This window comes from Agarivorans sp. TSD2052, from assembly GCF_023238625.1.
GTDB lineage: Bacteria > Pseudomonadota > Gammaproteobacteria > Enterobacterales > Celerinatantimonadaceae > Agarivorans.
In genome coordinates this window covers 662843-720513 of sequence record NZ_CP096670.1, presented here as the reverse complement: position 1 = coordinate 720513, position 57671 = coordinate 662843, and the positions used below count along the sequence as shown (strand labels likewise).

Here is a 57671-nt window from a genome sequence, read left to right as displayed (position 1 = left end):
TGCTGGTGCCGTCTTGGTTGGTTATAATTACATCGCGGTTAGCATCAACAACAGCTTCAAACACGGTGTTAATTTCAATATTAATGGAACTAGAGTCGCCATCAAAATCGGTAACCGTTACCGCCCAATTTTCTTGCTGTCCCCAGCCATCGCCAGCAACATCCAGCTCGTAAGAATAGGCGCCTGTAACAAAATTAAGCAGCAGTAATCCACCTAAGGCGGTGGTGACTGTCAGCGTTTTTTGTTCTTCAGGAATAGCGTTAGGATCATAGGTGTAAGTTGTTCCTTCGATAGTAATCGCACTCACATAACCACCATCAGCGCCGACGATGAAGCCATCGGTTGAAGCGGTTTCTAAAAGGCCTAAAGATGCACTGACTTCTGCTTCCAAATAACTCTCAACAATAGTAGCTGAAAGGTCTGAGGGATCTTCTACAATAAAGGCAAACTCGTCACTGGCTGATTCCGAAGCAACATCTTTAAGTACCTCTAAATCGGCATTCCCAATACCAATGCCATAACTAGTATCGATATTATTTTCAACAAAAGAGTCCCAAGCTTCTAGGCCATTTAGCCCGTTGTATGCCACCGTATCATCGATACCAAAACCATAGTTGGGCTCTCCATCAGAGATAAAGTACAACAAAGTATTATCTGCTGGCGGCTGCACGTCAGTACCACTGCTAACAATCACTTCATTCAACGCAGCATCATAATGGGTTCCCCCACCAGAGCTTAGGTCTTGCAGGTAACTTAAAGCATCGGCAACGTTATCGCTAAGCCAACCGCTACTTACTACTGAGTCAGAAAAGCCGATTATTTGCACATTCACATTGCCGCTATCATCTGCTTGGTTTATCAGATTTGATAGTGCCTCAACCGCTATATTTAGGTAATTAAGACCATCACCATGTTCACCGTTCGTCATACTTGCCGAAGTATCGAGTACCAGCACTAAGTTGGTGGTAATCGCGAGCGGGCTAGATTCTAAGTTATGTGAAACATCACTACCAACCGGCGCATCATCGGTAATGTTGACGTCTAATGTACCTTGAGTAACAACACCCGCTGCGGGGTCACTGATGGCATAACCAAAGCTTTCACTGGCATTATCTCCCGCTGAGCTAGACAACTCGAGTTGATACTCATAGTCACCTTTAGCAAAGCCATTATACGCTTCGGTATAGACCGTTAGTTGACCCTGTTCGGTATCAATACTAATCACGCCATTGGCATCAGCAGTATATGGCGAGCCATCATAAGCAATGCTAGAAATGGCTAAACCATCGCTAATCGCTTGATCATTTTCGAGTAAATTTCCACTTGTAGTCGTTGCGGCAATACCTGCTTCGCTACCGGAAGCTAAACCAGCTTCAAATACTTGGGCAGTATCATCAACCGCCCTAGGTGCAGGGTCTACCGTTACCGTGACGGTCGCGGTTGAAGTACTGCCATCTTCATCGGTGATGATGTAGCTAAAGCTGTCTTCACCCTCAAAATCGGCATTGGGCGTATATACCACTTGGCCGTTAACGATCTCGGTGCTGCCGTTGGCGCCATTGGTGGCGCTGGTTAAAGTCGCCCCATCGGTCATCGCATCATTGTCGGTAACATCGATGGTGACGCTTTGTTCTTCTGTGGTGCTGGCGGTATCGGCGGCAGCCACAGGCACACCTTCATCATTCACCGTTACCGTCACGGTCGCGGTTGAAGTACTGCCATCTTCATCGGTGATGGTGTAGCTAAAGCTGTCTTCACCCTCAAAATCGGCGTTGGGCGTATACACCACTTGGCCGTTGACGATCTCGGTGCTGCCGTTGGCGCCATCGGTAGCGCTGGTTAAAGTCGCCCCATCGGTCATCGCATCATTGTCGGTAACATCGATGGTGACTGATTGTTCTTCTGTGGTTGTCGCCGTATCGGCGGCAGCCACAGGCACACCTTCATCATTAACCGTTACCGTGACGGTCGCGGTTGAGGTGCTGCCATCTTCATCGGTGATGATGTAGCTAAAGCTGTCTTCACCCTCAAAATCGGCATTGGGCGTATACACCACTTGGCCGTTGACGATCTCGGTGCTGCCGTTGGCGCCATTAGTAGCGCTGGTTAATGTGGCGCTATCTGTCATCGCATCGTTATCGGTAACATCGATGGTGACTGATTGTTCTTCTGTGGTTGTCGCCGTATCGGCGGCAGCCACAGGCACACCTTCATCATTAACCGTTACCGTGACGGTCGCGGTTGAGGTGCTGCCATCTTCATCGGTGATGATGTAGCTAAAGCTGTCTTCACCCTCAAAATCGGCATTGGGCGTATACACCACTTGGCCGTTAACGATCTCGGTGCTGCCGTTGGCGCCATTAGTAGCGCTGGTCAGTGTCGCACCATCGATCATCGCATCGTTGTCGGTAACATCGATGGTGACGCTTTGTTCTTCTGTGGTAGTTGCGGTATCCGCCACTGCGCTCGGCACACCTTCATCATTGACGGTCACTGTCACGGTCGCGGTTGAGGTGCTGCCATCTTCATCGGTGATGATGTAGCTAAAGCTGTCTTCACCCTCAAAATCGGCATTGGGCGTATACACCACTTGGCCGTTAACGATCTCGGTGCTGCCATTGGCGCCATCGGTAGCGCTGGTTAAAGTCGCGCCATCGGTCAAATCATCGTTGCTTAATACATCGATGGTGACGCTTTGTTCTTCTGTGGTGCTGGCGGTATCGGCGGCAGCCACGGGCACACCTTCATCATTGACCGTCACTGTCACGGTCGCGGTTGAGGTGCTGCCGTCTTCATCGGTGATGATGTAGCTAAAGCTGTCTTCACCCTCAAAATCGGCATTGGGCGTATACACCACTTGGCCGTTGACGATCTCGGTGCTGCCGTTGGCGCCATTGGTGGCGCTGGTTAAGGTGGCCCCATCGGTCATCGCATCGTTATCGGTGACATCGATGGTGACGCTTTGTTCTTCTGTGGTGCTGGCGGTATCGGCGGCAGCCACAGGCACACCTTCATCATTGACGGTCACCGTGACGGTCGCTGTTGAAGTGCTGCCATCTTCATCGGTGATGATGTAGCTAAAGCTGTCTTCACCCTCAAAATCGGCATTGGGCGTATACACCACTTGGCCGTTGACGATCTCGGTGCTGCCGTTGGCGCCATTGGTGGCGCTGGTTAAGGTGGCCCCATCGGTCATCGCATCGTTGTCGGTAACATCGATGGTGACGCTTTGTTCTTCTGTGGTTGTCGCCGTATCCGCGGCAGCCACGGGCACACCTTCATCATTGACGGTCACCGTCACGGTCGCGGTTGAAGTACTGCCATCTTCATCGGTGATGATGTAGCTAAAGCTGTCTTCACCCTCAAAATCGGCATTGGGCGTATACACCACTTGGCCGTTGACGATCTCGGTGCTGCCGTTGGCGCCATTGGTGGCGCTGGTTAAGGTCGCGCCATCGGTCAAATCATCGTTGCTTAATACATCGATGGTCACTGATTGTTCTTCAGTGGTTATCGCCGTATCGGCGGCAGCCACAGGCACACCTTCATCATTGACGGTCACTGTGACGGTCGCGGTTGAGGTACTGCCATCTTCATCGGTGATGATGTAGCTAAAGCTGTCTTCACCCTCAAAATCGGCATTGGGCGTATATACCACTTGGCCGTTAACGATCTCGGTGCTGCCATTGGCGCCATCGGTAGCGCTGGTTAAGGTCGCGCCATCGGTCATCGCATCGTTATCGGTAACATCGATGGTGACGCTTTGTTCTTCTGTGGTAGTGGCGGTATCGGCGGCAGCCACGGGCACACCTTCATCATTGACGGTCACCGTGACGGTCGCGGTTGAGGTGCTGCCATCTTCATCGGTGATGATGTAGCTAAAGCTGTCTTCACCCTCAAAATCGGCATTGGGCGTATATACCACTTGGCCGTTAACGATCTCGGTGCTGCCGTTGGCGCCATCGGTAGCGCTGGTTAAGGTGGCCCCATCGGTCATCGCATCGTTATCGGTAACATCGATGGTGACGCTTTGTTCTTCTGTGGTTGTCGCCGTATCCGCGGCAGCCACGGGCACACCTTCATCATTGACGGTCACCGTCACGGTCGCGGTTGAAGTACTGCCGTCTTCATCGGTGATGATGTAGCTAAAGCTGTCTTCACCCTCAAAATCGGCATTGGGCGTATATACCACTTGGCCGTTAACGATCTCGGTGCTGCCGTTGGCGCCATTGGTGGCGCTGGTTAAGGTGGCGCCATCGGTCAAATCATCGTTACTTAATACATCGATGGTCACTGATTGTTCTTCTGTGGTGCTGGCGGTATCCGCCACTGCGCTCGGCACACCTTCATCATTGACGGTCACCGTGACCGTCGCGGTTGAAGTACTGCCATCTTCATCGGTGATGATGTAGCTAAAGCTGTCTTCACCCTCAAAATCGGCATTGGGCGTATATACCACTTGGCCGTTAACGATCTCGGTGCTGCCGTTGGCGCCATTGGTGGCGCTGGTTAAGGTGGCCCCATCGGTCATCGCATCGTTGTCGGTAACATCGATGGTGACGCTTTGTTCTTCTGTGGTTGTCGCCGTATCCGCGGCAGCCACGGGCACACCTTCATCATTGACGGTCACCGTCACGGTCGCGGTTGAAGTACTGCCATCTTCATCGGTGATGATGTAGCTAAAGCTGTCTTCACCCTCAAAATCGGCATTGGGCGTATATACCACTTGGCCGTTAACGATCTCGGTGCTGCCATTGGCGCCATCGGTAGCGCTAGTTAAGGTCGCCCCATCGGTCATCGCATCATTATCGGTAACATCGATGGTCACTGATTGTTCTTCTGTGGTGCTGGCGGTATCGGCGGCAGCCACAGGCACACCTTCATCATTGACGGTCACCGTGACGGTCGCTGTTGAAGTGCTGCCATCTTCATCGGTGATGATGTAGCTAAAGCTGTCTTCACCCTCAAAATCGGCATTGGGCGTATACACCACTTGGCCGTTGACGATCTCGGTGCTGCCGTTGGCGCCATTGGTGGCGCTGGTTAAGGTGGCCCCATCGGTCATCGCATCGTTATCGGTAACATCGATGGTGACGCTTTGTTCTTCTGTGGTTGTGGCTGTATCGGCGGCAGCCACAGGCACACCTTCATCATTGACCGTTACCGTGACCGTCGCCGTTGAGGTGCTGCCGTCTTCATCGGTGATGATGTAGCTAAAGCTGTCTTCACCCTCAAAATCGGCATTGGGCGTATACACCACTTGGCCGTTGACGATCTCGGTGCTGCCGTTGGCGCCATTGGTGGCGCTGGTTAAGGTCGCGCCATCGGTCAAATCATCGTTACTTAATACATCGATGGTCACTGATTGTTCTTCTGTGGTGCTGGCGGTATCCGCCACTGCGCTCGGCACACCTTCATCATTGACGGTCACTGTCACGGTCGCGGTTGAGGTGCTGCCATCTTCATCGGTGATGGTGTAGCTAAAGCTGTCTTCACCCTCAAAATCGGCATTGGGCGTATATACCACTTGGCCGTTAACGATCTCGGTGCTGCCGTTGGCTCCATCGGTAGCGCTGGTTAAGGTGGCCCCATCGGTCATCGCATCGTTATCGGTAACATCGATGGTGACGCTTTGTTCTTCTGTGGTTGTGGCTGTATCGGCGGCAGCCACAGGCACACCTTCATCATTGACCGTTACCGTGACCGTCGCCGTTGAGGTGCTGCCGTCTTCATCGGTGATGATGTAGCTAAAGCTGTCTTCACCCTCAAAATCGGCATTGGGCGTATACACCACTTGGCCGTTGACGATCTCGGTGCTGCCGTTGGCGCCATTGGTGGCGCTGGTTAAGGTCGCGCCATCGGTCAAATCATCGTTGCTTAATACATCGATGGTCACTGATTGTTCTTCAGTGGTTATCGCCGTATCGGCGGCAGCCACAGGCACACCTTCATCATTCACCGTTACCGTCACCGTCGCGGTTGAAGTACTGCCATCTTCATCGGTGATGATGTAGCTAAAGCTGTCTTCACCCTCAAAATCGGCATTGGGCGTATACACCACTTGGCCGTTGACGATCTCGGTGCTGCCGTTGGCGCCATTGGTGGCGCTGGTTAATGTGGCGCCATCGGTCAAATCATCGTTGCTTAATACATCGATGGTCACTGATTGTTCTTCAGTGGTTATCGCCGTATCGGCGGCAGCCACAGGCACACCTTCATCATTCACCGTTACCGTCACCGTCGCGGTTGAAGTACTGCCATCTTCATCGGTGATGATGTAGCTAAAGCTGTCTTCACCCTCAAAATCGGCATTGGGCGTATATACCACTTGGCCGTTAACGATCTCGGTGCTGCCATTGGCGCCATCGGTAGCGCTAGTTAAGGTCGCCCCATCGGTCATCGCATCATTATCGGTAACATCGATGGTCACTGATTGTTCTTCTGTGGTGCTGGCGGTATCGGCGGCAGCCACAGGCACACCTTCATCATTGACGGTCACCGTGACGGTCGCTGTTGAAGTGCTGCCATCTTCATCGGTGATGATGTAGCTAAAGCTGTCTTCACCCTCAAAATCGGCATTGGGCGTATACACCACTTGGCCGTTGACGATCTCGGTGCTGCCGTTGGCGCCATTGGTGGCGCTGGTTAAGGTGGCCCCATCGGTCATCGCATCGTTATCGGTAACATCGATGGTGACGCTTTGTTCTTCTGTGGTTGTGGCTGTATCGGCGGCAGCCACAGGCACACCTTCATCATTGACCGTTACCGTGACCGTCGCCGTTGAGGTGCTGCCGTCTTCATCGGTGATGATGTAGCTAAAGCTGTCTTCACCCTCAAAATCGGCATTGGGCGTATACACCACTTGGCCGTTGACGATCTCGGTGCTGCCGTTGGCGCCATTGGTGGCGCTGGTTAAGGTCGCGCCATCGGTCAAATCATCGTTACTTAATACATCGATGGTCACTGATTGTTCTTCTGTGGTGCTGGCGGTATCCGCCACTGCGCTCGGCACACCTTCATCATTGACGGTCACCGTGACCGTCGCGGTTGAAGTACTGCCATCTTCATCGGTGATGATGTAGCTAAAGCTGTCTTCACCCTCAAAATCGGCATTGGGCGTATATACCACTTGGCCGTTAACGATCTCGGTGCTGCCGTTGGCGCCATTGGTGGCGCTGGTTAAGGTGGCCCCATCGGTCATCGCATCGTTGTCGGTAACATCGATGGTGACGCTTTGTTCTTCTGTGGTTGTCGCCGTATCCGCGGCAGCCACAGGCACACCTTCATCATTGACGGTCACCGTGACGGTCGCGGTTGAAGTACTGCCATCTTCATCGGTGATGGTGTAGCTAAAGCTGTCTTCACCCTCAAAATCGGCATTGGGCGTATATACCACTTGGCCGTTAACGATCTCGGTGCTGCCGTTGGCTCCATCGGTAGCGCTGGTTAAGGTCGCCCCATCGGTCATCGCATCATTATCGGTAACATCGATGGTCACTGATTGTTCTTCTGTGGTGCTGGCGGTATCGGCGGCAGCCACGGGCACACCTTCATCATTGACCGTCACTGTCACGGTCGCGGTTGAGGTGCTGCCGTCTTCATCGGTGATGATGTAGCTAAAGCTGTCTTCACCCTCAAAATCGGCATTGGGCGTATATACCACTTGGCCGTTAACGATCTCGATGCTGCCATTGGCGCCATCGGTAGCGCTGGTTAAAGTCGCGCCATCGGTCAAATCATCGTTGCTTAATACATCGATGGTGACGCTTTGTTCTTCTGTGGTAGTGGCGGTATCGGCGGCAGCCACAGGCACACCTTCATCATTGACGGTCACTGTCACGGTCGCGGTTGAGGTGCTGCCATCTTCATCGGTGATGGTGTAGCTAAAGCTGTCTTCACCCTCAAAATCGGCATTGGGCGTATATACCACTTGGCCGTTAACGATCTCGGTGCTGCCGTTGGCGCCATCGGTAGCGCTGGTTAATGTGGCGCCATCGGTCAAATCATCGTTGCTTAATACATCGATGGTGACGCTTTGTTCTTCATCGGTAGCGGCTGAATCAGCCACTGTATTGGAGGACTCTTCATCAATTCGTGCTATGCCAACAGTGGTAGAATCACTAACAGCAATTCCATTTGCTTCAACCTGCACTGTAATCGTCAGCTCAGTTAAATTTAATTCATCGTTATTGACAGCATCGATACCGGCGGCAGTCAATTTGACTTGATTCCCATCGATAACAAAGAAGCCTTGAGTATCGTTGAGTAAACTGTGGGTGAGCGTATCACCATCGGGATCATTTGAGATGAAATTGGCTATAACGGTGTTTGCATCTACCGAGCCTTCAGTAATGCTTTGAGCTGTTACCTCAATGGTAGGTGCTTGATCAGGGCTTGGCTGAGAAACACTAGCTACAGCGGTGGGCTCTACTGCATTAGTGTCTTCTTCTACTTGCTCTACTGGACTTAGTGGGCTCTGAGTATCAAAGCCAGCTTGCGCAATAGTTTCACTGCCAATACGATCAATACTGACAAACCCGCCATTACCTGCTTCCGCACCGCCATCAGCAGGTGCGGCACCACCAGCAGCAGTCGCTTCAAATAGCTCTGTGGGATCAACGCCCTCTAGGATGGCTTGTTGTAAAGCCTCTACATCAAAATCATTCACTGCGGTTAGTTGAGGGGGAGCTTGCTCTGCGGTTTGTGGGACATTGGGTAATTGAGTCGCACTATTATCACCCAGTAAATACTGGTCATCTCCGTAATAAAAACCCAGCTGAGCGCCTTGAGAAGTAATAATCAATTCTCCAGGGACAACAACGTCACCTGGCTGTAAGGTCCTCATATTGCCTTGTTCATCCACAGCAAACGCTTGCCCTTGAATAGATACAATAGTCGCACTTGAGGTCGCTATACTTTGTTCCATTTGATTATCCCTTTACCGCTATTAAATCAATACACTAATTGCTAATAACCAGTGAATTAAACCGTCAACATGGCTAAAGTATAAATTTTAGCCAATTTATATCCATTAAACGAATGAATTTTTCTAAACTATGCTTTGAAACACATTTAAGGCTTTGAGTTCCATAGATAAATGTTAAACACCAAGCAAATAAATAGAATTAATTCATGAACTTATAAAGGATAACTAAAACAATCATGAACTAAAAGAAGTAAAGCGGTAACAATCGATGTAACGACAAAATCACTAATAAAATCAAGGCCAAACCGTAAATATTAATTTACAAAAAGCAGAAAAATAGAGATAAAAAATGTCAGGTAGGTATTTACACAGCTTATAAAAACAAATAAGGCTCGCCGAAGCGAGCCTTATTTAGCACAGTATTGCGACTAAATTACAGTACGTCTACTGCATTTAGGTCAGCAAATGCCTGCTCTAAGCGAGCAACCATGCTTTCTTGACCTTTACGTAACCAAACGCGTGGGTCGTAGAATTTTTTGTTAGGCTGATCATCACCTTTAGGGTTGCCGATTTGGCCTTGTAGGTAAGCTTCGTTTTCAACGTAGTATGCACGTACGCCGTCCCAGCTAGCCCATTGAGTATCAGTATCGATGTTCATTTTGATAACACCGTAGCCGATAGACTCTTGAATTTCAGCTTGAGAAGAACCAGAACCACCGTGGAATACAAAGTTAAGTGCATTTGGAGCGATACCAAATTTCTCTGCACAGTAAGCTTGTGAATCACGAAGAATAGTAGGAGTAAGTACTACGTTACCCGCTTGGTAAACACCGTGTACGTTACCGAACGAAGCAGCAATAGTGAAACGAGGGCTAATAGCCGTTAGTTTCTCGTATGCGTAAGCTACGTCTTCTGGAGAAGTGTAAAGCTCAGACGCGTCCATATCAGAGTTGTCTACGCCGTCTTCTTCACCACCAGTACAACCCAATTCAATTTCAAGGGTCATGTTCATTTTAGCCATGCGAGCAAGGTACTCACCACAAATTTGGATGTTTTCTTCTAAAGACTCTTCAGAAAGGTCAATCATGTGAGAAGAGAACAAAGGCTTACCAGTTTGAGCGAAGAACTCTTCACCCGCGTCTAGTAGACCGTCAATCCAAGGAAGCAATTTCTTAGCGGCGTGGTCAGTGTGAAGAATCACAGGAACACCGTAAGATTCAGCAACAGCGTGAACGTACTTAGCACCAGCTACAGCACCTTGAATCGCAGCGCCTTGGCCTTCTAATTTAACGCCTTTACCAGTGAAGAAACCAGCACCGCCGTTTGAGAATTGAACAACAACAGGCGCTTTAGCTTTTGCTGCTGCTTCTAAAACACCGTTGATGGTGTCAGTGTTAACTACGTTAACCGCTGGAAGTGCGAACTTGTTTTCTTTAGCGATAGCAAAAACTTTTTGCAAATCGTCGCCAGAGATAACACCAGGTTTTACTGCATCGAAGATCTTAGACATGGATATAATCCTATTTTTAAAAATAAAACTTATTAAGTTTAAATTCTTACTTACGTTTGCTCACAGGCCGCATATTCTAACAAAGATATTCTCGGCATGCAGCAAACGAAAAAGCGGAATGAAATAATCCCGCTAAAGAAAACTTATGCTTTTGCGCGTTCTTCTAACATTGCCACTGCTGGAAGTACTTTACCTTCAACGAACTCAAGGAATGCACCACCGCCAGTAGAGATGTAAGAAACGTCAGCCTTGATACCGAACTTGTCGATAGCCGCTAGAGTATCGCCGCCACCCGCTACAGAGAAACCAGCAGAGTCAGCAATAGCTTTAGAAATACCTGCGGTACCCGCTTCAAAGTTCTTGAACTCAAATACGCCTACAGGGCCATTCCATAGAATAGTTTTAGCGTTACCGATGATTTCCGCAAGTGCTGCCGTTGAATCTGGGCCTAAGTCGAAGATCATGTCATCGTCTTGAACTTCTGAAACGTGCTTAATTTCAGCTTCAGCGTTCTCATCGAATGCTTTAGCACATGCAACATCAGTAGCCACTGGAATTGCACACTCTTTCATCAATTTTTTAGCGGTATCAACGAGGTCTGCTTCGTATAAAGATTTACCTACGTTATGACCTTCTGCTGCGATAAAGGTGTTAGCGATACCACCACCAACAACCAGTTGATCAGCAATTTTAGATAGAGACTCTAATACTGTTAACTTGGTAGAAACTTTAGAGCCACCAACGATAGCAACCAATGGGCGAGCAGGATTGTCCATCGCTTTACCTAATGCTTCTAGCTCTGCAGCAAGAAGAGGACCAGCACAAGCTACAGGTGCATATGTTCCTACGCCATGAGTAGACGCTTGAGCACGGTGAGCCGTACCAAATGCATCCATGACAAAGATGTCACAAAGAGCAGCATACTGCTTAGATAGTGCTTCTTCGTTCTTCTTTTCGCCTTTGTTAAAGCGAACATTTTCAAGAACGACTAACTCACCGGTATTTAGCTCTAAGCCATCAAGGTAATCTTTAGCTAGTTTAACGTCACAATCTAGCGCGTCGTTTAAGTAGTTAACTACAGGCGCAAGAGAAAACTCTTCGTTATATTCGCCTTCAGTTGGACGACCAAGGTGAGAAGTAACCATTACTTTTGCGCCAGCTTCAAGACACAATTTGATAGTCGGTAGAGATGCCAAAATACGCGCATCTGAAGTTACTTTACCGTTTTTTACTGGAACATTTAGATCAGCGCGGATAAATATGCGTTTACCGGCTAGATCTAGGTCGGTCATTTTGATAATTGACATTATCAGTCCTCTATAGTTTCAAATTAAACTTACAGTTTAGCCTGCGTGGCTAAACCTACAATTCCGTGTTACTCATTAATTCTGCGGTGTCTAACATACGATTGGCAAAGCCCCATTCGTTGTCACACCAAGCCAACACTTTAACCAAATGTTCGCCACTAACCCGTGTTTGAGAACCATCAATAATGCTTGAATGACTATCGTGATTAAAATCGATAGACACCAAAGGTTCTTCGGTATAACCCAAGATGCCGCTTAATTTACCGCAAAGTGCTGCCTGTATGGCTTGATTTATATCAGAAACTGTAACTTTTTTACACAATGTTACACTTAAGTCCATCGCAGTAACGTTCTGCGTTGGCACCCTTACAGCAATTGCCTCAAACTTCCCTGCAAATTTTGGCAGGATCCGCTCTACGCCTTTAGCCAGCTTAGTATCAACTGGAATAATTGATTGCCCAGCGGCACGCGTTCTGCGTAGGTCCGGGTGGTAGGCATCAATCACTTGCTGGTCATTCATAGCAGAGTGAATTGTAGTAATAGTACCACATTCGACCCCAAAGGCTTCATCTAAGACCTGAATCACCGGCACAATACAGTTGGTGGTACATGAGCCATTTGAGACAACTGTATCTTGCGCTGTGAGCAGATGCTCATTTACACCATAGACTACTGTGTGGTCTACGCAAGGATCCGCAGGGTGGGAAAACAAAACTTTCTTAGCGCCAGCGTCAATATGCATTTGCGCATCGGCAACTGAACTAAAACGCCCTGTACATTCCATCACAATATCTATACCTAAATCCTGCCAAGGCAGCGCTGTAGGATCGCTTTGGTTGAATAATTGTATTGATTGGCCTTCTACAAATAGGGTGTCATTTTGCAGTAAAACATCCGCAGCAAATGTGCCGTGGGTGGAATCATACTTAAGCAAATGCGCCATTGCTTCTGGGCTCGCTAGTTCATTAATTGCGACAATATTGATTTTATGTTGGCGATGCGACTCAAATAAAGCTCGAAGCACACTACGACCAATTCGACCAAAGCCGTTAATCGCGACCCTTATGGGGGGGTTAGGCATAATATTCGCCTTTTATGTAACGCTGAAACAAAGAACCCTCTTAGCAGAGGGTTCTATTTTTACTGAACGACCAAGCAATAATGCTTACAGCAGTTCGTTAGCCATGTTCACCAAGTTTTCTTTAGTGAAACCAAATAGCTTAAATAGCTCACCAGCAGGTGCTGATTCGCCAAAGGTGGTCATCCCAAGTACTTTGCCATCAAAACCAACATACTTGTACCAGAAGTCAGCAATACCGGCTTCTACTGCAATACGCTTGCGTACTGAAATCGGTAATACCGATTCACGGTACTCTGCTGATTGCGCATCAAACACGTCGGTAGCAGGCATTGATACTACACGTACCGCTTTACCTGCCGCAGTGAGCTCTTCATAGGCAGCTACCGCTAGCTCTACCTCTGACCCCGTCGCTATTAAAATAAGCTCTGGCGTGCCTTCGCTATCTTTTAATACGTAACCACCGCGGGCTACATCAGCAAGCTGCTGCGCATCACGAGGCTGAGGAGCCAAACCTTGACGAGAGAAGATAAGCGACGTTGGGCTGTCGGTACTTTCTACCGCATGACGCCACGCTACTGCCGACTCTACTGAATCACAGGGGCGCCAAGTGCTCATGTTAGGCGTTAAACGTAAACTAGCTGTTTGCTCTACCGCTTGGTGAGTCGGGCCATCTTCACCCAGACCAATTGAATCATGAGTGTAAACAAAAATCGCCGGTTGCTTCATTAACGCAGCCATGCGTAACGCATTACGTGCGTACTCCATGAACATCAGGAATGTTGCGCCGTAAGGTTTTAGGCCACCGTGTAAAGTAATGCCATTCATGATGGCCGACATACCGAACTCACGTACACCGTAGTGCATGTAGTTGCCAGACGCATCGGCTGCTGTTACAGCTTCAGAACCAGACCACATTGTAAGGTTAGATGGAGCCAAGTCAGCACTACCACCTAGCAACTCTGGTAATTTAGGGCCAAATGCTTCTAAGGTTTTTTGCGATGATTGACGTGTGGCAATTTTAGCTTGGTTGGCTTGTAAGTCAGCGATGTAGTTATCAGCGAACTCTTTCCAATCACTTGGCATCTGACCAGTAACACGACGTTTAAACTCAACCGCTAGTTCTGGGTGAGCAGCTTCGTAACCAGCGAATAGTTGGTTCCATGCTGATTGTGCTTTTTCGCCGGCTGTTTTTGCTTCCCAGGCTTGGTATACATCCTGTGGAATTTCAAAAGCAGCATAAGGCCAGTTTAAGAACTCGCGAGCAGCTGCAATTTCTTCAGCACCTAAAGGAGCACCATGACAATCATGGCTACCAGATTTATTTGGCGAACCAAAACCAATCACTGTTTTACAGCAGATCATCGTTGGCTTGCTCGTTTCAGCTTGTGCTTCTTTAATCGCGGCACTAATTGCGTCACTATCATGGCCATCTACGCCAGCAATCACGTGCCACCCGTAAGACTCAAAGCGCTTAGGAGTGTCGTCGGTAAACCAACCTTCAACGTCACCGTCGATTGAAATGCCATTGTCATCCCAAAATGCGATCAACTTGCCTAAACCTTGCGTACCCGCTAATGAACAGGCTTCGTGAGAAATACCTTCCATCAAACAGCCATCACCTAAGAAAGTGTAGGTGTAGTGATCAACAACAGGGAAACCTTCACGGTTAAACTGCGCAGCCAAGATTTTCTCAGCTAAAGCCATACCCACTGCATTAGTGACACCTTGACCTAATGGGCCTGTAGTGGTTTCTACACCAGGGGCATAACCATATTCTGGGTGACCAGGCGTTTTAGAATGCAGCTGGCGGAAATTTTTCAATTCTTCAATTGGTAACTGATACCCTGAAAGATGCAACAAGGAGTACAACAACATTGAACCGTGACCATTCGACAAAATAAAGCGGTCGCGGTCAGCCCAAGTTGGATCAGTAGGGTTGTGTTTCAAAAAGTCACGCCATAGTACTTCAGCGATATCCGCCATACCCATTGGGGCACCGGGGTGACCAGAGTTAGCTTGCTGAACTGCATCCATGCTTAAAGCACGGATCGCGTTGGCGTATTGACGACGAGAAGACATGAATTGCTCCTGAAATTTTAGGCTTTAGGGTATCGAGAGGCGCGTATTGTCACAAAGTCAACGAGCTTACTCAATATTTATCTAAAAAGAATCTGTCTATTTATTATAAAAATTGTTGTTAGTGCCAATTTTAGCGCATATTTTTTATTGCTTTGTTCATGATAAAGTACTGATACAGGATAGGTATTAATAAAGGAAAGCAAATAAATGACCTTAGATTTTTCTTTCCGTAGTCGTAGTTTATTTGTCTACCTATTGATTGGACTCTTCTCTAGTGCGCTGACCTTATTATTTAGTGACCTTGCTCACCTCGATATCAATCACCTACTCAACATACAAATCAGTCCCTTTATGTTCCCCATTGTGGCGGCTGTGAGCATTTTAGTGTTTGAAGCGATACTCAGCCCCTACAAACAAGTCGGCTTAATTTTTGTGGTAAAAGCTTATCATTTTGATGAAGGAAGGCTCTTTTGGGGGAATTTGCTTTATCAATTTGCCGTCGGTTTAATACTCACTTGGGGAGGGTATGCCGTTGGTGTTGTTGGACCCGCTTGTTATCTGACCGCTGTTGTAGCGAGTAATCTTTCACATGCAGCCCGTCTAACCCCAGGACAAGTAAGATTAAGCGTAGCGTGTGGCACCGCAGCAGCTGTCGCCGCGTTATTTAGTGCACCATTAGCAGGCACCGTTATCGCTTATGAGTTAATCATGCGGCGCTTTAACTGGCGGTCAATTATGACGATTGCCCTGGTCGCATATACCGCCAGCGCAATATCCCAGTTACACGGCGGAAGCGTATTGAGTATAGCGCTTCCACCACAGCAATTAGCATTTGAATCATTGCCGCTATTTGCCTTGCTAGGGCTGTTATGTGGTTTATTTGCCACCTTACTAGTACACGCGATTCGTTCAATGCCTAAACTCAAACGTAGCTATGCCATAACGATAGCCGCCACGGTTACCGCGTTTGCCGGCATGCTAAACCCGCAATGGTTAGGTTTAGACCCAATTACTCCTAATGGCCTACTCTATTGGGAGTTAGATCTTGAGCAGCAATCTTTGTGGTTGCTCGCTCGAATCGTTCTAACCACCGTCGCACTCGCTTTTGCCTTACCCGGTGGAAGCCTTGGTCCCATGCTGGTTATAGGGGGTATAGTAGGCAGTATCGTTGGGGAAGTGATCCCTAACTCCCCTAATTTGATGTTAGTCATTGTCGGTATGGGGGCGATGTTTGGGGCTGTTTTTCGAACCCCTTGGGCAGCCTTTTTACTAATAAGCGAACAAACTATGCAGCTGGAAATAGTGCTGCCAGCCATGGTGGCATGCCTTTGCGCTAGCGCCATTGCGAAGTACATTTTTCGCTCTCCAAGCCTGATCGAACAACAGCTCCTTAATGCTCAAATACGTTTGATTAATAGCCCTGTTATCGCCAAAGAAGAAAACAAAACCCTTGAACCAGCGAGTCATCAACACAACTAATTACTGAAGGTGAATTATTTTCATTAATAAGACCTAGTAAAAGTAGTTTGCCTAAATTAGAATAGACGTCCAGATGGTAAAACATCCATACGTATAAAATTCATTTTACGAGATTTAAGCATGGCTACTCATTTATTTACTTCAGAATCAGTTTCTGAAGGGCATCCAGACAAAATTGCTGATCAAATTTCTGATGCAGTACTTGATGCAATTTTAAAGCAAGACTCTAAGGCACGTGTAGCCTGTGAAACCTACGTAAAAACCGGCATGGTTATGGTTGGCGGTGAAATCACCACTTCTGCTTGGGTTGATATTGAAGAAATCACTCGCTCAACAGTTCGTGAAATTGGTTACACCCATTCTGATATGGGTTTTGATGCCGACTCTTGTGCAGTGCTTAATGTTGTGGGTAAGCAAAGCCCCGACATTAACCAAGGCGTAGACCGCTCTCGCCCAGAGGAACAAGGTGCAGGCGACCAAGGTTTAATGTTTGGTTACGCAACCAACGAAACCGATGTATTAATGCCAGCGCCTATTACTTACTCTCACTTATTGGTTAAACGCCAAGCCGAAGTACGTAAAAATGGTACTTTAGATTGGTTACGCCCGGATGCTAAGTCACAAGTTACCTTCGCTTACGAAAACGGCATTATTACCGGTGTAGACGCAGTAGTATTATCGACTCAACACTGTGACAGTATTTCAACCGCTGATTTACGTGAAGCAGTCATGGAAGAAATCATCAAGCCGGTGCTGCCTGAGCAATGGCTAAATAAAAATACTCAGTTCCACATTAATCCTACCGGTCGTTTTGTTATTGGTGGGCCAATGGGTGACTGTGGTTTAACCGGTCGTAAAATTATCGTAGACACCTACGGCGGCATGGCTCGTCATGGCGGCGGAGCCTTCTCTGGTAAAGATCCATCAAAAGTCGATCGCAGTGCTGCATACGCGGGACGCTACGTTGCCAAAAACATAGTAGCAGCCGGTTTAGCTGAACGTTGTGAGATTCAAGTGTCTTACGCTATTGGCGTAGCCGAGCCAACATCTATCAGTATCGAAACCTTTGGCACGGGTAAACTCAGCGAAGAAAAACTGATTGCATTGGTACGCAAACACTTCGATTTACGCCCGTACGGTATTCTGAAGATGTTAGATTTAGAGCGCCCAATCTACCAAGCAACTGCTGCCTATGGTCACTTCGGTCGCGAAGAGTTTCCTTGGGAGCAAACAGATAAAGCCGAGCTATTAAAAAGTGAAGCTGGCCTTTAAACCATTTTTGCATGAGTAGCTAAAAGCCTATAATCAATGATTATGGGCTTTTTTATTGTTTCACCCATTCTCAAAACCCTCCTCTACGCTTAAGAGCTAAGGCACTTCCTCTCATTACTCCCCTGAGTATTCCATGCTTGCTGCAAGTTGAGAGTCCGAATAACATATTTGCAGATACTCGCTCCACCAATAAGCGAAACACTCTGATTGCTTAAGCTAGGTAACACTATTAATAAAACAGGTATTTTATTAGAGAGATAATCCGCCACAAAGCGAATCTGGAAACTAATGAGAACAAAGAAAGGTCGATGATACTTATTTGCAGTCCCAAAAAACGCTCTCAACAAAGAGAGCGTCACTGCAGTTTTACTGGGCAATCAGCACTACGCTAAATCTTTATCTTTTAGTGACTCTACATTGCTCAATTGATTACTCAACTTGGTATTTGCGAAGCTTAAACTACTAATATCCTGGTTGGCTTCATTGACTTGTCTTTGTAACTGACGATTAAAGGTTTCACTTGCCTTAAGCTTATCTGAGAGCTCATCAAGGCTAGCTTTCAATGAACCATTATCGATCTTGCTATCAAGAAACTCTTCGTCAAGCTTACTTAGCGCCAATTTAGTCAAAATATGCCCATCTTGCTCTTTACGTAAGCTTATTTCTAAAGATTTTAGTTGCTGTTGTATTTGATTAATTTGGTGTTCTTTATCTAATAATCTTCCGTCAACATCAGACAAGCTATGATTCAATTGTAATTGCGAGTTTGCTGCGGCTAACTGACTACGAGCCTGAGTCAATTCAGCGGTTGCCTCTAAGTAATTAGACTCGATTTTTTCAATCCTACTTTCTAATTGAATTTCTCGTTGTTGGTATTGCTCTAATTCTGGTAGCACTTGTTCTAATTGGGCTTCAACACCGTTATTTAAGGTTTCTAAGGCCTGATTATTCCCGGTTAAATCGGCAATGCTGTCGGTTAGTTCTTGCTGCTGTTGATATAAGGCTTCAATGCTCTGTGCATCACTAAGGCATCGTTGCTCTAAAGTACTTACTTGCTCCCTTAGTGCTACCTCTCGGTCCAATATTGCGTCTTTATCCGCTTGGTCAATGACTGAATTTTCCAACTCAGTATTTAACTGGGTAAGCTGTTGCTCAAATTGTTCAAGCTGCTCTTTTTGTTGGGTATTCTCTTGCTTCAACTGCTGGTATTGTAGGCTTAACTCTTCTGTTTGCTGACTTGCCTCTAGGGTTTGCTGCTCAGAACTCACACTCAACTGTTGATTTAACTTGCTTAACTGCTCTGATTTTTCATGCAATTGCTGGTTATTGGCATTAGCTTGCTTCACTTGCTGGTCTAACTCTTGATTTTTCTGCTTAAGCTCTGCTAGCTCGAGAGTTAAACCAGAGTCTCCCTCTTGTAATTGCTTATTTTCTTGCTCTAAAAACTGATTAGCTTTAACCAGTTCGGTCACTCGGCCACTAATATCACAGTGTTCTTCGGTCAACTGTTTAGTATGGGCTAATTCTTGATCTAAGGCTTCACTCATTTCACCAAGCTGCTTGCGTAAAGCAAGTTCTGTTTCAGATTGCCTTGTCGTTGCAAGCGCATCACTCTCTTTATATTGAGCTAGCTCCTGCTCTGCAACTTGTAATTGTTGTATTAGCTCTGCATTAGCGGCTTCAATTTGTTGCTGCTGAAGGTGTTGCTGTTGTGAATTTACATTTGCTTGCTCAAGGTCTATACGAACAGTTTCAAGCTGATTCAGCAACTCTACTGAGTGTTGATTAGATTCATCTAATCGCTTGAGTTGTTCACTATTGTTAGCTGTTGAGGTATCCAATTGCTGTTGAAGTTCGACTAACTCCGTTTGCAGCGTATGGTGACGCGCCTCTGACTCGGCAAGAGCATGTTGATGATCGTGGATCAGCGACAAACGCCCCTCTTCCCATAGTTCTTGTTTCTCTTTGGTTAAACGTTCCACTCTAGCTTCAGTGGATTGATTTAATTGCACGAACCATTGGTTGAGAGACTCAGCAAAACCATTTGGTAATTCAGCAATAGCATGTTGCTGCCCATACATTTTTGCCAAGCGCTGTTGAGTACTGCAAATAACTTGATTGAGCTGCTCTGCTGGCACAATCTCGCCAGTTTGTTCTTTTATGTACTCAGCAAAAGCCTGCTCTTCTAAGCTGGCTCCTTGCTGAATAAACTGACAGGCCAATGTATCTAATTGTTCAACATCCATCGTATTTGTCCCAAAGACCGATCATTCCATGGTCTATTTACTACTCGCCCAATACAAGCACAGCAGAAGTATAGCTCTCCCATACATCTCGCTTGAGCACTAACATATCTAGCTAAAAAACTATCCATTAGTCCGACTATACCAATGCTTAATTTGCTGGATCAATCGGCAATATTTAAAACAGTTAAGAGAATCATCATATTGTGACTAAACAGGTGTAACGACATTACCTAAGTCTCAGTTTAACTGAGAGTATATCTATCTTTTTGAAAACTAAGTTCAACATTACTGGCCTGTAAGCAAGGGCGATAAGCCATCTATGACAGAGACAAAATCAGCAGATTGTCAAAAGTATTAAGGTTACACTTCTTATCAAGCGCTATTCTTTCGCTAATAGTTAACTTTATTAGTCGCTTGGCTCGATATAGCCAACATTTTAGTGCTATAACAAATGGGTACGTGTCTAAATTGAAGGTTAAAGATGAATTTTATTTCTCGCTCTGTGTGTATACTATTTTCACTGTTGGCAATCCAAACTCCTGTTTTGGCAACATCTCTTCAGCAAAGCCCCTTCTATGTAAACGGTGCCTATTACCACTTAGACAGTAAATTAGTCATGGGCCGAATTGAAAATATTTATTATTCAGGCGTAGAACAACTACAAGGTGTTGGCGTGCCCGCTAAAATCGATACCGGAGCAGACACCACATCAATTCATGCCATTAACATTAGCATTCACAGCGAACATCCAACGTTTTCCCAGTTGCAAGGTGAAGAGTTACTAGAAGCGATAGCCAACACTTTTGGCGACCCTGCAAGCGAATGGTGGTTAAGCAGTTTCGACACTCCCGAGCGGAACATCAAAGCCACCGTAAAGTTTGACTTAGTTCACCCCCGTACTGGAGAGCTTATCCCGCTTGAACGACCTTTAGCGCGATTAAGTGGAATTCAAGGTCGAGGGGATCACGGCATCCTTTACCGCCCAGTGGTAGAACTAGCATTGTCTGCTGGTGACATAACGGTAAACACAGCTGTTAACCTGACCGACCGTAGCGCCTTTTCTTATCCTATTTTGATCGGTAAAACCTTTCTACGCGAGCAAGCGTGGGTAGATTCCAGTTACGATTACTTACAGCAAGAACCCTTAGCCAGAATAATTGGCACTAAAGAAACAGCCTATTTAGATGAATTGCCATTGGCGGTGAGCGTGTCCTTAAAAAATCGCCGAACTAGCCTACATGCGAGCAATATTAAAATAGATGATAAAAAGCAACATGTGAGCTTTGAAGCTGAAGGTAAGAATCAAAAAACCAAAATGTATAGCTTACCGCTACTACGCATGCTTAAAATTGGCGAACACCATCACCCATTAGTGAATATACCTATTAGTTTTGGCCAAGAACTGAAACACCTAGAGGTGGTATTACGAGATCGTTCTCAGCGTAGTACTCAATTACGCTTAGGCAAAGAAGCCTTAAACCAATATTTCCTTATTGATTTAAGCGCCGAGTACTTAACAGACCAGCCTTTAAAATCAGCCATGGATGTGGTGAAACAAGCGCCGTTAATGATAACCCCTGAAGAAACACTATTAATCAATGATGTGGAACTACCGGCTGAACCTTCTTTTTCCGTTAACACTTCTTTACTGCGGGTAAAAACGTTAAAAACACTTGAAAGAAGCAGTAGTAAACAGACTTTGGCCGCATTTTCGGCGACAGATAGCCAAGGTAAAGTTTACTTATTTGAGCAAGCCATTGAACGAAACATAGTGGTGGGCGAGGTAACCCGCCCAGTGATCAGCCCGATGATTAAATATGCGGGAGAATACCACCAAACTGAAATAGCCTTAGAGCAGGCTTCTAGTGATGATCCTGAAATGCTAGCTATTGGCGAAAAATTTGTTACCGGTTCAATACTCATCAATACCCGCACTAGCCACATTTTAAGCAAACGGAATATCGTAAAGGCTGGCTATGTAGAACAAGCTAAGGTTGAAGATTTAGCCATTTCAGTAAAACTAGATACTGGTGCGGATGTCAGCTCTATGCATGCCGAAAACCTTCAATATTTCGAGCAAGACGGTAACACCATGGTGACATTCACCTACAGCAACGCAGAAGGATTAAAGCAGCAATTCACGCGTGAAGTGGTCGATGAGATGGTGATTAAAGCACGAGTTGGCGAAAAGGCTAATTCGCGCCCCGTCGTCTTAATGACCGTTAAGCTAGGTGAGGTAACAGAAATAGTAAAGGTTAATTTGCAAAACCGCGAAAACTTCAGCTACAGCATGATATTAGGTAAAAATTACTTACGCCATGGTTTCGTTGTTAGTAGTGATAAACGCTTTATATTGACCCCAAAACCTTAATCTTACTAACTCACATTTAAACCCTTGTTTTATATGGTGAGCAGGCAATAGCGAAATATTGATTTTAACTCGCTGTTTTTAAAAGCCTAGGCTATTTTTACTAAGTGTTAAATAACGCAGCAGAGACTCAAGCTAATGCTAAGAAAATCGACGTTGGGTTTGCTTTTAATGGGGTTAATTAGCTTTTTTAGCAACGCCAACACGTATACTGTTTACAGTATCAATGCTCCGCCTTTAACCATGCTAAACATTGAAAAAGCAGGAATCGTGGGTGATGTTGTCATTGAAGCATTTCAGCGCCTCGGGCACCAAGTGAAGCTTGAAGAACTCCCTTGGAAGCGCGCCCAGCGAATCGTCAGCCAAGGCGATAATACCTTCATTATGCCCTTGGCCTTATTGCCAAGTCGCGAGGCCAGTTTTACCTGGATTGCCTATATCATGGACTTAGAACGTAGTTTTGCAACTACCCATTTAGCCATTAACAGCTACCCACAAGCCCATGCTCAGTTAACCAAAATAGGGGTGGGTCAAGGCTCTGCACAAGCGAATATTCTACGTAGCAAAGGCTTTTCCAAAAGTCAGATTGTAGAAATAAAAATAGGGCCAGCTGCCGCACAAATGCTCCAACTAGGAAGAATTGATGCTTGGTTCAATGGTACTCCCGAATCTATTTGGTATTGGAATCAGCAATTCCCCAAAAAATCTTTGATTATCGGTAATGCAGTTGAGTCTAATTCGTTGTTTTTAGCGGCATCTAAAAAAGCAGACGCCGAATTAGTGCAAGCTCTCGCTCTTACCATTCAACACTTACACGACGAAGGTTTTGTCGAGAAAACTAAACAGCGCTATTTAGGTGGCATCAACCAATGACCTACACGACCTCAAACACTTAAACCATTGATTGGCCGATGCTTACTCATATTGTTTAGCTTTATTGATTAAGGGCACGATGGTGGAGCCTTGCACCAAGATTGAAAACACGACCACCGCATAGGTCATAACTACAATGATTTCGCGTACATCGATATTTTTACCAGGAAGAACCATCACTCCAGCGGGCACCGACAAAGCCATAGCTAACGCCAAGCCACCACGTAATCCTCCCCAAGTAAGAATAGGCACAGACATTGGATTGTAGGATTTTACCAGAACAAATCCCAGATAAGGCAAGCCCACACTTAGCAAACGGCTCAGCAACACTAAGGGGATCGCTATCAATGCCAACCAGCCATCTTCAATATGAAATGTGAAACTAATTAGCACTAAACCAATTAATAAAAACAGCAGGTTATTTAGAAACTCTTCCAGCACATGCCATAGGTGGTCAAAACTATGCTTACTGGCTTCGGTAAAATATTTTCCACGAGTAATATTACCAATATATATGCCGGCAACTACCATCGCGAGCGGACCCGAAACGCTAATATGCTCTGCAAATACAAACCCGGCGGTGGGTATCGCTAAACTAATCAGTAACTCTAGTGAGTCATCATCGGTATATTTAATCAAATAATTGGCCAATAACCCTAGTGCAAGTCCATAAATAACACCGCCCCCTGCGTCCTGAAAGAACAGCCAAGCCACTGCTGAACCACTAAGCTCTTGATGAGTAAAAGCGATGCCAAATACTGAGACAAACATCACCAAACCAAAGCCATCATTAAATAGTGATTCGCCTTCAACTTGAATCGATATTTGTTGTGGAGCCTGCATTTTTTTTACAATGGCTAATACCGCGATAGGGTCAGTAGGCGAAATTAACGCACCAAACAACAAACAGTAAATGAAGTCTAAGGGCAGCCCTATCCAGGGTAATGCTAGCCACAGTAACCCGGCAACCAGAAAGCTCGATAACACTGTAGAGAATAGGGCCAGTACGGTGATTTCGGCCCCTTGGGCGGCTAAGTGTTTTAGGTTAATGCCTAAGCCACCCGCAAACAGCAAAAAGCCTAACATGCCGTGCAACAATACATTTTGAAAGTTGATGCTATGTATCGGTTCAAGTAACTGCGGATAGTCTGCTAATAGACCCGTTTTACCCAACAATATCACCAGCAACGACAGCACCATTGATGCGGCTGTAATGGTAATCGTTGATTGCAATGAGCCAACTTGACTATTCACATAGGCAATCAACAGCGCTAAGGCAGATAAGTAACAGAGGCTATAATAGGTTTCCAAGTATCAATTCCTAAGTTGAATACCCAAAATAAACTGAAGGTATAGGACAATGTAGGTTCAAGTATAGGAGAGCAAATAGGATTAATTTTAAAAGGCCCGCAACATAGCAGGGCCTTAAGTGTCTGCTGGAGCCGCAGGTTAGGTTTGCATTGCTCGCAACACCTCTAAGCAAGCGCCCATGGTGTGATAGTCAATTTTAGCGCCAGGACTGGCGACCAAGGGATCGATCACCTCCCCTTCTCGATTCAAGACTCGCCACCAAGGTTGGTGCTTAGCACCACAAAATTGTTGCCAGCTATACTTCCATATACTGTCGTAGGCACTCCAATACTCTTGCTTGCCCGTGGCAGTGGCTAATAATGCCGCTGCAGCAAACGATTCAGCTTGAACCCAAAAATACTTATCGTCATCACATACCGTTCCGTCTGGAGCCAAACCATAATAAAGCCCTCCATGTTGATGATCCCAAGCTTTTTCAACCGCATATTTAAATAGCTTTTCAGCACAAGGAAGCAACCAATCTGCATTATGATGTCGAGATAACATCACCAGTAATTTACTCCATTCGGTCTGATGACCAGGTTGAAAACCCCAGGGGCGATATAGATTTTTGGGATCATTTCGGTTGAACTCCCAATCTACTCGCCAATCTGTATCGTAATGCTCCCAGATCAAACCATCAGTAGTGAAGCTTTGCCGTAAACAGATATTTTGAGCAATAGTAATCGCCCGATTTAAATAGCGAGACTCTTGAGTGGCTTCGTAGGCAGCGATCATTGCTTCACAGGCGTGCATGTTGGCGTTCTGTCCGCGATAGTCATTGAGGCTTTGCCAATCGGCACTCGCCTCATCAGCATATAAGCCCCACTCAGCCTGCCAAAAGCGTTGCTCCATGAGCTCATAAGTCATTGCTAGCTGCTGCCTCGCACCCACTCGCCCCATTTTTACTGCCGCCGAATACATCAACACTACAAAGGCTAAACCATAACAGTAATTTGTCTGCTCAATGGGGCTGTTGTCATCTATCACCCAATTGTAAGCATGCCGCTCGGGGTCATAATGTTGACTCTCCACATAGCTGAAACCATGCTCGGCTAAATCAAGAAAGGCTGTGTTTTGTTCACGTAAGCCCACATGAGCAAATATATACGCTAAGCGGGTAGAGCTAACTAATTGTTTAACGGAGTGATGCTGCGCATCACCATTGGGCAATAAAGCCTGAAAATAACCACCTTGTGGATCAACCGCATGCTGTTGATAGAACTCGCAAAGAGATAAAACATGTTGCTGAAGAAACTGAGAACTGCGAAACACCGGAAGCATAACAACTCCTTGTTTAGAACAAATAATGGGCCGCCTTACACGGCGCACAGCGCCCCGCTTAGTTCCCCACACACAGTGCGATCTCAACCATCGGGTAGCCATCTGCACTGCAGATTGCTCGCTATAAAGACTGGCGTTAACGTTACACAGAAAAGCCTAATAGGTCATCCCGTTAACAACTAAACAGCGTGCTGATGGGAATGAATCCTACTGATTAATCTTTCCGCGTAGTTGTTTGGTTTGGCCTCGCTGAGTCTTCTTATCCATGCGACGTCGTTGCGACCCATAAGTTGCTTTGGTTGGACGGCGAGTTTTCTGCACCACCACGGCGCTCACTATCAGCTCTTTTAAACGCAATAAGGCATCTTCTTTGTTACGTTCTTGGGTTCGATGGCTCTGCGCTTTAAGTATAATGACACCGTCTTTACTAATCCGTTGATCATTAAGCTTAAGCAAACGTTCCTTATAAAAAGCAGGCAAACTGGAACGTTTGATATCAAAACGCAAATGAACCGCACTGGACACTTTATTGACGTTCTGGCCGCCGGCCCCTTGGGCTCTAATAGCGCTTAATTCTATTTCCCACTCAGCAAGGGTTACACTATTGGAAATTTCCAGCATTATTTATTACAGCCACATCAGGGAAATAGATTGATTCACAGTATAACAAACTCAAGCTATCGAATTAACTATCAACACCATTATGCGGTAAAGCCTTAGGCTCATTTTTCAATATCTGCTCAAAGTCGTTTACCGCCAAAGGTTTTGAAAACCAAAAACCCTGACCAAAATCACAACCTGCATCGCGTAGTAGACTGCGCTGATGTTCGGTTTCGATTCCCTCAGCAATCACCTTGATACCCAACTTATGCGCCATCACAATAATCGCTTTACATACAATAAGGTCATCACCATCCAAGACCAGGTTGTGAATAAACATTCTATCGATCTTCAAGTAATCAATATCAAACTTTTGCAGATACGCTAAAGAAGAATATCCAGTACCAAAATCATCTAAAGCTATTTCAACCCCTGCTTCACTAAACGCTAACAATTTATTGTTCACTATTGGGCTAGCGTCCATCAATAAACCTTCGGTAATTTCCATTACTACATCGGCGCTAGATAAACCCGCTTGTTCTAGCTCTATTAGCCACTGATTTACATCACACTCAGCTTCATAATACTGCTTGGGAGAAGTATTAATACTGAGTTGAATAGTAGGTAAGCCTTGTTCTTTCCATTGTTTTAGCTGCGCAACTGCCGAACTAAACACCCAGTTACCAATCTCAACCACTACCCCTGTTTCTTCGGCAACGTGAATAAAATCACTGGGGCTAATCCACCCACGAACAGGGTGTTTCCAACGGACCAATACCTCAGCTTTTAATAGTTCACCAGTAAGCAAGTCCACAATAGGTTGATAGTGAAGGTGTAATTGCTGCTTTTTAACCGCTTGACGCAAATCATTGGCTAAGGAATGCCTATTTTGAGCTTGTTCTTGTAAAGACGCAGTGAAATAACTCAGTCGATTACGCCCCTGCTGCTTAGCAACGTACATCGCTTGGTCGGCATGCTTAAGTAAGTCTTCGATCTTAGTACCATCTTGAGGCGAAAACGCGACCCCAATGCTGGTTGATATATAGACCCGCTCAATGCCTAATTGAAAAGGGGTGCTGAGAGTTTTAAGTACTGCATCTCCCACTTCAGCTGTTCTATTGAAGTCGCTGTTCTCTTTAAGCAAGATAATGAATTCATCGCCACCCAATCTGGCGACATGCTCATCGTGTGCAATACAATGCTGAATACGTTGAGCGGCAATTTGTAACAGCATATCGCCCATATCATGGCCAAGTGTATCGTTAATCCCCTTAAACTGGTCTAAATCCAGTAGCATTAATCCAACGACCTCTTCGTCATGACGCGTCGCTAAAGCATCACTTAATATGCGGTTTAACATACGACGATTTGGCAGCCCCGTAAGCGGATCAAAATTGGCTTGCTGCCAGACTTGCTCTTCGGCTTTTTTGCGGACGGCAACTTCCTTACTAAGTGCCGCGGTGCGTTGCTTGACGCGCTGCTCAAGCAGTGTCCGACTAGTATATACCTCACCAGCCATGGCATTAAACTTGGCTATCAACGCCGCAATTTCAACCGGGATAAACCAACGCTTGGCATTAACAAACTTACCCATCTCTCCTAAGCTTATCCCTTGAGCTGTATCTACAACTTGGCGAATAGGCCGCACAATGACACACGACAAATACCATGTTATCACCCCGACAAAAAATACACATAACATGGATACCCAAAAAGTATATTGCTTAAGTTGTAGGGAGTTAGAGTGCAGTTCAGCAATAGGTTGAGGCACCATTACCCCCCAACCGGTATTCTCAACTCTCGCAAAACCAGCAATCATATCTTGTTGCAAAGCGGGAGAATAAAAGCTTGTCACTCCAAAAGCGTGCTGTTTTACGGCCAATACCGGTTCAAGACTAGAGATGTCTTTAGCCCGTTGCCACCACTGCGTGTTGGGATGAGCAAGCACTCTGCCGTATTGGTCAAACATTGCCATGTGCCCCAACTCACCAAAACGGATTTCAGTTTGCAGTTGTACAAAATAATCGGTTTTTAAAGCCGCCATCAAAAAGCGCTCATGCCCCTGATAAATAACCATAAAAATCGAAGGGGATGTTACTCCCTCAGACACCACTCCACTAAAAACCACCTCGCCTTTGCTAGCGCGAGCTAGGCCCATCGCTACTTGCAACTGAGCAGGCACAGAGGTGAACAAGCTAATTTTTTGATCGTTGTAGAAAAAACGTTGCCCGCGGCCTAGCTGCCACTCCAATAACGCGTACATATTCACGCTTCGAAGCAAAGGGTAAAGTTCCTGGTGAAGGCCTTGCTGTAAGATTTGTTGATTAGCACTGCTAAATACTGCCGCCGTATCAAGGGCATAACGTGACAAAGTGATACTCAAGTTACGAGCAATTAAGAGATGCTTTTCTTGCACCATAGATGTTTCACTTTGTTGCACCTGATGTTGCACCCAAAAGCTCACCATTAAAGTGGGCAATAGCGCTGCAGACATGCAAATAACAAATAATATATATCGAAGAGAAAGCGGCCGTGTCATCCATGAGTGCCAGAAAAATAAAATCGATGGCCGATTTTACATCAAACAGACTTATTATTGACTGTAATTTTGCAAATTATTGGTAATAACTAATAAACAATTATTAACGATTAGCTAACCGGCAGAAGCTAATCATAGTTTGCGAGCCTAATCATGCATAGAATTCACTTTACTGTTTTGCTTTTCGCTTATAATCACGCTGAGTTAAAATAGCTCACTGAGACGTCAAATGGCGATGATATTCGCATATTGGCGCTGATGAACATCGCTTTGTTATTTCACTAGCACTAGGAAACTTACTCATAATGCGGCGCTTTATACTTTTGCTTATCTTGGCGATGACAGCCAAATCAGCCCTAGCAGATGGAGTTATTGAACAGCAATTACATGCTCAAGAAATCAATCAACAATCTCAGCTGCGCATTGATGAATTAGATGCTCAGCGCCAAATAGTCAGCGAAAAAAGTCGTAGTATCCGCCAACAAGCTGAAATTATAGAGCAATATAATCAATACCTTGCTGCAATGATTAGCCAGCAACAACAAGAATTATCTCAGCTCAAAAAAGATATGGTCTCAATCGATGACTCTGAGCAGCAAGTGCTTCCTTTAGTCCACGACATGCTTCAGAAATTATCCGCTTTTATAGCGAAAGATTTACCGTTTTTGGCGCAAGAACGCCAACAGCGTCTACATCGCTTAAACCAGCTACTAGCTCGAGCCGATGTAACACTTGCTGAAAAATATCGGCAAGTATTAGAGGCCTATCAAATAGAAATGGAATACGGTGACACGATCGAAGCCTACTCCGCCCCTTTAGGTCAACAGCAAGTTAACTATTTTCGGCTTGGGCGCACTGCTTGGTATTATCAAACGTTAAACGGCCAGAACTCTGCTCTTTGGGATCCTATCAAGCAACAATGGCAAGTACTTAGCCAAGCTGAAAACTTAGCCTTAAGTGATGCGATGGCGATCGCTTGGCAGCAACAGGCTCCTAGCCTAATTCACCTGCCGCTCAACCTCGCCTTACCAGAGGTAAATAATGCAACGAATTAGTCTACTCATTCTTGGTATTATCACTGCCATCTTGCCGGGTCAATACGCTTGGGCAAATAGTAAAAATGTAGCGGAAATCGATACGGCTATTAATCAACAACGTGAACAACGCTTTGCCGATGCGCTAAGCCAGCAACAACAACTAATGGCGCTAAATGCCCAACGCCTTAGTGAGGCGCAGGTTAAACAGCAACAATTAAAACAACAATTTGCAGACAATGAACTGGCATTAAGCCAGCAATATCTTCAACTGCAACAACGCAGTGGTCAGCTAGGCCCCGTATTTGAAGTGGTTAAGCTAAAAGCGCAAGAGAGCCAACAAACAATCAGCAACTCACTGATAAGTGCCGAGCACCCAGAAGCGCTTAGATTACTCGATTTTGCTCAACAACAGGCCTTGCCGTCAGCAAAAGATATCCATCAGCTAGCTGCAACTTTAATCGCTCATTTGCGGCATACCTCTACTATAAGTTTTTTTGATGGAGAGGTAATAAATAAAGAAGGTTACCGCGAAACCCTGCCTTTATTGCGAATAGGCAGCTTTAATATCATTAGTGAACAAGGCAAATATGTAGAATGGTTAGCTGACAGCTTACAATTGCAAGTATTTGCCACGCAACCTTCACATCAATCTGACGCTCAAGCTTACTTCGCTGGACAACAGCATCGAATAACCATTGATCCCTCACGCGGGCATTTGTTGGGCTTGTTAGACCATCAGCCTTCCATCAAGCAGCGCCTTAAACAAGGCGGTTCGGTGGCCGTGATTATAATCATAATAGCGCTGCTGGGGATATCGGTGGCCCTGTACCGTATTGCTCGACTATTTCAAGTAGAGCATAGAATTCGGCAACAACTCGCTAGCCCGAGCTTTTCAGCCAACAATCCATTAGGCCGCGTACTACTGGCAGCGAAAGATAAAAACCAATCATTGGAAGAGTTAGAGCTAAGAGTTGACGAGGCAATTTTGAATGAGCTGCCCCAACTTGAGCGCGGCCAGAGTTTGGTCAAGTTATTTGCCGGCATAGCCCCTTTATTGGGCTTGCTGGGGACCGTAACCGGTATGATTGCTACCTTTCAAAGCATTAGTTTGTTTGGAAATGGAGACCCAAAATTATTGGCAGCAGGTATTTCTCAAGCCTTAGTGACAACAGTGCTAGGCTTGATCGCCGCTATACCCTTACTGTTTTTTTTCAGTTTGATGAGCGCTCGTAGTCGAGTGTTGCTGCAACTTTTACAACAAAAAAGCCTCGCCCTACTCGCTAACCAGCATAAGCAAAGCGCAACAAATAGTGAGAACAAAGCGTGAACACACTGAGTATCAGCCTGCAGCAAACTTGGCTATCTTTGAGCCAATTGCTGCACTTAGGAGGTTGGGTGCTAACATTGTTACTTGGCATAACAGTATTGCTTAGCAGCTTGCTCATTGAACGTTACTGGTTTCGTTTTGTTAGTTTTCCTGCTTATTTTCAATGCTATCAACAACATATATCTCAACACAGCATCACTGCCAGCGGCCAGCAAGCCCTTTGCTTAAGCTTACGTTGTGATATGGAGCTGCGCCTAAACCAACATTTAAGTTTAATCAAAAGCTTAATTAGCTTATGCCCTCTGGTGGGCCTATTAGGCACGGTAACCGGCATGATTCAGGTGTTTGATACGATGGCTCTAGCTGGCAGTAACGATCCTCAGCTTATGTCTGCGGGGATAGCCAGGGCAACCTTACCCACTATGACAGGTATGAGCATAGCCCTAATTGGTATTATCAATTTTACTTATTTAAAACGCTGGAGCTCTCGATGCAAACAGTCGTTGCACATAGCCCCAAGACATTTAATGGTGGAGCGATAGATGAAGCGTCGAGATTTGTTAAACCGTCCAGAAGAAGATGCCGAGATAAACCTCACACCGATGCTAGACATTGTGTTTATCATGTTAATTTTCTTTATCGTTACCAGCAGCTTTGTTCGACCTAGCAGTATTGAGGTAAACACACCCAGCGCACTCACTTCAGAACCCGCCAGTAACACAGCGATCCTACTTAGCTTAGCCGCGGATGGCAGCGTAGTGTTAAATGGGCAAATTAGCGATATTCGATTGATACAAGCCAAGCTCAGGCAATTGAAACTTCAACAAAGCCAGCTTGCCGTATTGGTACAAGCAGATCAAAACTCAACCACCGGTCAATTAGTCAAAGTACTTGATCAACTTAGGCTAGCACAAATCCCATACAGTTTGGCTACAGTGAGCCAACCCTAATGTGGCGTCTATTACTGGCGCTTCCTTGTGGATTGGCCTTATCGGCTAGTTTATTCGTATTACTGGCTGAAGTGTCAGGCATCAACCCTCGTGCAACCCGCCCGGCTAACCCGCTCAGTAATGTGCATCTCTTTACTTTGCGCAGTAACAGCGACACCCAGCGTAGGTCAAGAGAACTACCAAACCCACCAGCACCGGAGACAAGTCAGCAAAGCGCCTTAGTACTTCCGTTATCGGGCAGCAAGCAAAATAATCGTATTGCTCCCCCTGATGCACCTTCAATATCAAATTTGTTGCAGACTTCTTTATCGCCCCAAGAAATAGCCTTACCTCAGCTCGTGACTGTCGAGCAATCTACACCTATAGCACATCGCACATTAGGCTTAGCTAAAGGGCCACAGCTAGATTTAAGCATACAGGCGCAATACCAACACCCTCCCGAATACCCGATGTCAGCGCACCGTCGTGGTATCGAAGGAGTCGTTGAGCTAGAGTTTACCGTGAATACTAAAGGAAAAGTCGTCGCCAGTAGCATCAAAGTGCTTTCCGCCGAGCCCGCCGGTATATTTGAACAAGCAGCAATCCGCAGCGTCAGCCAGTCACGCTTTCCCATAAAATACCAAGGTTCTGCTGTACCTTTCATTAGTAGACAGAAAATTGGATTCAAACTTAACCAATGATCAGACATTTAGCTTTACTATCAATATTTCTTATATCACTCTCTGCTACAGCACAGGATTTAAGTGAAGCAGAGAGTCGACAACTGAAGCTAGCACATAATTTCATTCAACAAGGCCAGCTCGAACGAGCGGAACAATACCTGAAGCCTCTCGGCCAACAGTATCAGCAACAACAACGCCACTATGCCTTAGCGGTCTCTTGGCAATATCAAGCTCAAGTCGCCATTCAGCAACAAGATTACTCTAGGGCGTTAGCTTATTTACAGCGGACCTATAAGCTAAAACGACTATCAGAGGAACAACAACAGCAAAGCCTTTATAGTATTGCTCAGCTGCAGCTGCAGCTGAGCCATTGGTCGGCAGCCATTGAAAGTATCGACGCTTGGCAGGCACAACAAGACGACCGATACCTTTCAGCCGAGTCGTTTTTTTTAAAAGCCCAAGCCTTAGCTAATCAGCAAGATTGGTATCAAGCGAGTGAGAGCATCGAAGAGGCTCTGCACCGCCAAGCGAACCCGCAGATAGATTGGTGGAGATTTGCCGTTGCGCTCTATAGTCAACAACAGCGATGGCCAGCAGCGATCAAGGCTCAGCTTGAGGTTTTGCAGCTCAGTGATAAAGACATTCTAGGCTGGTTCCAGTTGGCTTCTTTATATCTGCACAACCAGCAACCACAGCAGGCTTTAGCTTATATGCAGCAAGCCTATCAGCAAGATTTGTTTGGGCTCGAGCAACATTACCAATTATTGGTTCAGTTGCTCGAGCAACAGCAACAGCCTTATCGAGCCGCAAAGATACTAACGTTAGCCATGCAAACTAATAAGATCAAAAGTCGTCCTGACTTACAAACTCGCTTGTGCCAATTGTGGCTCAGCGCCAAAGAGTATGCACAAGCAGAGCGCTGCTTATTGAAGCTAGTGAATAAGCAAGCAAATGGTCAAGCATATCAATGGCTGGCTTACAGCCAAGCTCAACAGAATTTGCTGGCTAAAAGCATCCATAGTTACCAGCAAGCCAATCTGTTTAGCGATGCTAACACGGCTGAGAACTGGCTGAATCAAGGCTTGTTATACTTAGAACTAGCCCAATATCAACCTGCTAAACAAGCATTAAAAAAGGCAGCTACCTATACGGTAACTGCCCCTTCAAGTCAGCAAGCGCTGCGACTTTTACAGCAGCGCCTCCAATTTCAAAAATAGTTAAGCCACAGACTCAGCTAACAGCTCTGACTCTGCTTCCATCTTTACTGGCGCACCTAAGGCTGGGCGTAAAGCTTTTAGCACCTGATGGCGTGTCACTACACCAACTAATTTACCATTATCGACCACCGGGTAAACTTTAGGGCGGTATACGCTGCTGTTGCGTAAACGTTCTTCTAAAGGTTGATGAGTTGAGCTCAACAAAACACCAGAGTCAGACACGGGGTAAACTTGAGCAACATCAACACTCATGTATTCAGCTAATTTTAATAAGTTATGATTTGGAGCCACGGTCATTATGTCCTTTTGCATGATACTTTCCACAGTGGTTGAGCTTGGTTTACGGTAGTCTTCTAACCACAGCTTTCTAAGAATCTCCAATTCAGAGACGAAACCTTGTAGTTCGTTATCTTGATTAACCACTACCGCTCCAGGCAGATCTTGCTTAAGTAGTGCATCACATGCGCTGGCAATGGTCATATCAGGATTTAGGGTATTGTTTGCAGGTGACATAATGTCAGCCACTGTCATAGTTTTTAGATTTTGCATAATAGGTTCTCCAATAGGACCAGAAGATTGATTTGATAAAACTGAAAAAGTAGCTCGGCTTGCTGTAATTGAAGTACCACGGCTATACACCGACCAGTACCCCAGACCAACAATAACCGCTCCACCAATAATATTTCCGATAGTTACAGGTAGTAGATTATTCCAGAAGAAGCTCGCCCAATTTAGGTGCTCAAAAGCACTGGCTTGGGTACCAATTTGTGCCCAAAATGCGGGTTCAGCCCAGCTTTTAATCGCGATGCCTAAGGGCACCATAAACATATTTGCGACTACGTGTTCAAACCCGGTGCTAACAAACATGGCAACCGGCAATATAACGAGTGCTGCTTTGGCCGAGCTGGTTTTAGCGCTAAAGGTCATCCACACGGCTAAACACACCAATAAATTACATAACATGCCCAATAGCACCGCTTGCACAAAACCATGCTCTAACTTGTGTTGCGCTATAGATAAGGCGTTTAGCCCCCATTGGCCGTGGTCTAATTGATAAAGCTTGGCACCACTTACAATGAGTACTAGCAATAAGGCCCCCACAAAATTGCCTACATAAACTTTGCTCCAATTGGCAATCATGGCGCGAGTATTAAGCTGGCCACTCGCACGAGGAATAATCGATAACACGCTACTGGTAAATAACTCACCGCCACACACCACAAGCAGCACCAGGCCCATGCTAAAGGCCAAACCACCTAATAAACGGCTAACCCCCCAACCCATCGCTGATGATCCGGTGGTAACGGTGATATAGAAGACAAAAGCCAAGCCAATAAATACCCCAGCGCTTAACGCTAAGCTGAGCATTTTCGGTGTGCTACTGGTTGCTTTCTTATAAGCATACTGTTCGGCAAATTGAGTCATTTGGTCTGGGCTTAATGCCGCTAGTGGTGAGCTTTCGCTACCACCGGTGACCATTTTAGGAGCGGAAATCCGCTCGACTTGAGGATGATTCATTTACACTAAAACCTGTATTAACAAGCAACTTAAGTCGCTAATGACTAAACGTGCTAATACCATAGCGGTTATAATTTTTGCTGGTAAGCGGATAATTTTCATGACCACTATCAATACTTTTGATAGTGCCTTCAGCTACTATGCTTAACAGCTTTTCCAACGTTGTAATTTGACACTTTTGGAGTGATTCATGCGTTATTCTTTAAAACAACTCACTGTTTTCGAAGCTGTGGCTACTCACGGTAGTGTAAGTTCAGCCGCCGACCACCTAGCGCTAACTCAATCGGCGGCGAGTATGTCGCTAGCTCAACTTGAAAAGTTGCTTGGTAAGCCGCTGTTTGAACGGCGGGGAAAACGCATGGTTCTAAGCCAATGGGGCCTATGGCTGCGGCCTAAAGCTAAGCAACTACTGCTTGATGCACTACAAATTGAGGAAGGCTTTGCCGAGCAACACCTAATTAGTGGGGAATTGCAGCTCTGTGCCAGTCAAACCGCCGCAGAGCACCTTATACCAGACCTTATCAGTATTGTTGATAGCAACTTCCCACAATTGAGAATCAGCTTTTCGGTAGAAAATACAGCGGAGGTAATTAATGGTTTAATTAACTATGATTACCAACTCGGGGTCATAGAGGGGCGCTGTGATGACGACAGAATTGCTCATCAGGTATGGTGTAACGACCATTTGGTGATTGTGGCTGCCGCTCACCACCCTTACGCTAAACTCGATAAAGTGAGTGTCTCTCAACTAGAGCAAGCCAGTTGGGTACTGCGAGAGCAAGGCGCCGGCACACGGAGAGTTTTTGACAGTGCAATTCAAGGCACAATTGAAACCCTAAAAGTACACCGAGAGTACGAACACGTACCGGTATTGCGTTCAATGGTGGCCAATAGCAACTATTTAAGCTGCTTACCTTACTTAGATGTCATTAAGGCATTGGAACGTGAAGAGTTGGTGGTATTGAATGTCCCCGAGTTAGACATAGAACGTTCGTTATCCTTTGTATGGCGTAATGACACCACAGAAAACCCCTTACGAGATTTGGTGATTACCGAAGCCAAGCGGATGTTCAAAGTTCAATCTAAGAAAATGTAATCGGCAGTTCCCCTAGCGTTTAGCAGTCGCCTACAGGGGAACAGTCAAAGATAATCTAGCCAATGGCTACCGACGTATACGAGAAGGGCCTATTTTGACATTTAGATACTCGTACCAAAATCCTGATAGACTTTTTGGTACTGACCTTGAGTGCGCTGTAATGAAAACTCACTCAATACTCGTTGTCTCCCAGATTGTCCATACTCGATCAAACGCTCTGGTTGGCTCAAGGCTGCTTGGATAATATCAGCTAACTTTTGGCTATCATCAAAATCAAATAGCCAACCGTTTAGCTGCTCTTTTACCAATACCGAGTTACCACCAACCTTACTGGCCACTACCGCCCGTTTATAAGCCATTGCTTCCATGATGGCCAGAGACATACCTTCTGTTTCAGACGTGACCGCTAACAACTCAAAGCTATTATATATTTTGCTTCTATCGCTCTCCAGTCCATGAAATACCACTGTAGAGTGGCTTAACTTTTGCTGGCTGAACTGTTGCAACTTTGTCAATTGGTCTCCCACCCCAAAGAAATGCAGCTCGACTTTAGGTTGGATATCCTCGGGAAGCAACTCAAGCGCTTTTAACAAACTAATCTGGTGTTTAAGGCCAACCATACGGCCAACAGAACCGATACGTAAGCAACCATCTAGAGGGTGAGGCACAATATCTTCTTCTTTAGGCATGGCAATGCCATTATCAATCACCGAGGAGTCCACATGCTCCCAACCATGAACCTGATGAAAGATTTGCTGGCCTTCTTCAGATACGAAACAAATGCTGTCAATGTAGCGACGAGCGAATTGATGCACTTTGAGCCAACGGTTAGTGGACAATTTAGCCGCGCCATGACGGGTATAGACAATTTTCCGCTCTAAACAAAAGGGGAGGATAGGCAATGAAACCATAAGCACTGCCGGGGAGTGTATATGGATGATTGGACGCCCTCTATAAGCTTTCCATAAGCGCCACTGTACTAGGCCTTTCATACCTCTTACTACAGTGACTTTTATGCCTAGATCTTCAGCGACCGCAATCAAAGGATCGTCAGGGTGTCCTAAAGAAACAATCTCTGGCTCCATGCCTTGATGACTCTGTTCGATACATAAATCGATAACAAATCGCTCTGCCCCACCCACTTGTAAACTACTAACAACATGAGATATCTTACTATTTGACGATTTATTCACAATACCATTACTTATTTGACTATCCTTAGTGGGCTTATGATAAGTCAGTTGGGAAAGAAGGAACACTGACCAACTCAAAGAAATTGTTAATTTTTATCAAAGGATTGAATAAATGGATGAAAACCTGAGGGTCTTGGAGGTTGTCCAAAGCCTCGAACGAGGTGGTCGCTCAGTGAGATTCATCACTACCGTTGAAGGCTTAAGAGAAAACGGGGCATTTGTACTGCCTGTTAGCTTTAGAGCGCCTAAGTTCAAAACCTGTCAGCCAAAAAGTTTAGTGGTGCTGCACAGTAAAGCCTTTGATGGCCCCTGTATTTTATACAACTTGGTTAGGTTAATTCGCAAGCACCAGATTAACTTGATTCATTGTCACTGTGACCGAAGCATGATTTGGGCTGGTATTGCGGCTAAAATTTGTCGTTTACCCACTGTATTAACGTTTCATCGTTCTATTCTAAGCTATTACCAAAAGAATCGGGTTAACCGTCTATTAATGCGCTTAACCAATCGTTTTGTTGCTGTATCAGAACAACGGCGCCGCTTGCTGATTGATAACTTAGGTTTAACCGAGCAACGCTGCATCGCTAATCATGGTGGCATTGACACTCAGGCCGAAGTAGTCGGTAAAACTGAAGCCCGAGAACAACTAAAACTGCCTAACCAGCAAGTCGTGTTGTTTAGTGCTGGTCACCTTGGTCGCATCAAAGGTCATCAGGATACCATTAAAGCTTTTAAGCAAATTAGTGATCAATATGATTGCCAATTATACATAGCAGGCAGCGGCTCAAATAAAGAAACTAAAGTGTTAAAACGTTATAGGGACAAATTGCACTTGCAGGATCAGGTCCATTTTTTAGGGCAAATTAGTAATGCGTCATTATGGATGGACGCAGCGGATATATTTGTGCAACCATCACGAGAAGAAGCCTTTGGTTTAGTATTCATCGAAGCCGGCTTGCATCATACTCCTGTCGTTGCCACCAACGTTGGTGGGATTCCAGACATCATCATTAGTGGTGAAACTGGATATTTGGTGCCTGTAGCCAGTCCTGATGCATTGGTCGAAGCACTCCGCTCACTGATAGAATCAAGCCAACTTAGAGAGCAGTTTGGCGCAGCCGCTGAACAACGAATTAAATCGAATTTCGACAAACAAAACATGATAGATAGATACTTCACTACTTTTAATCAACTACTCACGGAAGCATAAGCGAGAACGACATGGACAATAGCGCGATCACCGTCGTCATTACCCCGCGTGACCGATACTCAGGCATCATTAATTGCATTCGCAATTTATACCTCTGCACGAAGCATGCTTTCGAGCTGAAAGTGATCGATTTAGATTACCCGAAATCACTAAAGCGACAAATTACCAAAGAGCTTGAGCAGCACAATAATGCAGAACTATTGAGTTATGGGCTGATTTCTCCAATCCAGGCAATGCAAAAAGTTCGCCCTTTAATTGAAACCCCCTATGTGATGTTTCTAGATAATGATTCTAATGTTACGCCCAACTGGTTACCGCCCTTATTAGATATCGCTAACTCCGATTCAAGCATTGCCGTGGTTAACCCGGTAACACTGGAAAAAGAAGGGGTTGATAAGGGTGCAGAACTGCGTAGCCATCTATTCACCAACGCTGTACATACCATTGACTACCAAGGTGAAGACTATTTAATTGAACATAAATCTTTTCGCCGAGCTTTACCTGAAGAACTCCCTAAGGGTATTCAAGAAAGCGAGATGTTTGAACTGCATGGTGTTTTATTTAGTACTAAGGCACTAAATGACATTGAGTTACCCAATATGGTGATTCGCGAGCATATTGATATTGGTATTCAGCTAAGACAACAAGGCTATAAAATAGTTACCCAGCCTGACTCTATCGTTATTTTCGACAATTTAGGAACAAGAATGGCTTGGTACGACATGAAGTTCTTCTTCTTCCGTTGGCACCCTAAATATACCGAAGCTTCGTCTAGATTATTTGAGCAGCGCTGGGGTTACCGCTTTTACTCTGAGCAAGCCATGTATTTATGGGTATTTCGCCGTAAAGTATTTTTGTTTGCTCGCTGGCTATATATACCGGTAAACGGGGCAAATATGGCAGTGAGGATTGCTGCAAAACTACGCTCATTTATTAGACCAGTATGGGATCCAATCAAAGGCGTAGAAGAAAAAGCCTCACCAGCGCCCTTAACTATGTTTTCTAAAGCCAAATAAAAAAGCCCGGTAAAACCGGGCCCTTTTATTCAATTAGTTTTAATCTAGCGACACACTGCCATCAATATCGGAAGGTTTGCTGCTATACAACTTGTGAGGAAACTGTTTCTCTAAATACACTTGATCTGATTGCGCCAGAGAGCGTGAAAAGCGTAAGTGCATTTTACCATTAGCGTTAATCCCTTTAACCAAGCCCGTCACTTTACGGCCTCGCATCATTTGGCGGCAATCATGAATAAATGAACTGGGTACATGGCCTTTCAGCACACTGACTTTGCCTGAACGTAACTCACAAACAAACGTATAATGTACATGGCGAAGACGATAAATTAGTACCGCTAAGGCCACCAAACCGATCACTATGCTAATAGTCAAACCCACACTCCCTGTGTTTAGCTGGTCATTGAGCTTGCTCGTCGAGCTCAAAATAAGCTGGAATTAATAAACTCAACAAGAGTAAACTTTGTTCACAAATATAACCAGAATGTTTTTCAGAAATAAGAGATCAATCAAGCATTTATATAAATTGTGATGGGTTGGTCTACAATTTTAGCCAAATGTCACCTCTGAAAGCATTTTCAATGAATTTAACAAAAGATGGTTTTATTAGTAGCTAGAACAAATAAAGAGGAGGGAGTTAATTAGTGCCAATAGCTAATTGAATGGACCAATCAGAAAAGCTGCCCTAAGGCAGCTTATGAGCTCTACTTTTTAATACCTTCAATCACTAAATCCATCACCACCGTGGTTGATTTAGGTCCTAGGTTAGTGGGAATGCCAAAGTCCTTCATCACTAACTCGGTAGACCCCACAAAACCAGCTCGGTAGCCTCCCCAAGGGTCTTCGCCTTCACCCACTTTAGTCACATCGATAATAATCTCTTTGCTAACACCACGAAGCGTTAACTGGCCATATAGTTTACCAGCCTCATCACCACTAGCTTCATACTTAGTACTGCTAAAGCTAGCATCTGGAAACTGATCTACCGCTAAGAAATCTTTACTACGAATATGTTTATCACGCTCAGCATGATTAGAATTAACTGAAGTAGTCTCTATTTTCACATTTACGCTCGTCGTTTCTGGCTCTTGTTGATCATAGCTAAAATCACCGCTAAAAGTATCAAAGCGCCCCACCACAAAGCTGTAACCCAAGTGATTGACTTTGAAATTAATAGAGGCATGTGCGCCGCGAGTATCAATAGTGTAGTCTGCAGCGCTAGCAGGTAAAGCTATTGCAACGGTACTTGCTAGTAGTAAGGCCGCTTTGATCTGTGTTTTCATTATTTATCCCTTCAAATTTACTTAGTAGGTTTCAACATCCGAACTAAGGTGCTGTCTTTGTCAATAAAGTGATGTTTAAGAGCTGCCAGCGCATGACCAGCAACCAACGCGATTAATGTCCAAGCCAAAATCTCGTGAATATCTCCAGCCAACTCTTCCTGCTGGTTAATACTAGTGATAGTCGCTGGCACGTCAAACCAATCAAACACACTTATCGGGCGTCCGTCGGCGGTAGAAATTAAGTAACCTGAAATCATCAAAACAAACAACACCAGGTATAACAAAAAGTGCCCTAGCTTAGCCCCTTGCTTCTCCCATTTTTTATGGCCCTCTGGGCTATTGGGCTTTTGATTCAGGCTGCGCCAAAGCAGACGAAATAACATCGTAGCAAATAGCAATATGCCGATACTTTTATGGATCATTGGTGCCGTTTGATACCAACTAGAGTAGTAGTTGAGATCAACCATGAACAAACCTAGGCCAAACAGCGTAAAAACGCTAAATGCCACCAGCCAATGTAGCGCTATAGATAACCACCCATAACCTTGTACTGAGTTGCGAATACTCACCGACCCTCCTTTGCCCAAATATTAAATATTCAATAATAAGTATTAGCATCACTTAAAACTCCAAGTAATAAAATTGAATTTTATGTGAAAAAACTTTCGAACAATTAGAAAGAAATTCGCCTGAAAATTGACATTTGAAATCAAAAAAGCACGCGATTACCAATATTATATCCCTTGAGGTTTCTCTCTGGTTCGCCCCTGCGTATGACATTAACCTTACGGATTCATTATAAAAATGCAGAATAAGTAGAAGCTAGCAACGACATAATCCCCTTTGCAGGCTACAAACTTGGCAACGAGAACCCAGTCTCTACGTTACATTTTGGTAACAAAATATTCATTTTACCTACTATACTTTTTACTGCACATTTTGCGTGTCTCGCAACCGCGAGAAATTGAAAAATTGGGCGAATAAATCCCAATAAAAAGGCTTGGAGCAGGCTTATGAAACAATCACGCTTTGATGATATGGACGAATGGGATGAAGAAGACCTAGACCATAACGCAAAAAGTCATAAAAACCAAAGAGACAAGGCTCGAGCACGTAGACGTATCGATGAATACAATGAGCGTAAACAGCTGGAGCGTTATATTGATGAAGACTATAACTAGTTAATAATAGCTACTAAGGGGAGAATTAACTCCCCTTCTATTTCACCTCTATCTGTAGGTAAGCCGATGCAAGCCATTATTCCTTATTTAAACTTTTCAGGTAAAAGCGAGCAAGCCTTACTTTTTTACCAAGATTGCTTCGCTGGTGAGGTTATCGCCTTAATGCGCTTTAAGGATGTGCAAACAGATATGCCGATCCCTGACGAGTTACTTAACAACATCATGCACTGCCATTTTAAAGCGGACCAGCTAGAGTTCATGGGCTCAGATGGCATGCCAGGTGAGCAATTAAAGAGCGCGGGAAATATTGAACTCAATCTCAACTTTAGTGATTTGGCAGACCAACAGCGGGTGTTTGAAAAACTGAGTGAAAATGGCGCTGTTACCATGGCGCTACAAGATACTTTTTGGCAAGCGCGCTTTGGCCGCGTGTGTGACCAATTTGGCATAAATTGGATGCTAAATTGCCCCTTAGTGAGTGACAAGATCGCTAAATAGGCTAATAACCAAGACAGGTAACTAATGACGGAAACTACATGCCTCGCTTACGAAAAAACTGAGCAGGATCGCCTGGCGTGAGCTGGTAAAGCTCAAATGACTTATCAGCTATTAGCTGACCAGCCAGTTCTAAGGTCATTCGCCAAGTGCCCAATTTATTACTGACCGGCGCCCAAATAGTGTCACCTAAATAGAAATCCCAATCATTACTTCCCACATACACGTCACCATCAAAGGGCGACATAATCTGGCCTTGTTCATCAGGAATATTAGGATGGTAGATGCAATATCGGACTTTTTGCCCCTTAGCTTTTTTGATATTAACAATCAGACCAAACTCTACATCAATTGCCGCTTCTACTTGGGTGGTAAACTCAGTAATCTGCGGCAGTGCTTTGTCATCACTGTCCCATTTATTGTAGATACCATAACTATGCAATTTCACTTGGGGCTTGGGTTTCGCCATTACTTATCAACTTCGCAATTAGGGAGAGTAAAAGGCCTATTTTAGCGCAAACAATCGAGAATCTTCCATTACAATCCTTCCCCCCCTTTTATAGAAGGTGTAGGCTTGCTACTCAAACTAAAATCTATCAACATCGCGCCTCTCAAGGATGAACCATGAAAAAGCTACTTGCTGCCGCTATAGTACTTGCCAGCTGCTCTGCGCAAGCAACCCCTATTAATGATCTGCTTGAACTGAATAATAGCGAACAGCAAATGCAGATCATTCGCACCAATCTAAACAAAGCACTGATTCGCCAAAACCCGCCGTTAAAGAATTTTGAACCCGTATTGAATCAATGGGCCGATACTTACTTAACTTGGGAAGAAATGAAGCCAAAGATTGCTGAAGTCTACCTAAAACACTTTACTGATGAGGAGCTAGCAGAGCTAGTCGCCTTCTATAAAACGCCAGTAGGGAAAAAAAGTCAGGCGCTTAATGCCACCTTAATTAGAGAAACCGCACTGGCGAGTGCCTTAGTCGCTAAAGGGCACCACAAAAAGTTAGAAGAGATGCTGCAACAAGCAGCAGATCAAAACAAAGCTCAACAGAGTAATTAAGACTACGGCGAGTAATTAAGACTACGGCGAGTAATTAACAGACCCTAACAACGCTAAGGTTGTTAGGGTAATATAGGCAAAATTAGCGAGTTACGCTTTGGCCGACTGTTAAACGGCTTTGCAAGAAATGCAACAACATACCGTATAAAGGCACAAATAAGGCGAGGTTTACCGCCAACTTAAAGCCGTAATCAACCCAGGCAATCTCTAACCAATGTTCAGCCATGAAAGCATCACTACTGGCGTAGAACGCAACAGAGAAGAACAAAATGGTATCGACTAGATTGCCAAATACGCTAGAACCGGCAGGTGCAGCCCACCAATATTTGAACTGACGTAATCGGTCAAATACTTTTACATCTAATAGCTGACCCACCGAGTAGGCCAAGAAACTTGCTATAGCAATACGTGCCACAAAGCCATTCCAAGCTAATAAACCGTTTAAGCCTTGGTATTCCCCTTGATAAAAAACTACCGAAACAATATAGCTGACCAACAAAGCCGGGAACATTGCGGTAAAAATAATCTTTCTGGCTCGACTTGCGCCAAATAAACGCACCGTTAAATCGGTAGCCAAAAAGATAAAAGGAAAGGTGAATGCTCCCCACGTGGTGTGGAAACCAAATATGGTGAAGGGTAGTTGAACCAAATAATTGCTGGCGGCAATGGCCACAATGTGAAATAAGGCCAAGATCATAACACTGCGGCGCTCGGCCTCAGTCAATTGTAAAAACCACATAATAGACAACCTATCTTTTTGTTAATTGGGGGTGAGAGAACCCAAGGGCGCGGGAGTATTCCATAAGCGGTAGCGATCTGCAATAAAAATTATTTGCTAAGAAAAACACCGCGAGATATTTTTTGGCGATAACTAACAGTTTTTAAGCAAACACACACCGCAAAGCTTCGCTCACCCTCCAATCTTGGTTACACTGGGTGATTGCCCAATCTAGTGGCGGCGCCTCTGTTTCACTAAGCAAAGGCTCATTTGTTTTATATAAAGGATGTATTTTGTCTGGCTTATTGCGGATCATCTTGATCGACACTCACCTAAACGGTGTAGTAGAACTAAAACTTGACCAACACAGCAACATTTGTGGTACTAACGCCTCAGGTAAAACCACTTTGCAACGTCTCATTCCGGTTTTTTACGGTGAATACCCAAGCCGAGTGGTGCCTAGTACCCGCGATAGTTTCGAGCGCTGGTATTTACCACGCGAAGCCAGTTACATCATCTACGAATACCAGCAATACAATGGTCAACATGCGCAAGTGGTGTTGTCGTCGGCCCGTGAAGAGCAAGGGGTAAAATACCGTTTTATTGGTAAGCCCTTTGAACTAGAAGACTTTATTGAACGCCAAGACGAACAAGGCACTTGGTTTCTCGCCCCTGCTAAACTAGGTCAGCAACTGAAGAAATTGCAGCATAATGGCAGCCAATTAGCCACCACCCGCTTTTTAAATACCCGTGAGTATCGCGCTATCATTCAAAATGACCGCAGCTTACAAAACGCCGGTGACAGTGATCTTAAAGCTTTTGCTCGTCAGTTTTCAATGTGTGACCCCAAACACGGCTTACGCCATATCGAAAAGCTAGCTAAAGCGGTGCATTCTAAAGAAGGCAAAATGGAAACTATCAAATCGATGATAGCCGCCATATTGGAAGAGGAAGGGGTCACATTAAAGCCTACTTGGGTAGATGCTAACAAAGCCCAAGCGTGGATTAGAGAAACACGACTGATACAGCAGTTTGCGGCTATTCGCCCTAAATTTGTCAAACTAGAGCAAATAAACCAGCAGCTATTGTCTAGCGAAGCACAACTTCTACAACTGGACAAAAGCTTACAAAGTGACGAACAAGAGTTATTTAGCCAAACCGAGCACCACCAGCGCCAGTTAAACCAACTAAAAGAGGCGCTAAACGAATTAGAGCAGCAATGGACCAAGCAGCGCGATCTACTCAATCAAACGGTTTCTCGTGCTGACGCAGACGTAAGTAGCTTTGATAAGCAACTCAACCAAATCGAAGACGACTATCTAGCTTGGCAAGACAAACAGATTGAAGACGCACTGAGCGCAGTAGAACAATTGCCGCAATGGCGAGAACAAGCCCGTGAAGTTAGCGAGCGCCACCAGTTACTGACAGAGCAGCACAGTGATATTGAAGCACATTTTAATCAGCGTAAGAGCGAAATTAACGAACAGCTGAATAACGCCCTAACTAAGCTGCACAAAACCAAAGATCAACTACAACAACAACTCAATCAAGAACGTCAGCAGCAACAAGTTGAGCTAAATAACGAGCAGCAACGGCAGCAAACACAAATTAGCCAAGTGGAACAAAAATTCCAACAGCAACAACATCAGCACCAATTAGAATTAGCTCAACTTGAAGCCGGCACCCTACAAATGGGTTACACCGAAGATGAAAGCCGCCAGCTCAATATTATGGACAACCGCTTAGATGAAGCCAGCCAACAGCAGCAGCTATTATCTAGTCAAATGCGCCAGCACAATGAGCAGCTACAACAGCTAAAACAGCAGCGACAGCACGCCGATCAACAACTCGCCACTATTAGTCAGCAAAATCGCCAACTTGAGCAAAAACTGAGTCAGTTAAAAAGCAATTTACAGCCCGAAGATGGTAGCTTATTGGCACATTTGCGCAGTGAGCACCCTCAATGGGAACATAGCATCGGTAAATTGATAAACCCCGAGTTACTCAGTCGCCGAGACCTAAAGCCACACGGTGAGGAAACTACGCATAATATTTTTGGCTTAGCGCTTGATTTAAAAGCCATTGATGCCCCTGAGTGCGCCGCCACCGAACAACAAATCAAGCTGCAAATTGATCAAGTGCAACAGCGTTACCAAGAGGCACAAAAGCAGTTAAAGCAAACCGAAACCGCCCTTGCCGACGCCAACAAAGCGGTACAAGCACAAGATTTAAGTGTCGCTGAGTGCACCGCTGCGCATCATAACAGCGAAGATCAGCTAAAACGCTTGCATGAAGAAAAGCAGCTACTTAAAGAAAATTTTTCAAGTGCCCTGCAGCAACGCCAGAGCATCGCTCGCCAGCAACAAAGCAAACTTAAGTCCTACTTAGAAAACGCTCAAGCACAGCATCAAAATTACCTAGAGGAACTGCACGAGCAACACCAAGAAGCTAAATTGGAAAAAATGGCCTGGTGGGAAGAGAAGGTAGATGCCTTAGCACTGCAACTAAGCCAAGCACAAGACGCCATTACTCAGCGCCAAACTCAAGCTAAACAAGCGCTAAAACAATCAGAACAATGGTACCGCGGCGAACTACAAGAGCAAGGCCTAGACGACCAACTGATTATTGACTTAGCCAAACAGAAACGTCAACTCAACCAGCAAATTCAAGACGCCGAACAATATCGCGATCAAGTCAGTGAATACAAAATTTGGCACCAACAGGTGTGGTTGTCGCAAAAGCCGCAGCTAAATGATGCTTTGGCCAATGCTCGCCAACAACAAAGCAGTGCTAAACAGGCGCTCGGTGAGCAACAAGCGCAGTTTAAGCAACAACGAGATAACCAGCAAAACCAATTAACTCAGCTGAAGCAGCAAGTAGAGCAATTAGAGCAACAGCATGCCTTAAGCCAAAACTTACTGCGTAAAATTAAGCAGCTTGCATTAGTTAATGGCCCACAGCACAAGACGAGCGGAAACGATATTGGCGGCTCACCGGCCGAGCGGACTCGCCAAGCAGAACAGCAAATACAGCAACGTAATCAGCAACTGGAACAAGTGAATGAATCAGTGCGTCACTTTGACAGCTTATTAGCGCAACAAGCCGGTTCTGATCTCAGTGAAACTTGGGAGCGCTCACGCGCTGCATGTCGTCGCCAAACTGAAGACGGTGAAACCAGCTTAGCCTACCGCGAATTAGTACCGCACTTATCTGAACTACTGAATGGTTTAGTACCACAAAAAGTGCAGGGTTTAATCGACCATGGCCGTAACTTGGGTATGAGCATTAGCAGCTTCTACCAAAATCTCAGCGATATTGATCAACGGATCCTCAGTCAAAGCCGTCGCATTACCCGGGAAATTGGCGAAGACTTAAGCCTAGACGGGGTGTCAGACTCAGCGGTGAAAATACGCTCAAAAATTAGTGAACTGGAATTTTGGGACGAACTGAAAGCCTTTGTCGAGAACTTCCAAGCATGGCAACAGCAAGGTTTTAACCAATTGCCTAATGAAGACTATGCCAACAGCATGCGAATTGCCCTAGACATCATAGGCCGTAGCGCGCTTAAAGAAGGTGTATCACGGCTATTGCTGATTGAGCTAACTCTACGAGAAGGCAATAGTGATTTAGTTATTCGCACCGATCGCCAACTCAATGAATCAAGCAGCCACGGTATGGCCTACCTGATTTTATGTAAGTTCTTACTCGCCTTTACCCGTCTACTACGCGGTAATGCCGATACCTATATTCACTGGCCGATTGATGAATTGGGAACCCTACACCAGAGCAACGTGAAAAAGATTTTTGATGCTTGTGACCATAACCAAATCCGTATTTTGGGCGCCTTTCCTAACCCAGAGTCTGAAGTATTAGATTTATTTACACACCGCTACATTATTGACCGCGACAAACGCCAGCTACAAGTCGTACAGCCTCGCGTTAATTTGTTGCAGCAAAAACTACGTGCAGCCAAAGCCGCTAAAGAAACCAAGCAACAACAGCCAGAGGCCGAACTATGAGCAAATTTAGCGCTACCGGTATGAGTGAAACCGGCCGAATATTAGAAGCCCTATTGGGTGGCCAATTCATTTGCCAAATTAGTGACGAAGACGGTTTTACTTTTCTAGCAGAAGACGCTAATCGCGAGCGTATTGATAGCCACCTGCATGTCCTTAACCGCCGCTTGGCCAGCGCCTGTGAGGGCGAGCTATATTTTTGTGCCTACCGTGAACTCGGAGATAACGAGCACCGAGTCATCAGCCAACAATTTAATGATATTGCCGGTAGCTTGTTACCCTTGACCGAGTGGCTCATATTGAGTCAAGAAGCACAGGGGCAAGATAGCCCCATCAGCGCAGGTTCAGCGCTGCGTTTAAGTGAATTACAGACGGTAGTAGAAGATACACCAGCACTGCGTGAGCAACTGGCCAAAATTTCGCAATATAAGTTATTTGGCTCTACCAGTTCACAAGTCGATGGCCAGTTAAAGCAAGTCTTTAAACGCTTGTGCGAACAAGGTTATTTGATTCGCCCCAATCAAGAAAAACAGATTTACATCGCTACTGCTAAAGTCGATTACATTTTTGAAGTCATCAGTTTTATCGATGAAGCCGAGGGTTTGCATTTAGAGCAACAAGCCATGGACGCCATTGGCCAGCAGGAGTCTTTACTGTGAACCAACACCTGCAACAAGCTGGCTTAAAGGTATTTAAGTTATTAGCTCGTCATGGCGAAAGCCTAATGCATGCCTATGTCAACGGTAAGCTAGACGAAGCGAAGCTCGACCCAAAGCAAATAGACGCGCTGCTAAAAGCCGGCGTTATTTGGCGCCCCTCGGCAGATGAAGGCTTACACTTAAGCTCCAATCTTCGATCTTTATTAGAAGAAGCGCTGAGCGATACCCGCAACCGACAAATTGACGCGAACGTGGGCTCGCGCTTAGAAGCCATTAAAACCTTGGCTGCGCATTACAAAGAAGCATTACACATTGGTGACTTGGCTGCTGCCGACGTATACCTGAGTGATTTAAGTGAACATAGCTATAGCTTAACTGAAAGCTTGCGCCATAGTTCTCGCGTGTTGTGGAGCCGAATTAATAATGAGTTTGGTTACGTACCGCATCTCAGCGCTAAAATCCGCGAGAACGAATTAGCGCAACAACAAGTTAGTGAGCTACTCGACAGCCTATCCTTACTCAACTTTGATACTTTAAGTCAAATTGCAGGTGATATACGCGAATTACGCCGCATATTAGTGCTAAACCTTAGCCAAGCGGTTTACGACTGCACCCAAGAACTCGCTGTAGTGCAGACCCGTTTACTCACCTTGCTAGGACGTTTTCGCGAGTTACGTGGTAAATCTCGCTTACTGAAAGGCTTACAGCTTTTCCATGCCCAGCACCCAGACTTTCGACCGCAAGACCCCACTCAACAATTAGAGGTGGCTAGCTTATTTAACCAAGCACCCACCGTGCTCAATACCGCCAGCTTGGACATTCACAACCCCGAACACGAACAAGATTTATTGGCGGCGGTGAGTCAAATACGTTTGCAACGTCAGCCAAGTCGTCACGGAGTTGAATCCGAACATGGAGTGTCGCTAGAGAGCGTTGATGAGTTTGCGTTGCAAGAGCAAAGAATAAAACAAGACGTTGAACATTACTTGTTGGGCGTAATTGAAAATGCCCAAGGACAAACGGCCCTAGAGTACTATCAACAACACCAGTTAGATTGGAATGCCGAAGCCTGGTTGTATCAAGTGTGGGGGAGCTATCATGCCTTACCTGAAGAACAACGCGATTACTTTGCCCTTGATCCCATTGAGGATCCGCATCCCATCTTTAGTGGTAATAGAATAGTGCGTGACCTGCAGGTATGGCTACGTTAAAAGTAGAAGCCAAAAACAACGATAACTCATGGATTCTGGAAGGAAAATCGATTTTGTATAGCGTATATAATTGCTGAATAATTGACGCTTGCCTATATTTAATTACAGGGATTTTCAATTAGCACTCAGATTTATTTGACTGACTAGATGAAACTCTTAGAATAGCCGGATTGTAAGGCCTAGCAGCATTGGGAAGTAAATATGAAGGTTGTTGATTTTCTTAAGAAAAAGCGTGAGATGCTGGCTCAAAACCCCTTTGAACTAAAAGATTGGCTGTCTCCAGCCATACGTGACCATTGGATTGAGTTTCTTAATAAAGCCCATGACAGTCAATTAGTGAACTGGGTGAGAGAGTATCAATTAAGCTCAAATGGCGACCAACAAGCCAGTTTTAAAGAAACCATCGAGCTTCACCCAAAAGCAGAGGCTCTCTTAGAAGAACTGTCTATGCAGCTAGGGGAAGAAATTCATGTTGGCGACTGGCTCAACGTAACTCAAGAGCGAATTAACCAATTTGCTGATGTTACCAAAGACCATCAATGGCTACATACGGATCCACAACGGGCCGCAGAAGAATCGCCCTTTAAAACCACCATTGCTCATGGTTTTTTAACCCTCTCGTTATTACCCGCGTTAACCGAGAGCGTAGACCCTGACCAACCGCTTTACCCCTCCGCAAAAATGATGGTTAATTATGGTATAAATCAGGTGCGCTTCCCCTATCCGGTGAAGGTAAATAACCGTATTCGCGCTCGCACTCGTTTAACCCGTGTAGCCCCTATTAAACGTGGCTTAGAGTTAGTGAAAGAAATCACCGTAGAAATAGAAGGCTGCCGCCGTCCTGCGTGTGTGGTTGAATCTGTGGTTCGTCTCTATTTTTAATCGCTTTATCTCGCTATGATGGTTCACGTTAGGTATTAAGCATAAGGAGCTTAACGTGAACTCAGCGCATTCTCATACTCTCTCTGTTCAACAACATACTCATCTTCAGCGACCTTCTTATCAGTACCTTGTGAGTCAACCTCGCCAAATAAAACCAGAGCAAGCCTATCCCTTAGTGCTGTTTTTACATGGCCGAGGCGAAATAGGCCAAGACATTCAACAGCTAGTCGATTTTGGCCCCAATGCTTACCTAAAGCAGCGCCATTTAGACGCTATATGCGTAAGCCCGCATATTCCGGAAGGACGAGAAGGCTGGGCGATCGCTGAGCTAATTAGCCTACTAGACCAACTGGAGCAGCAATTTAATATTGATAAGAGTCGGATCTACTTAAGCGGTTTGAGCATGGGGGGCTTTGGCGTGACAAATTTAGCCCTAGCACAACCGAATCGTTTTGCCGCTTTAAGCATACTCGCCGCTGGTGATCCAAATCGTTTAGCGCCATGGTCACTAAACTTACCTCCACGCCCGGTATGTGAAGAGCTTTACCAACGTTTAGATCACCTGCCTATCTGGTTGGCCCACGGGCTTAAAGATGAGGTGATTCCAGCCGAGTTCTCGTTAGAGCTAGCGGCAAAGCTCACCAATATGGATCGCCAAGCCTGCTTACAGTCAACTTGGTACCCTCAGCATCAACATAATATCTGGGATGACTTGTATAGCAGTGATAGCTTCTGGCAGTGGTTATTTGAACAACGTAATGCTCAGGCCTCATCACACCCCCTAGCAGAGCAAGATTTTAGCTCACTGGTGGGGGATTATGGCAATCATCAAGATTACGTCACTATCGTTTGTGAAACCGAAGGGGTACGTTTATTGTGTAAAGACTTACAAGATAACGAACTAAGCTTTATGCTTCACCCCGTTGCTAAAGACATGTTATTTTGTGAAATAGGCTGTTTAAGATTCCTTAAACAAACCAATGGGCCTACCCAATTAGCGCTAACGCGCTTAACCCTATTAGATAAAATGTAAATAGCTCGACTCACTAAAGGACACGCTGACTATAACTATCGCGTTGAATATCCATGACTTCAGCGCTTAGGCTTTTCACCCTTGTAAGTTCAGGTGAAAACTTCCCGACCATCAGTTTGCTCAAAGCCAGTTTATGCGTCTGACTTCTGCCTGACAATAGCTGTCAACGCAGGTGCATAAAACGGTGCTCATTAAGTCCGCTGAACACATCTGTATAGACAAGCAGCTCGTAATTTTATCGTGCTAGCTGAAAACTATCTGCAGCCATCTAAGACTGCATAAAGGCTAGCCAACGTATTATTAATATCGACTTTGTCGAAAAATTAAGCTTAATACTCTGCGACGCAATGCGACATAATTAGACCAACCCTCTGCTTAAACATCATTCTTTAAGGTAAAAATAAACATTTAGTAATACAATTCGAAAAAATACAATATAATGTTGATCTAGATCACACCTGAAGAACAAGCTCGCTCAGATAATGCTCACCCGTTTGAGCCGCGCGCTTTTTCATCCTTTTATTTGGAATTACACACTATGAGCAATGCTACTACCGCTAATCCTGCACCACTAGGGTTAATGGGTTTCGGTATGACCACCGTATTATTAAACATCCACAATGCTGGCTTCTTTCCGATTGACTCGATGATTTTAGCCATGGGCATTTTCTATGGCGGTTTATCACAAGTGATTGTTGGTATTATGTGTTTTAAACGTGGCGATACCTTTGGTACAACGGCTTTCACCTCTTACGGATTGTTCTGGCTAACCCTAGTCGGTTTATTGATTATGCCTAAAATGGGCTTAGCTGAGCCAAGCCCACACGCCTTTATGGGTTGGTACTTGAGTTTATGGGGTCTATTCACCGCATTTATGTTTGTAGGCTCATTACGTTACCCAACTGCCAAGCAAGTTGTATTTGGTAGTTTAACCATTTTGTTCGCACTATTAGCCCTGCGTGATTTCACTGGCAGCGAGTTAATCGGCACTATTGCAGGCTTTGAGGGCATCTTCTGTGGCTTATCTGCCATTTACTTTGCTATGGCTCAAGTACTTAACGCCGAATACGGGCGTGTTATTTTGCCGGTAGGTCGTCCGATGAACTTTCAAGACAACAGTACGCAACTAAAAGTGGCGGCTTAAGACCGAGCACTTCGCCCATAGCTGCGACAACGGCAGGTTTTACTGCAGTAGGAGTATCATCAATCAGTGATTGTAGATCCTCAATATAAGCGTCTATCTTTTTTAAGATATGACGCTTTTGTTTTTTATTGGCAAGGGCTAACACTTCACTCATGCCGCCAGCCCACAACTGCTGATTTTGGGTAAAGCGCTCAGCTAAGCCTTGTGGCCATAGCTGTTGAGAATTAACCATTAACACGTAGAACTGTTGTTCAAAATTGTCCGATTGCCGTTGTTGCCCCAATGAATAAGCAAGGTACTGCTGCCATTTACTTTGCACAGTATGCCAATCAGGCCGAGTATCTAACAAGCGTTCGGCGAGTTGCTCTATGATTTGCTGCTGCTTAGGTTCAAGCTCCCCTAACCAGCGTTCAGTGCTTTTTGATAAATGCTCAAGGCGATACTCGAGGTGTGCTTGCTGGCGATCATCATTGTTGCGTTGTTCGGCTAATTTACTCATGAAGTCATTCAATTGTTGTTGTGATGCGGTTTGCGCCAGCTGGGCGATATCTGAATACACATAACTCGCCAATACTCGATAATGCTCTCGCCAAGCATTCACTTGCTCGAGTAATTGCTGCTGGCTAATACCACTGTCTACTTGCGCTCGAAACAATTGTAATTGCGCTAAATAAACCGGTAACTGTTCACTACGATGCCAATTAAGCCAATGAGCCAGCATTGGTTTGAACAACGCCCGTTGATCGCTATTCATATCTACGTAATCATCGATATACCAATAAGCCATCCAGTTGAGATTGTTATAAACAAAACGCATGCCGCAAGCGCTAAGCAATACACTCAGTAACAACACGCCTACCCAACGACCAATCTTGTTTCGCATAGTCACCCCTCTTACTAGCAGACCTAAATAATCATAAATAGTTCTCACTATGACGCAATTTAAATATTTTGGCTTGAGAGATTGATTTAAGCAGAGTAGATTAGCCATACCAGCAATAAGGGCGTGGCTCTAACCTCGCAATGGAAGCATAATTGATTGGTTTAATTAAAAATTTGTTACTGGTATTAGCAGTTATATCGGCAGCATTCGGACTAGGCATTGGCTATAGTTACTGGCAGCAAACCACACAAAATGAGCAACAGTTTGAGCACTGTGAGCAGCTTCAAGAAGGTAAATGTACTTGGAACCTTGCCAAACAACAGTGGCAATTAAGCTTACCGAGTAACAATCTTCCGGCTATGTTGGTGCAAACCATAGAACTAATCAGCAGTGAGAGCAACCCGCCCCCCTTATTATTAACATTGCAAGGCAAGGACATGTACATGGGCGAAGTGAGTGTCAATTTAAGCCCCGAAGAGAATGGCCATTACCAAGCTGAACTACTATTGCCTATTTGTAACACTGGAAAAATGCGCTGGCGAGCTGAAATTATTTCTCTCGATTCAGAGCGCCCCCTAGCCCTTAGTTTTGAGGTAGATAGCCAATGAAATACCTAGCATGGATAGCTTTAGTCGTGATCAGCGCACTAGCTGGAGTAATAAGCTTTCAGTGGTTGTCTGCGCCAACCACGCCCCCCCCTGCAACCAGCCAAGTACAAGTAAAGACGAACGTCCCTATTAGCCTGTTTAACATTGAAAGCAGCGATGGTCGATTTAGCCATTTAAGTGACGATAAAAAGCTCTACATCGCTTACTTTGGATTTACCCACTGTCCCGATGTTTGCCCGACTTCCTTAGCTGTTTTAAGCGTAGCTCTGCAACAAGTGTCAGAGGCGCAACGTCAGCAGCTTCAAAGCTTATTTGTGAGTGTTGACCCGCAACGCGATGATCCTAAAACGGTATCGACCTACGCTGGTTACTTTCACCAAGATATCATCGGCCTAAGCCCACAAGAAGGCCAGTTATTAGGCTTAACTCAAGCCTTAGGGGTCTACTATAAATACGTAGAGACACCAAACTCCGAGCTTAAATACAGTGTCGACCACAGTTCGTTTTTCTATTTTTTAAACGCCAAAGGTGAGTTACTGGCAAAAGTGCCTCATACCCTTGACCCACAACCTATTATCGAAAAAATCAGACAATTATTGCCATAACATAAGGAACGTATAATGCGCGCTTTTTACTTATTAATAAGCTTACTATTTACTAGTCACATGGCCTTTGCTAGCGACGCTATCATGGTCAGTGAAGTTTATGCTAGAGCAACGCCTCCCAATGCTCCAACTAGCGCAATCTTTCTCACCATGCACAACCACAGCGAGCAAGCGATTAGCTTGGTTTCAGCGGAAACCCCCGCTGCAGGTAGAGTAGAATTACACACCATGTTGATGGACGGCGATATAATGAAAATGCGCCAAGTAGAGAAGATAGAAGTACCCGCCAAGCAAATGGTTGAATTAAAACCAGGCGGCTTTCATCTCATGTTGTTTAACTTACAACAACCGTTTAACGAGGGAGAGCAACTAGCCTTGAGCTTGAATTTTTCTGATGGTAGTAGCCAGCAATTTAACGTAGCCGTGAAGAAAGTTATGCATAAAATGAAGCACTCACACTGAGTGGTACTCAGTAAGGATTAACACTGCTTGTTAATCCTTACTAGGCTAAATAACGATCTAAAGAAATACCAAAATCACGTGCAGAAACAGCCCCCTCGATTTTTTCTTGGCTATATTTGTTTAAGTCTAATAGCTTCACTTCGGTATGGGTATTGGTAATTGTATTAAACACCAGTTTCAGCACTGGCTGCAGTGGTTTAAGTTCATTACGTTCAACCACAACACCTAGCTTCCCTGATTTTAACTTCACCAAAGTACCCACCGGGTATACTCCCATACAACGAATAAATTTTTCGACTAAGGCCTTATCAAATTGTCTATCGACCCCTTCTAATAATATACGGAAAGCGGTAGTAGGCGGCATGCCACTTTTATAGACACGGTCTGCGGTTAGTGCATCGTAGCAATCTACAATATTAGCCATGCGAGTATACGTCGACAATTGTTCGCCTATTAATTTATTCGGGTAACCGAGGCCATCTAAACGTTCATGATGGTTACTGGCAATCTCCAGCATAATTTTACTGGTGCCAGGTTGAGCCTTCAGAATATTATGACTATGCACTACATGTTCACGCATAATAACAAACTCTTCATCGGTCAATTTGGCAGGTTTATGCAGTATTTCGTCAGGGGTATTAATCTTACCAATATCATGCAACATACCGCCCATCAACAACTGCTTCTGAGTGGCTTTACTCATCCCCAGTGAACGGCCAAAATAAGCCAGCAGCATGCCAACGTTTAGTGAATGCTCCATTAAATACTTATCTTTAGCGCGTATCTTGGCTAAACATAACATGGCACTACTTTGGTTTTCTAAAGAGTCAATTAAACCGTCGGCAGCTCGCTCCATGGGAGCAAAATCAATCGGCTCACCTTGCTGCAGTTGCCTAAAGTATTTTGACTGCAAGCTCTTTGCTTCATTAAACAACTGCTTAGCCATTCGTTTTTGGCTATCTTCACTTAAGGGCTTACCTTTACTGCTTGAGGTTTCTATTGCTGGAGCGGTGGAATCAGCTAATTCGGTGTCTGCAAAGTGGCTTCGTAACCAGTCAACCTTAAGCAACTTTACGCCTTTGTTTTTGAGTAAGGTAATTTGCTCGGCTTTTGTGATGCGGCCAGACTGCAGAACATTAGCTTTGCCTTTTTGGCCAGCAATCGCAACCACAAACATCCCTTCTTTCAAAGCGTCGATGTCAATGGTCCGTATATCAGTTTTTGGAGTCGTCATGCTGCTCTGCTAATACAAAAAATCAATTAAAGGGAACACCCCAAGTTTT

Annotated in this window: 44 protein-coding genes (1 of these 44 cut by a window edge); 25 read left to right on the top strand and 19 right to left on the bottom strand. The window is 45.1% G+C overall.

Annotated elements, in window-relative coordinates; all coding sequences use genetic code 11:
- From M0C34_RS03300 to tkt, 5 genes are all read right to left on the bottom strand, one after another.
- A protein-coding gene (locus M0C34_RS03300) for an Ig-like domain-containing protein (RefSeq protein WP_248714234.1) crosses the window boundary here: on the bottom strand, window positions 1–8926 show its 5' portion. 1283 nt of this gene lie to the left of the window's left edge; only the first 8926 of its 10209 coding nucleotides appear in the window; its start codon is at window positions 8924–8926; its stop codon lies off the left edge, out of view.
- Between the two features lie 433 nt (window positions 8927–9359).
- Window positions 9360–10436, bottom strand: coding sequence for a class II fructose-bisphosphate aldolase (gene fbaA / locus M0C34_RS03295; RefSeq protein WP_248714233.1), 1077 nt, complete (start codon window positions 10434–10436; stop codon window positions 9360–9362).
- Between the two features lie 143 nt (window positions 10437–10579).
- Window positions 10580–11743: a phosphoglycerate kinase gene (locus tag M0C34_RS03290; protein ID WP_248714232.1), complete on the bottom strand. Its 1164-nt coding sequence runs from the start codon at window positions 11741–11743 to the stop codon at window positions 10580–10582.
- A 55-nt stretch (window positions 11744–11798) separates the two neighbouring features.
- Window positions 11799–12824: an erythrose-4-phosphate dehydrogenase gene (epd, locus tag M0C34_RS03285; RefSeq protein WP_248714231.1), complete on the bottom strand. Its 1026-nt coding sequence runs from the start codon at window positions 12822–12824 to the stop codon at window positions 11799–11801.
- Between the two features lie 84 nt (window positions 12825–12908).
- Window positions 12909–14903: a transketolase gene (gene tkt / locus M0C34_RS03280; protein ID WP_248714230.1), complete on the bottom strand. Its 1995-nt coding sequence runs from the start codon at window positions 14901–14903 to the stop codon at window positions 12909–12911.
- 207 nt (window positions 14904–15110) lie between these two features.
- Between tkt and M0C34_RS03275 the strand changes: the two genes are divergently transcribed.
- Both M0C34_RS03275 and metK read left to right on the top strand, forming a co-directional pair.
- A complete protein-coding gene (locus M0C34_RS03275) occupies window positions 15111–16382 on the top strand; it encodes a chloride channel protein (protein WP_248714229.1) in 1272 nt (423 codons plus the stop codon).
- Between the two features lie 120 nt (window positions 16383–16502).
- Window positions 16503–17654, top strand: a complete 1152-nt coding sequence (gene metK, locus M0C34_RS03270) for a methionine adenosyltransferase (RefSeq protein ID WP_248714228.1) — start codon at window positions 16503–16505, stop codon at window positions 17652–17654.
- 383 nt (window positions 17655–18037) lie between these two features.
- Here the strand turns inward: metK and M0C34_RS03265 are convergent, their stop codons facing one another.
- Window positions 18038–19900: a coiled-coil domain-containing protein gene (locus M0C34_RS03265; protein ID WP_248714227.1), complete on the bottom strand. Its 1863-nt coding sequence runs from the start codon at window positions 19898–19900 to the stop codon at window positions 18038–18040.
- Window positions 19901–20381: 481 nt separating this feature from the next.
- Here M0C34_RS03265 and M0C34_RS03260 point away from each other — a divergent pair, with 481 nt between their 5' ends.
- Together M0C34_RS03260 and M0C34_RS03255 are read left to right on the top strand one after the other, a co-directional pair.
- A complete protein-coding gene (locus tag M0C34_RS03260; protein WP_248714226.1) occupies window positions 20382–22271 on the top strand; it encodes a putative ATP-dependent zinc protease in 1890 nt (629 codons plus the stop codon).
- Window positions 22272–22439: 168 nt separating this feature from the next.
- Window positions 22440–23141, top strand: coding sequence for a substrate-binding periplasmic protein (locus M0C34_RS03255; protein ID WP_248714225.1), 702 nt, complete (start codon window positions 22440–22442; stop codon window positions 23139–23141).
- A 42-nt stretch (window positions 23142–23183) separates the two neighbouring features.
- Here M0C34_RS03255 and M0C34_RS03250 read toward each other — a convergent pair whose 3' ends face one another.
- The 4 genes from M0C34_RS03250 to M0C34_RS03235 all read right to left on the bottom strand — a co-directional run bounded on the left by M0C34_RS03250 (window position 23184) and on the right by M0C34_RS03235 (window position 28869).
- Window positions 23184–24452 carry a cation:proton antiporter gene (locus tag M0C34_RS03250; protein WP_248714224.1) on the bottom strand — a complete coding sequence of 423 codons (1269 nt, stop codon included), beginning with the start codon at window positions 24450–24452 and terminating at the stop codon, window positions 23184–23186.
- 138 nt (window positions 24453–24590) lie between these two features.
- Window positions 24591–25775, bottom strand: a complete 1185-nt coding sequence (locus M0C34_RS03245) for an AGE family epimerase/isomerase (RefSeq protein WP_248714223.1) — start codon at window positions 25773–25775, stop codon at window positions 24591–24593.
- 207 nt (window positions 25776–25982) lie between these two features.
- Complete coding sequence (gene arfB, locus M0C34_RS03240; protein WP_248714222.1) at window positions 25983–26396, bottom strand: alternative ribosome rescue aminoacyl-tRNA hydrolase ArfB; 414 nt, start codon at window positions 26394–26396, stop codon at window positions 25983–25985.
- Window positions 26397–26460: 64 nt separating this feature from the next.
- The gene (locus tag M0C34_RS03235) at window positions 26461–28869 is read right to left on the bottom strand and encodes an EAL domain-containing protein (protein ID WP_248714221.1); all 2409 of its coding nucleotides are present in this window, start codon (window positions 28867–28869) and stop codon (window positions 26461–26463) included.
- A 350-nt stretch (window positions 28870–29219) separates the two neighbouring features.
- Here M0C34_RS03235 and M0C34_RS03230 point away from each other — a divergent pair, with 350 nt between their 5' ends.
- Genes M0C34_RS03230 through M0C34_RS03205 form a run of 6 tightly spaced genes read left to right on the top strand, consistent with a single transcriptional unit; the run spans window position 29220 to window position 34107 of the window.
- The gene (locus M0C34_RS03230; RefSeq protein ID WP_248714220.1) at window positions 29220–29969 is read left to right on the top strand and encodes a DUF3450 domain-containing protein; all 750 of its coding nucleotides are present in this window, start codon (window positions 29220–29222) and stop codon (window positions 29967–29969) included.
- On the top strand, window positions 29956–31278 hold the full coding sequence (locus tag M0C34_RS03225; RefSeq protein ID WP_248714219.1) for a MotA/TolQ/ExbB proton channel family protein: 1323 nt from the start codon (window positions 29956–29958) through the stop codon (window positions 31276–31278). The genes M0C34_RS03230 and M0C34_RS03225 overlap by 14 nt, the downstream gene beginning before the upstream one ends.
- Window positions 31275–31820 carry a MotA/TolQ/ExbB proton channel family protein gene (locus M0C34_RS03220; protein WP_248714218.1) on the top strand — a complete coding sequence of 182 codons (546 nt, stop codon included), beginning with the start codon at window positions 31275–31277 and terminating at the stop codon, window positions 31818–31820. The genes M0C34_RS03225 and M0C34_RS03220 overlap by 4 nt, the downstream gene beginning before the upstream one ends.
- Window positions 31821–32228 (top strand): ExbD/TolR family protein, encoded by a 408-nt coding sequence (locus tag M0C34_RS03215; protein WP_248714217.1) that lies wholly within the window; start codon window positions 31821–31823, stop codon window positions 32226–32228.
- Window positions 32228–32908: an energy transducer TonB gene (locus M0C34_RS03210; protein ID WP_248714216.1), complete on the top strand. Its 681-nt coding sequence runs from the start codon at window positions 32228–32230 to the stop codon at window positions 32906–32908. The genes M0C34_RS03215 and M0C34_RS03210 overlap by 1 nt, the downstream gene beginning before the upstream one ends.
- Window positions 32905–34107, top strand: coding sequence for a tetratricopeptide repeat protein (locus tag M0C34_RS03205; protein ID WP_248714215.1), 1203 nt, complete (start codon window positions 32905–32907; stop codon window positions 34105–34107). The genes M0C34_RS03210 and M0C34_RS03205 overlap by 4 nt, the downstream gene beginning before the upstream one ends.
- On the opposite strand, the gene focA is transcribed toward M0C34_RS03205, so the two are convergent.
- On the bottom strand, window positions 34108–35625 hold the full coding sequence (gene focA, locus M0C34_RS03200) for a formate transporter FocA (protein ID WP_248714214.1): 1518 nt from the start codon (window positions 35623–35625) through the stop codon (window positions 34108–34110).
- Window positions 35626–35815: 190 nt separating this feature from the next.
- Here focA and M0C34_RS03195 point away from each other — a divergent pair, with 190 nt between their 5' ends.
- Complete coding sequence (locus M0C34_RS03195) at window positions 35816–36721, top strand: LysR substrate-binding domain-containing protein (RefSeq protein WP_248714213.1); 906 nt, start codon at window positions 35816–35818, stop codon at window positions 36719–36721.
- A gap of 101 nt (window positions 36722–36822) precedes the next feature.
- Here the strand turns inward: M0C34_RS03195 and M0C34_RS03190 are convergent, their stop codons facing one another.
- The gene (locus M0C34_RS03190; RefSeq protein ID WP_248714212.1) at window positions 36823–37914 is read right to left on the bottom strand and encodes a glycosyltransferase family 4 protein; all 1092 of its coding nucleotides are present in this window, start codon (window positions 37912–37914) and stop codon (window positions 36823–36825) included.
- Window positions 37915–38026: 112 nt separating this feature from the next.
- Between M0C34_RS03190 and M0C34_RS03185 the strand changes: the two genes are divergently transcribed.
- Window positions 38027–39124 carry a glycosyltransferase family 4 protein gene (locus M0C34_RS03185; protein ID WP_248714211.1) on the top strand — a complete coding sequence of 366 codons (1098 nt, stop codon included), beginning with the start codon at window positions 38027–38029 and terminating at the stop codon, window positions 39122–39124.
- Window positions 39125–39135: 11 nt separating this feature from the next.
- On the top strand, window positions 39136–40140 hold the full coding sequence (locus M0C34_RS03180) for a glycosyltransferase family 2 protein (RefSeq protein WP_248714210.1): 1005 nt from the start codon (window positions 39136–39138) through the stop codon (window positions 40138–40140).
- Window positions 40141–40179: 39 nt separating this feature from the next.
- Here the strand turns inward: M0C34_RS03180 and M0C34_RS03175 are convergent, their stop codons facing one another.
- The 3 genes from M0C34_RS03175 to M0C34_RS03165 all read right to left on the bottom strand — a co-directional run bounded on the left by M0C34_RS03175 (window position 40180) and on the right by M0C34_RS03165 (window position 41992).
- Entirely contained in the window at window positions 40180–40515 is a 336-nt protein-coding gene (locus tag M0C34_RS03175; protein ID WP_248714209.1) for a DUF3634 family protein, read from the bottom strand.
- A 329-nt stretch (window positions 40516–40844) separates the two neighbouring features.
- Window positions 40845–41423, bottom strand: coding sequence for a YceI family protein (locus M0C34_RS03170; protein WP_248714208.1), 579 nt, complete (start codon window positions 41421–41423; stop codon window positions 40845–40847).
- 17 nt (window positions 41424–41440) lie between these two features.
- The gene (locus tag M0C34_RS03165; protein ID WP_248714207.1) at window positions 41441–41992 is read right to left on the bottom strand and encodes a cytochrome b; all 552 of its coding nucleotides are present in this window, start codon (window positions 41990–41992) and stop codon (window positions 41441–41443) included.
- Window positions 41993–42436: 444 nt separating this feature from the next.
- Here M0C34_RS03165 and M0C34_RS03160 point away from each other — a divergent pair, with 444 nt between their 5' ends.
- Complete coding sequence (locus M0C34_RS03160) at window positions 42437–42604, top strand: PA3496 family putative envelope integrity protein (RefSeq protein WP_248714206.1); 168 nt, start codon at window positions 42437–42439, stop codon at window positions 42602–42604.
- Window positions 42605–42670: 66 nt separating this feature from the next.
- Window positions 42671–43102: a VOC family protein gene (locus M0C34_RS03155; RefSeq protein WP_248714205.1), complete on the top strand. Its 432-nt coding sequence runs from the start codon at window positions 42671–42673 to the stop codon at window positions 43100–43102.
- A gap of 34 nt (window positions 43103–43136) precedes the next feature.
- Here the strand turns inward: M0C34_RS03155 and M0C34_RS03150 are convergent, their stop codons facing one another.
- The gene (locus M0C34_RS03150; protein WP_248714204.1) at window positions 43137–43568 is read right to left on the bottom strand and encodes a DUF3859 domain-containing protein; all 432 of its coding nucleotides are present in this window, start codon (window positions 43566–43568) and stop codon (window positions 43137–43139) included.
- Window positions 43569–43723: 155 nt separating this feature from the next.
- Here M0C34_RS03150 and M0C34_RS03145 point away from each other — a divergent pair, with 155 nt between their 5' ends.
- Window positions 43724–44167: a DUF2059 domain-containing protein gene (locus M0C34_RS03145; protein WP_248714203.1), complete on the top strand. Its 444-nt coding sequence runs from the start codon at window positions 43724–43726 to the stop codon at window positions 44165–44167.
- 82 nt (window positions 44168–44249) lie between these two features.
- Here M0C34_RS03145 and M0C34_RS03140 read toward each other — a convergent pair whose 3' ends face one another.
- Window positions 44250–44906 (bottom strand): 7-cyano-7-deazaguanine/7-aminomethyl-7-deazaguanine transporter, encoded by a 657-nt coding sequence (locus M0C34_RS03140; RefSeq protein WP_248714202.1) that lies wholly within the window; start codon window positions 44904–44906, stop codon window positions 44250–44252.
- Window positions 44907–45178: 272 nt separating this feature from the next.
- Here M0C34_RS03140 and M0C34_RS03135 point away from each other — a divergent pair, with 272 nt between their 5' ends.
- The 6 genes from M0C34_RS03135 (at window position 45179) to M0C34_RS03110 (ending at window position 53830) form a co-directional block, all read left to right on the top strand.
- Window positions 45179–48904, top strand: coding sequence for an ATP-binding protein (locus M0C34_RS03135; RefSeq protein WP_248714201.1), 3726 nt, complete (start codon window positions 45179–45181; stop codon window positions 48902–48904).
- Complete coding sequence (locus M0C34_RS03130) at window positions 48901–49560, top strand: hypothetical protein (protein WP_248714200.1); 660 nt, start codon at window positions 48901–48903, stop codon at window positions 49558–49560. The genes M0C34_RS03135 and M0C34_RS03130 overlap by 4 nt, the downstream gene beginning before the upstream one ends.
- Window positions 49557–50771: a phosphoenolpyruvate carboxylase gene (locus M0C34_RS03125; protein ID WP_248714199.1), complete on the top strand. Its 1215-nt coding sequence runs from the start codon at window positions 49557–49559 to the stop codon at window positions 50769–50771. Before M0C34_RS03130 ends, M0C34_RS03125 begins: the two co-directional genes overlap by 4 nt.
- A 201-nt stretch (window positions 50772–50972) precedes the next feature.
- Window positions 50973–51653 (top strand): MaoC family dehydratase, encoded by a 681-nt coding sequence (locus tag M0C34_RS03120; protein WP_248714198.1) that lies wholly within the window; start codon window positions 50973–50975, stop codon window positions 51651–51653.
- Between the two features lie 55 nt (window positions 51654–51708).
- On the top strand, window positions 51709–52686 hold the full coding sequence (locus M0C34_RS03115) for a carboxylesterase family protein (RefSeq protein ID WP_248714197.1): 978 nt from the start codon (window positions 51709–51711) through the stop codon (window positions 52684–52686).
- Between the two features lie 538 nt (window positions 52687–53224).
- Window positions 53225–53830 (top strand): acetate uptake transporter, encoded by a 606-nt coding sequence (locus M0C34_RS03110; protein ID WP_248714196.1) that lies wholly within the window; start codon window positions 53225–53227, stop codon window positions 53828–53830.
- Here the strand turns inward: M0C34_RS03110 and M0C34_RS03105 are convergent.
- On the bottom strand, window positions 53763–54713 hold the full coding sequence (locus M0C34_RS03105) for a DUF6279 family lipoprotein (protein ID WP_248714195.1): 951 nt from the start codon (window positions 54711–54713) through the stop codon (window positions 53763–53765). The genes M0C34_RS03110 and M0C34_RS03105 overlap by 68 nt on opposite strands.
- A 152-nt stretch (window positions 54714–54865) precedes the next feature.
- Here M0C34_RS03105 and M0C34_RS03100 point away from each other — a divergent pair, with 152 nt between their 5' ends.
- From M0C34_RS03100 to M0C34_RS03090, 3 genes are read left to right on the top strand one after another with little or no spacing between them, the layout of a single operon-like run.
- Entirely contained in the window at window positions 54866–55321 is a 456-nt protein-coding gene (locus tag M0C34_RS03100) for a hypothetical protein (protein WP_248714194.1), read from the top strand.
- Window positions 55318–55926 (top strand): SCO family protein, encoded by a 609-nt coding sequence (locus M0C34_RS03095; RefSeq protein ID WP_248714193.1) that lies wholly within the window; start codon window positions 55318–55320, stop codon window positions 55924–55926. Before M0C34_RS03100 ends, M0C34_RS03095 begins: the two co-directional genes overlap by 4 nt.
- A 15-nt stretch (window positions 55927–55941) precedes the next feature.
- Window positions 55942–56388: a copper chaperone PCu(A)C gene (locus M0C34_RS03090; protein WP_248714192.1), complete on the top strand. Its 447-nt coding sequence runs from the start codon at window positions 55942–55944 to the stop codon at window positions 56386–56388.
- A 40-nt stretch (window positions 56389–56428) separates the two neighbouring features.
- On the opposite strand, the gene M0C34_RS03085 is transcribed toward M0C34_RS03090, so the two are convergent.
- The gene (locus M0C34_RS03085) at window positions 56429–57622 is read right to left on the bottom strand and encodes a cyclic di-GMP phosphodiesterase (protein WP_248714191.1); all 1194 of its coding nucleotides are present in this window, start codon (window positions 57620–57622) and stop codon (window positions 56429–56431) included.
- Between the last annotated feature and the right edge of the window lie 49 nt (window positions 57623–57671).

Bases quoted from the DNA above. Each gene is read 5' to 3' on its own strand.
- M0C34_RS03110 (WP_248714196.1), top strand. From the start codon at position 53,225: ATGAGCAATGCTACTACCGCTAATCCTGCACCACTAGGGTTAATGGGT.
- metK (WP_248714228.1), top strand. From the start codon at position 16,503: ATGGCTACTCATTTATTTACTTCAGAATCAGTTTCTGAAGGGCATCCA.
- M0C34_RS03185 (WP_248714211.1), top strand. From the start codon at position 38,027: ATGGATGAAAACCTGAGGGTCTTGGAGGTTGTCCAAAGCCTCGAACGA.
- M0C34_RS03105 (WP_248714195.1), bottom strand. From the start codon at position 54,713: ATGCGAAACAAGATTGGTCGTTGGGTAGGCGTGTTGTTACTGAGTGTA.
- M0C34_RS03245 (WP_248714223.1), bottom strand. From the start codon at position 25,775: ATGCTTCCGGTGTTTCGCAGTTCTCAGTTTCTTCAGCAACATGTTTTA.
- M0C34_RS03170 (WP_248714208.1), bottom strand. From the start codon at position 41,423: ATGAAAACACAGATCAAAGCGGCCTTACTACTAGCAAGTACCGTTGCA.
- M0C34_RS03195 (WP_248714213.1), top strand. From the start codon at position 35,816: ATGCGTTATTCTTTAAAACAACTCACTGTTTTCGAAGCTGTGGCTACT.
- M0C34_RS03260 (WP_248714226.1), top strand. From the start codon at position 20,382: ATGAATTTTATTTCTCGCTCTGTGTGTATACTATTTTCACTGTTGGCA.
- focA (WP_248714214.1), bottom strand. From the start codon at position 35,625: ATGAATCATCCTCAAGTCGAGCGGATTTCCGCTCCTAAAATGGTCACC.
- M0C34_RS03085 (WP_248714191.1), bottom strand. From the start codon at position 57,622: ATGACGACTCCAAAAACTGATATACGGACCATTGACATCGACGCTTTG.
- M0C34_RS03290 (WP_248714232.1), bottom strand. From the start codon at position 11,743: ATGTCAATTATCAAAATGACCGACCTAGATCTAGCCGGTAAACGCATA.
- M0C34_RS03255 (WP_248714225.1), top strand. From the start codon at position 22,440: ATGGGGTTAATTAGCTTTTTTAGCAACGCCAACACGTATACTGTTTAC.
- M0C34_RS03205 (WP_248714215.1), top strand. From the start codon at position 32,905: ATGATCAGACATTTAGCTTTACTATCAATATTTCTTATATCACTCTCT.
- M0C34_RS03215 (WP_248714217.1), top strand. From the start codon at position 31,821: ATGAAGCGTCGAGATTTGTTAAACCGTCCAGAAGAAGATGCCGAGATA.
- M0C34_RS03235 (WP_248714221.1), bottom strand. From the start codon at position 28,869: ATGTCTGCAGCGCTATTGCCCACTTTAATGGTGAGCTTTTGGGTGCAA.
- M0C34_RS03140 (WP_248714202.1), bottom strand. From the start codon at position 44,906: ATGTGGTTTTTACAATTGACTGAGGCCGAGCGCCGCAGTGTTATGATC.
- M0C34_RS03265 (WP_248714227.1), bottom strand. From the start codon at position 19,900: ATGGATGTTGAACAATTAGATACATTGGCCTGTCAGTTTATTCAGCAA.
- M0C34_RS03275 (WP_248714229.1), top strand. From the start codon at position 15,111: ATGACCTTAGATTTTTCTTTCCGTAGTCGTAGTTTATTTGTCTACCTA.
- M0C34_RS03155 (WP_248714205.1), top strand. From the start codon at position 42,671: ATGCAAGCCATTATTCCTTATTTAAACTTTTCAGGTAAAAGCGAGCAA.
- arfB (WP_248714222.1), bottom strand. From the start codon at position 26,396: ATGCTGGAAATTTCCAATAGTGTAACCCTTGCTGAGTGGGAAATAGAA.
- M0C34_RS03230 (WP_248714220.1), top strand. From the start codon at position 29,220: ATGCGGCGCTTTATACTTTTGCTTATCTTGGCGATGACAGCCAAATCA.
- M0C34_RS03210 (WP_248714216.1), top strand. From the start codon at position 32,228: ATGTGGCGTCTATTACTGGCGCTTCCTTGTGGATTGGCCTTATCGGCT.
- M0C34_RS03095 (WP_248714193.1), top strand. From the start codon at position 55,318: ATGAAATACCTAGCATGGATAGCTTTAGTCGTGATCAGCGCACTAGCT.
- M0C34_RS03145 (WP_248714203.1), top strand. From the start codon at position 43,724: ATGAAAAAGCTACTTGCTGCCGCTATAGTACTTGCCAGCTGCTCTGCG.
- M0C34_RS03150 (WP_248714204.1), bottom strand. From the start codon at position 43,568: ATGGCGAAACCCAAGCCCCAAGTGAAATTGCATAGTTATGGTATCTAC.
- M0C34_RS03225 (WP_248714219.1), top strand. From the start codon at position 29,956: ATGCAACGAATTAGTCTACTCATTCTTGGTATTATCACTGCCATCTTG.
- M0C34_RS03160 (WP_248714206.1), top strand. From the start codon at position 42,437: ATGAAACAATCACGCTTTGATGATATGGACGAATGGGATGAAGAAGAC.
- M0C34_RS03180 (WP_248714210.1), top strand. From the start codon at position 39,136: ATGGACAATAGCGCGATCACCGTCGTCATTACCCCGCGTGACCGATAC.
- fbaA (WP_248714233.1), bottom strand. From the start codon at position 10,436: ATGTCTAAGATCTTCGATGCAGTAAAACCTGGTGTTATCTCTGGCGAC.
- M0C34_RS03120 (WP_248714198.1), top strand. From the start codon at position 50,973: ATGAAGGTTGTTGATTTTCTTAAGAAAAAGCGTGAGATGCTGGCTCAA.
- tkt (WP_248714230.1), bottom strand. From the start codon at position 14,903: ATGTCTTCTCGTCGTCAATACGCCAACGCGATCCGTGCTTTAAGCATG.
- epd (WP_248714231.1), bottom strand. From the start codon at position 12,824: ATGCCTAACCCCCCCATAAGGGTCGCGATTAACGGCTTTGGTCGAATT.
- M0C34_RS03090 (WP_248714192.1), top strand. From the start codon at position 55,942: ATGCGCGCTTTTTACTTATTAATAAGCTTACTATTTACTAGTCACATG.
- M0C34_RS03130 (WP_248714200.1), top strand. From the start codon at position 48,901: ATGAGCAAATTTAGCGCTACCGGTATGAGTGAAACCGGCCGAATATTA.